The sequence below is a fragment of the Psychroserpens sp. genome, assembly GCF_036960315.1.
In the GTDB taxonomy this organism is placed as follows: domain Bacteria; phylum Bacteroidota; class Bacteroidia; order Flavobacteriales; family Flavobacteriaceae; genus Psychroserpens.
Genome location: NZ_JBALVR010000010.1, coordinates 1 through 57,671, shown reverse-complemented (window position 1 = coordinate 57,671; position 57,671 = coordinate 1). Strand labels below are relative to the sequence as shown.

Annotated in this window: 50 protein-coding genes (1 of these 50 running past the window's edge); 20 read left to right on the top strand and 30 right to left on the bottom strand. The window is 32.8% G+C overall.

Annotation, left to right across the window (positions count from 1 at the left end; all coding sequences use genetic code 11):
* From V7719_RS15220 to V7719_RS15210, 3 genes are all read left to right on the top strand, one after another.
* Nucleotides 1-216: the 3' portion of an amino acid permease gene (locus V7719_RS15220; RefSeq protein WP_335730795.1), read on the top strand. 1,971 nt of this gene lie to the left of the window's left edge; the window shows 216 of its 2,187 coding nt (coding positions 1,972-2,187); its start codon lies off the left edge, out of view; it ends in the stop codon at nucleotides 214-216.
* A gap of 432 nt (nucleotides 217-648) precedes the next feature.
* The gene (locus V7719_RS15215) at nucleotides 649-990 is read left to right on the top strand and encodes a hypothetical protein (protein WP_335730794.1); all 342 of its coding nucleotides are present in this window, start codon (nucleotides 649-651) and stop codon (nucleotides 988-990) included.
* A 305-nt stretch (nucleotides 991-1,295) separates the two neighbouring features.
* Complete coding sequence (locus V7719_RS15210; RefSeq protein WP_335730793.1) at nucleotides 1,296-3,323, top strand: NADPH-dependent 2,4-dienoyl-CoA reductase; 2,028 nt, start codon at nucleotides 1,296-1,298, stop codon at nucleotides 3,321-3,323.
* Nucleotides 3,324-3,453: 130 nt separating this feature from the next.
* On the opposite strand, the gene V7719_RS15205 is transcribed toward V7719_RS15210, so the two are convergent.
* Nucleotides 3,454-5,013: an FAD-binding protein gene (locus V7719_RS15205; protein ID WP_335730792.1), complete on the bottom strand. Its 1,560-nt coding sequence runs from the start codon at nucleotides 5,011-5,013 to the stop codon at nucleotides 3,454-3,456.
* Nucleotides 5,014-5,024: 11 nt separating this feature from the next.
* Nucleotides 5,025-5,366, bottom strand: coding sequence for a hypothetical protein (locus V7719_RS15200; protein ID WP_335730791.1), 342 nt, complete (start codon nucleotides 5,364-5,366; stop codon nucleotides 5,025-5,027).
* Nucleotides 5,367-5,835: 469 nt separating this feature from the next.
* On the opposite strand from V7719_RS15200, the gene thiE reads away from it, so the two are divergent.
* On the top strand, nucleotides 5,836-6,480 hold the full coding sequence (gene thiE, locus V7719_RS15195; protein WP_335730790.1) for a thiamine phosphate synthase: 645 nt from the start codon (nucleotides 5,836-5,838) through the stop codon (nucleotides 6,478-6,480).
* A gap of 428 nt (nucleotides 6,481-6,908) precedes the next feature.
* Here the strand turns inward: thiE and V7719_RS15190 are convergent, their stop codons facing one another.
* The 7 genes from V7719_RS15190 to V7719_RS15160 form a co-directional block, all read right to left on the bottom strand.
* Nucleotides 6,909-8,081, bottom strand: coding sequence for an alpha/beta hydrolase-fold protein (locus tag V7719_RS15190; protein WP_335730789.1), 1,173 nt, complete (start codon nucleotides 8,079-8,081; stop codon nucleotides 6,909-6,911).
* A 488-nt stretch (nucleotides 8,082-8,569) separates the two neighbouring features.
* Nucleotides 8,570-9,247, bottom strand: coding sequence for a LytR/AlgR family response regulator transcription factor (locus V7719_RS15185; RefSeq protein ID WP_335730788.1), 678 nt, complete (start codon nucleotides 9,245-9,247; stop codon nucleotides 8,570-8,572).
* A 4-nt stretch (nucleotides 9,248-9,251) separates the two neighbouring features.
* On the bottom strand, nucleotides 9,252-10,298 hold the full coding sequence (locus tag V7719_RS15180; protein ID WP_335730787.1) for a sensor histidine kinase: 1,047 nt from the start codon (nucleotides 10,296-10,298) through the stop codon (nucleotides 9,252-9,254).
* Between the two features lie 26 nt (nucleotides 10,299-10,324).
* Nucleotides 10,325-10,684: a cupin domain-containing protein gene (locus tag V7719_RS15175; RefSeq protein WP_335730786.1), complete on the bottom strand. Its 360-nt coding sequence runs from the start codon at nucleotides 10,682-10,684 to the stop codon at nucleotides 10,325-10,327.
* A gap of 4 nt (nucleotides 10,685-10,688) precedes the next feature.
* Nucleotides 10,689-11,516: a CPBP family intramembrane glutamic endopeptidase gene (locus V7719_RS15170; protein ID WP_335730785.1), complete on the bottom strand. Its 828-nt coding sequence runs from the start codon at nucleotides 11,514-11,516 to the stop codon at nucleotides 10,689-10,691.
* A gap of 45 nt (nucleotides 11,517-11,561) precedes the next feature.
* Nucleotides 11,562-12,083, bottom strand: a complete 522-nt coding sequence (locus tag V7719_RS15165) for a hypothetical protein (protein ID WP_335730784.1) — start codon at nucleotides 12,081-12,083, stop codon at nucleotides 11,562-11,564.
* Nucleotides 12,084-12,377: 294 nt separating this feature from the next.
* Nucleotides 12,378-14,495 (bottom strand): sigma 54-interacting transcriptional regulator, encoded by a 2,118-nt coding sequence (locus tag V7719_RS15160; protein ID WP_335730783.1) that lies wholly within the window; start codon nucleotides 14,493-14,495, stop codon nucleotides 12,378-12,380.
* Between the two features lie 242 nt (nucleotides 14,496-14,737).
* Between V7719_RS15160 and V7719_RS15155 the strand changes: the two genes are divergently transcribed.
* The 9 genes from V7719_RS15155 to V7719_RS15115 all read left to right on the top strand — a co-directional run bounded on the left by V7719_RS15155 (nucleotide 14,738) and on the right by V7719_RS15115 (nucleotide 22,357).
* The gene (locus V7719_RS15155; RefSeq protein WP_335730782.1) at nucleotides 14,738-15,130 is read left to right on the top strand and encodes a DoxX protein; all 393 of its coding nucleotides are present in this window, start codon (nucleotides 14,738-14,740) and stop codon (nucleotides 15,128-15,130) included.
* A gap of 261 nt (nucleotides 15,131-15,391) precedes the next feature.
* Entirely contained in the window at nucleotides 15,392-16,114 is a 723-nt protein-coding gene (locus V7719_RS15150) for a pirin family protein (RefSeq protein ID WP_335730878.1), read from the top strand.
* Nucleotides 16,115-16,166: 52 nt separating this feature from the next.
* Nucleotides 16,167-16,904 carry a hydrolase gene (locus V7719_RS15145; protein ID WP_335730781.1) on the top strand — a complete coding sequence of 246 codons (738 nt, stop codon included), beginning with the start codon at nucleotides 16,167-16,169 and terminating at the stop codon, nucleotides 16,902-16,904.
* 61 nt (nucleotides 16,905-16,965) lie between these two features.
* Nucleotides 16,966-18,765, top strand: a complete 1,800-nt coding sequence (locus V7719_RS15140) for an amidohydrolase (RefSeq protein WP_335730780.1) — start codon at nucleotides 16,966-16,968, stop codon at nucleotides 18,763-18,765.
* A gap of 17 nt (nucleotides 18,766-18,782) precedes the next feature.
* Nucleotides 18,783-19,370: an FMN-dependent NADH-azoreductase gene (locus tag V7719_RS15135; protein WP_335730779.1), complete on the top strand. Its 588-nt coding sequence runs from the start codon at nucleotides 18,783-18,785 to the stop codon at nucleotides 19,368-19,370.
* A gap of 63 nt (nucleotides 19,371-19,433) precedes the next feature.
* A complete protein-coding gene (locus V7719_RS15130; RefSeq protein WP_335730778.1) occupies nucleotides 19,434-19,958 on the top strand; it encodes a YceI family protein in 525 nt (174 codons plus the stop codon).
* A 92-nt stretch (nucleotides 19,959-20,050) separates the two neighbouring features.
* Nucleotides 20,051-20,638 carry an NAD(P)H-dependent oxidoreductase gene (locus V7719_RS15125; RefSeq protein WP_335730777.1) on the top strand — a complete coding sequence of 196 codons (588 nt, stop codon included), beginning with the start codon at nucleotides 20,051-20,053 and terminating at the stop codon, nucleotides 20,636-20,638.
* The gene (locus tag V7719_RS15120) at nucleotides 20,601-20,924 is read left to right on the top strand and encodes a YceI family protein (protein ID WP_335730776.1); all 324 of its coding nucleotides are present in this window, start codon (nucleotides 20,601-20,603) and stop codon (nucleotides 20,922-20,924) included. The genes V7719_RS15125 and V7719_RS15120 overlap by 38 nt, the downstream gene beginning before the upstream one ends.
* 80 nt (nucleotides 20,925-21,004) lie before the next feature.
* A complete protein-coding gene (locus V7719_RS15115; RefSeq protein ID WP_335730775.1) occupies nucleotides 21,005-22,357 on the top strand; it encodes an alginate export family protein in 1,353 nt (450 codons plus the stop codon).
* A 182-nt stretch (nucleotides 22,358-22,539) separates the two neighbouring features.
* On the opposite strand, the gene mddA is transcribed toward V7719_RS15115, so the two are convergent.
* Nucleotides 22,540-23,292, bottom strand: a complete 753-nt coding sequence (mddA, locus tag V7719_RS15110) for a methanethiol S-methyltransferase (RefSeq protein WP_335730774.1) — start codon at nucleotides 23,290-23,292, stop codon at nucleotides 22,540-22,542.
* A 393-nt stretch (nucleotides 23,293-23,685) separates the two neighbouring features.
* Here mddA and V7719_RS15105 point away from each other — a divergent pair, with 393 nt between their 5' ends.
* Nucleotides 23,686-24,198 (top strand): aspartyl protease family protein, encoded by a 513-nt coding sequence (locus tag V7719_RS15105; RefSeq protein WP_335730773.1) that lies wholly within the window; start codon nucleotides 23,686-23,688, stop codon nucleotides 24,196-24,198.
* A 200-nt stretch (nucleotides 24,199-24,398) separates the two neighbouring features.
* Here the strand turns inward: V7719_RS15105 and V7719_RS15100 are convergent, their stop codons facing one another.
* The 4 genes from V7719_RS15100 to V7719_RS15085 all read right to left on the bottom strand — a co-directional run bounded on the left by V7719_RS15100 (nucleotide 24,399) and on the right by V7719_RS15085 (nucleotide 28,620).
* Nucleotides 24,399-24,821 (bottom strand): cysteine peptidase family C39 domain-containing protein, encoded by a 423-nt coding sequence (locus tag V7719_RS15100; RefSeq protein ID WP_335730772.1) that lies wholly within the window; start codon nucleotides 24,819-24,821, stop codon nucleotides 24,399-24,401.
* Between the two features lie 47 nt (nucleotides 24,822-24,868).
* On the bottom strand, nucleotides 24,869-25,045 hold the full coding sequence (locus tag V7719_RS15095) for a hypothetical protein (RefSeq protein WP_335730771.1): 177 nt from the start codon (nucleotides 25,043-25,045) through the stop codon (nucleotides 24,869-24,871).
* 279 nt (nucleotides 25,046-25,324) lie between these two features.
* Entirely contained in the window at nucleotides 25,325-25,900 is a 576-nt protein-coding gene (locus tag V7719_RS15090) for a hypothetical protein (RefSeq protein WP_335730770.1), read from the bottom strand.
* 56 nt (nucleotides 25,901-25,956) lie between these two features.
* Nucleotides 25,957-28,620 carry a phospholipase C gene (locus V7719_RS15085; protein WP_335730769.1) on the bottom strand — a complete coding sequence of 888 codons (2,664 nt, stop codon included), beginning with the start codon at nucleotides 28,618-28,620 and terminating at the stop codon, nucleotides 25,957-25,959.
* 380 nt (nucleotides 28,621-29,000) lie between these two features.
* Between V7719_RS15085 and V7719_RS15080 the strand changes: the two genes are divergently transcribed.
* Nucleotides 29,001-29,969 carry a DPP IV N-terminal domain-containing protein gene (locus V7719_RS15080; protein WP_335730768.1) on the top strand — a complete coding sequence of 323 codons (969 nt, stop codon included), beginning with the start codon at nucleotides 29,001-29,003 and terminating at the stop codon, nucleotides 29,967-29,969.
* Nucleotides 29,970-30,293: 324 nt separating this feature from the next.
* On the opposite strand, the gene V7719_RS15075 is transcribed toward V7719_RS15080, so the two are convergent.
* The 4 genes from V7719_RS15075 to V7719_RS15060 form a co-directional block, all read right to left on the bottom strand.
* Nucleotides 30,294-31,865, bottom strand: a complete 1,572-nt coding sequence (locus V7719_RS15075) for an alkaline phosphatase PhoX (protein ID WP_335730767.1) — start codon at nucleotides 31,863-31,865, stop codon at nucleotides 30,294-30,296.
* A 391-nt stretch (nucleotides 31,866-32,256) separates the two neighbouring features.
* Nucleotides 32,257-33,309: a helix-turn-helix domain-containing protein gene (locus V7719_RS15070; protein WP_335730766.1), complete on the bottom strand. Its 1,053-nt coding sequence runs from the start codon at nucleotides 33,307-33,309 to the stop codon at nucleotides 32,257-32,259.
* A 23-nt stretch (nucleotides 33,310-33,332) separates the two neighbouring features.
* On the bottom strand, nucleotides 33,333-34,454 hold the full coding sequence (locus V7719_RS15065; protein WP_335730765.1) for a type 1 glutamine amidotransferase domain-containing protein: 1,122 nt from the start codon (nucleotides 34,452-34,454) through the stop codon (nucleotides 33,333-33,335).
* A gap of 173 nt (nucleotides 34,455-34,627) precedes the next feature.
* Nucleotides 34,628-35,386, bottom strand: coding sequence for an SDR family NAD(P)-dependent oxidoreductase (locus V7719_RS15060; protein WP_335730764.1), 759 nt, complete (start codon nucleotides 35,384-35,386; stop codon nucleotides 34,628-34,630).
* Nucleotides 35,387-35,478: 92 nt separating this feature from the next.
* On the opposite strand from V7719_RS15060, the gene V7719_RS15055 reads away from it, so the two are divergent.
* Nucleotides 35,479-35,844 carry a winged helix-turn-helix transcriptional regulator gene (locus tag V7719_RS15055; RefSeq protein ID WP_335730763.1) on the top strand — a complete coding sequence of 122 codons (366 nt, stop codon included), beginning with the start codon at nucleotides 35,479-35,481 and terminating at the stop codon, nucleotides 35,842-35,844.
* A gap of 139 nt (nucleotides 35,845-35,983) precedes the next feature.
* On the opposite strand, the gene V7719_RS15050 is transcribed toward V7719_RS15055, so the two are convergent.
* Nucleotides 35,984-36,739, bottom strand: a complete 756-nt coding sequence (locus V7719_RS15050; RefSeq protein WP_335730762.1) for a helix-turn-helix domain-containing protein — start codon at nucleotides 36,737-36,739, stop codon at nucleotides 35,984-35,986.
* Nucleotides 36,740-36,905: 166 nt separating this feature from the next.
* On the opposite strand from V7719_RS15050, the gene V7719_RS15045 reads away from it, so the two are divergent.
* On the top strand, nucleotides 36,906-37,373 hold the full coding sequence (locus tag V7719_RS15045; RefSeq protein WP_335730761.1) for a hypothetical protein: 468 nt from the start codon (nucleotides 36,906-36,908) through the stop codon (nucleotides 37,371-37,373).
* A gap of 25 nt (nucleotides 37,374-37,398) precedes the next feature.
* Here V7719_RS15045 and V7719_RS15040 read toward each other — a convergent pair whose 3' ends face one another.
* On the bottom strand, nucleotides 37,399-38,625 hold the full coding sequence (locus V7719_RS15040) for an alpha/beta hydrolase-fold protein (protein WP_335730760.1): 1,227 nt from the start codon (nucleotides 38,623-38,625) through the stop codon (nucleotides 37,399-37,401).
* Nucleotides 38,626-38,730: 105 nt separating this feature from the next.
* The gene (locus V7719_RS15035) at nucleotides 38,731-38,907 is read right to left on the bottom strand and encodes a hypothetical protein (protein WP_335730759.1); all 177 of its coding nucleotides are present in this window, start codon (nucleotides 38,905-38,907) and stop codon (nucleotides 38,731-38,733) included.
* A gap of 196 nt (nucleotides 38,908-39,103) precedes the next feature.
* Between V7719_RS15035 and V7719_RS15030 the strand changes: the two genes are divergently transcribed.
* A complete protein-coding gene (locus V7719_RS15030; RefSeq protein WP_335730758.1) occupies nucleotides 39,104-39,619 on the top strand; it encodes an Hcp family type VI secretion system effector in 516 nt (171 codons plus the stop codon).
* A gap of 74 nt (nucleotides 39,620-39,693) precedes the next feature.
* On the opposite strand, the gene V7719_RS15025 is transcribed toward V7719_RS15030, so the two are convergent.
* From V7719_RS15025 to V7719_RS14995, 7 genes are all read right to left on the bottom strand, one after another.
* Nucleotides 39,694-40,494 carry a hypothetical protein gene (locus V7719_RS15025; RefSeq protein WP_335730757.1) on the bottom strand — a complete coding sequence of 267 codons (801 nt, stop codon included), beginning with the start codon at nucleotides 40,492-40,494 and terminating at the stop codon, nucleotides 39,694-39,696.
* A gap of 187 nt (nucleotides 40,495-40,681) precedes the next feature.
* Nucleotides 40,682-40,981, bottom strand: coding sequence for a serine hydrolase (locus tag V7719_RS15020; RefSeq protein ID WP_335730756.1), 300 nt, complete (start codon nucleotides 40,979-40,981; stop codon nucleotides 40,682-40,684).
* 164 nt (nucleotides 40,982-41,145) lie between these two features.
* Nucleotides 41,146-44,703 (bottom strand): ABC transporter permease/M1 family aminopeptidase, encoded by a 3,558-nt coding sequence (locus V7719_RS15015; protein ID WP_335730755.1) that lies wholly within the window; start codon nucleotides 44,701-44,703, stop codon nucleotides 41,146-41,148.
* A 3-nt stretch (nucleotides 44,704-44,706) separates the two neighbouring features.
* Nucleotides 44,707-45,594 carry an ABC transporter ATP-binding protein gene (locus V7719_RS15010; protein WP_335730754.1) on the bottom strand — a complete coding sequence of 296 codons (888 nt, stop codon included), beginning with the start codon at nucleotides 45,592-45,594 and terminating at the stop codon, nucleotides 44,707-44,709.
* A 470-nt stretch (nucleotides 45,595-46,064) separates the two neighbouring features.
* Complete coding sequence (locus tag V7719_RS15005) at nucleotides 46,065-47,738, bottom strand: serine hydrolase domain-containing protein (protein ID WP_335730753.1); 1,674 nt, start codon at nucleotides 47,736-47,738, stop codon at nucleotides 46,065-46,067.
* 676 nt (nucleotides 47,739-48,414) lie between these two features.
* Nucleotides 48,415-49,884 (bottom strand): serine hydrolase domain-containing protein, encoded by a 1,470-nt coding sequence (locus V7719_RS15000; protein WP_335730752.1) that lies wholly within the window; start codon nucleotides 49,882-49,884, stop codon nucleotides 48,415-48,417.
* A 141-nt stretch (nucleotides 49,885-50,025) separates the two neighbouring features.
* Complete coding sequence (locus V7719_RS14995; RefSeq protein WP_335730751.1) at nucleotides 50,026-51,660, bottom strand: serine hydrolase; 1,635 nt, start codon at nucleotides 51,658-51,660, stop codon at nucleotides 50,026-50,028.
* 337 nt (nucleotides 51,661-51,997) lie between these two features.
* Between V7719_RS14995 and V7719_RS14990 the strand changes: the two genes are divergently transcribed.
* Nucleotides 51,998-53,119, top strand: a complete 1,122-nt coding sequence (locus V7719_RS14990; protein WP_335730750.1) for a sensor histidine kinase — start codon at nucleotides 51,998-52,000, stop codon at nucleotides 53,117-53,119.
* On the top strand, nucleotides 53,112-53,816 hold the full coding sequence (locus V7719_RS14985) for a LytR/AlgR family response regulator transcription factor (protein WP_335730749.1): 705 nt from the start codon (nucleotides 53,112-53,114) through the stop codon (nucleotides 53,814-53,816). The genes V7719_RS14990 and V7719_RS14985 overlap by 8 nt, the downstream gene beginning before the upstream one ends.
* A 67-nt stretch (nucleotides 53,817-53,883) precedes the next feature.
* Here V7719_RS14985 and V7719_RS14980 read toward each other — a convergent pair whose 3' ends face one another.
* Both V7719_RS14980 and V7719_RS14975 read right to left on the bottom strand, forming a co-directional pair.
* The gene (locus V7719_RS14980) at nucleotides 53,884-55,128 is read right to left on the bottom strand and encodes a DUF3999 family protein (RefSeq protein WP_335730748.1); all 1,245 of its coding nucleotides are present in this window, start codon (nucleotides 55,126-55,128) and stop codon (nucleotides 53,884-53,886) included.
* A complete protein-coding gene (locus V7719_RS14975; protein WP_442969095.1) occupies nucleotides 55,112-57,421 on the bottom strand; it encodes a DUF2339 domain-containing protein in 2,310 nt (769 codons plus the stop codon). The genes V7719_RS14980 and V7719_RS14975 overlap by 17 nt, the downstream gene beginning before the upstream one ends.
* Nucleotides 57,422-57,671: the final 250 nt, after the last annotated feature.

Sequence of the window (57,671 nt, the reverse complement as noted above, 5' to 3'; positions counted from 1 at the left end):
AATGCTGTGGAACAAAAAACGTTCTATAATATCATTGAAGAAGAATCAAAAGCAACAAACCTTACCATTGTTGGTATTCCAGACTACAACACTGAAAAACAAGCCGAATTTGTTCTAAAAACAAATAACTTATTCGAATCTATTGGGTCTACCCTTTTAGTTAAGGCAGCACATAATTTTAATGAGCTTGATTTAGATTTGCTAAATAAGCACTAAAATTTAATCGTGTTTAATCCAAATGAAAATGAGTATGAAATTCATTCCACACTCATTTCTCCTCTACTTCTATTGTTTTATGACATCGTGAACTTCATATGAGCTTGGCTGTCGCCTAACCTCAAATTTTCGGTTTACACTACGCTCCTATCGTCGTTTATTCATTGTCCTCTATTTTGTATAGAATAGTTAAAATGTGTTAATTTCTTACATTGTTATGCATAGTACTGTAACAATTGTAATGTATCGGCGTCTATCTATTAGAATCAATAAAAAACAACATAAATATTTAATTATCAAAAACAAAAATTATGAGAACTTTAAATAATTCAAAAAGCCTTAATTGGAACAGTAAAAGACGTTACAGATAGATAACGTTTATTAAATCAAATCATCAATCAATTAAATCATTCATCAATTAAATCAAAAACAATGAACACAATCAAAACATTAGTATTAGTAGCTTTAATTACATTTAGCAGTCAAGTCACAGCATTTACAGGAACTCCTGGAGATGAGTTAAGACCAATATCTCAACAGATCCAAACGTTTCTTAATTATTCGGAAATGGTAATTCATGATGATATCATTGTGACGGTAAAATTCAAATTAAATGAAAATAATGAAATTATTGTAATTTCGAATGATTCAGAAAATATTCAACTTACAAAATTCATTAAAAAAAGATTGAATCAAAAAGAACTTTCTATAGATAAAAAAAGCAACAAGAGTTCTTACTCTGTTCCAATACGGTTTTTATCAACAGTAAATTAGCAGAAACTTTATTCACAGCTAATAGGAATCAATAAAAATTAAAGGCGTTACTTCTCAGTAACGCCTTTGTTATATAATAAATATTAAATCTATAACTATGTTATCCATTCCACACACATTTCACTTCCCTTCTATGTCGTCACATAAAAAGTGCTTGGCCGTCGCCTAACCTCATAAATAAAACTCAAGCTATCCTAAATTAAATTCGGGACTGGCGATAACTATTGCCTTTTCTCATTCTAAAAAAAACGTACCTTTCCAGTAGCTAGTTGTGCATCGTAAACGACACTAAAACGTAAAGAAAAATGACCAAGTATAAACATATTTTTGAACCCTTAGATTTAGGATTTACAACCCTTAAAAACCGAATTTTAATGGGTTCAATGCATACAGGCTTAGAAGAGGAAAAAAATGGCTTAGAAAAAATAGCAACCTATTATGCAGAACGTGCAAAAGGTGGTGTTGGCTTAATTGTTTCTGGAGGAATTGCACCTAACATACAAGGTTGGACAGGACCCTTTTCGGCACGAATGAGCACAAAAAAACATGCTAAGCACCATAAAGTAATTACAGATGCAGTGCATAAAGAAGGTGGTAAAATATGTATGCAAATTTTACACGCAGGACGTTACGGATATCATCCGTTTGCGGTTGCACCTTCGGCAATAAAATCACCAATTACGCCCTTCAAACCTTTTAAACTAAAACAATCTGGCATCAAGCGTACGATTCGGGATTTTGTGAATTCTGCTAAACTAGCAAAATTAGCAGGCTATGATGGCGTAGAAATCATGGGCTCTGAAGGCTATTTAATCAATCAATTTATTTCAGAAAGAACAAATAAGCGCACTGATAATTATGGCGGAAGCTATGAAAATCGAATGCGTTTACCCATTGAATTAGTAAAGCAAACGCGTGAAGCCGTTGGAAAGGCGTTTATCATAATCTATCGTTTATCCATGTTAGATTTAGTCGAAAAAGGAAGCACTTGGCAAGAAGTCGTAGCCTTAGGTAAAGCAATTGAAAAAGCGGGTGCCACTATTATAAATACAGGAATTGGATGGCACGAAGCACGAATACCAACCATTGCAACTTCAGTACCAAGAGCTGCTTTTACTTGGGTTACTAAAAAAATGAAAGAAGAACTTTCGATTCCGTTAGTGACTTCAAATAGAATAAATATGCCAGAAACTGCTGAAAAGATATTGGCAGAAGGTCATGCAGATATGATTTCGATGGCACGACCATTTTTGGCGGATTCAGAATGGGTAAATAAAGCAGAAGCGAATAAATCGGACGAAATAAATACTTGTATTGGTTGTAATCAAGCCTGTTTAGACCACGTTTTTGCACAAAAAGTAGCCAGTTGTTTGGTCAACCCAAGAGCGTGTCATGAAACGGAGCTCAATTATCTCCCGACGCAAAAAAAGAAAAAAATTGCTGTTGTAGGGGCAGGTCCTGCAGGTTTAGCTGCGTCATCTATTGCGGCGCAACGCGGACATGACGTCACACTTTTTGAAGCCGATAAAGAAATAGGTGGGCAATTCAACTTGGCGAAGCAAATTCCGGGTAAAGAAGAATTTCACGAAACCATTCGTTATTTTAATAGACAAATAGAATTACATCATGTGACTGTAAAATTAAATACGCGAGTCACAATTGAAGATTTAGAAAACGGAAATTTTGACGAGGTCATAATAGCGACAGGAATAAAACCAAGAGCTCTAAAAATTGAAGGTATTGATCATCCTATGGTCTTAAGCTATATTGATGTTTTAAAGTTAAAAAAGCCAGTTGGTAAGCGTGTTGCTGTTATCGGAGCAGGTGGAATTGGTTTCGATGTGTCTGAATATTTGGCACACGAAGGTGAAAGCACTTCATTAGATATTGACGCTTGGTTAAAAGAATGGGGAATTGATAAAACAATGGAGGCTCGAAGTGGAATTGAAGGTGTAACCGCAGAAATTCATCCATCACCAAGAGAAATTTTCATGTTCAAGCGTAGCAAGGGTAAATTTGGTGGTAAATTAGGTAAAACGACCGGTTGGATTCATCGTTCTACATTGAAAAAGAAAAAAGTACAGTTTATTAACGAGGTGCAATACACAAAAATCGATGATGAAGGCTTGCATTATGTTCAAAATGAAGAACAAAAAGTGTTGGCCGTAGATACTATTGTAATTTGTGCAGGTCAAGTACCATTCGCAGCATTATTAGCGCCATTAGAAGCAAAAGGTATAAAAGTGCATGTCATTGGAGGTGCCGCTGTTGCTGCCGAATTGGATGCAAAACGCGCCATAAATCAAGCCTGTAGATTAGCGGCTAAAATTTAACGATGCTAATAAAAGGAACTATAAATCCTATTAATTCGCATGCCACTGTGCTCCTATCGTTGCTTATTCATTATCTCTTATTGTATTGCATAGGAATTGATTAATCTCGTGACTAGATTTTAACTTTTTACTACGCTAAACCAACAGTTTTTAGAAACGTATTAGAAAATAGATCTTGCATTTCTGGTGATAATAACTTTTTTCGTTGTGCTATCCATTTTGTTGCATTAGCATCATACATATCATTGAGTAGTCCTGGGAATGCCCAATCGCTATTTTTTCCCCAATGAATAGTAAAAGGAATGTTGTTTGCTTTTAGCACTTCTATCATCCGTTTTGCATACTCTTCCAAACTCATTATCTTTCTTGTTTTCTTCCAAAGAACGCCATCAATTTCAATCATACAAGTAATCGGAAATTTAGTAAAACCTAGAGTCGCTTTCGTTTTTTTTACAAAACGTAAGGCAAATATGCCCGGAATTGGTCCTTCATCGCGTGTTAATTTACCGAGAAGAGTCATTACTTTTTCAGAATGTTTATGATGAATCCCAAATGAACAAGCAAAGGCTGGACCTTGATATGGTGCATCCCAGAAAATCTCTTTGAGCATTCCTGTAGTTTCTTCATTTACCATAGGCAAAATGGTTTTTCGCAATCGCTTAACCAACCAGGGAATACTCTTTGGGAAATTTTCGGCGAGCTTTACAAAGAGATGGATTAAATCTCGATATAGTGATTCTTTAATTACAGGAAATGGATCTGGATAGTTTTCTTTATAAGGTTTCTTATACATCACTTCTACAACACAATTAGGTTCATCACTATATTGATTGATAAATACTTTGTAATGATATGGTCGTTTACCGTTACCCTGTGTAGTTGTTTCTCCTGGGATTGTAAATGCCGAATTTTTGAAATCCATGGTATTGGCGAGCTCAAAAGCCAAATGCTTACTTACTTTTTTCACATAACGTTTTAATAGAAATACGGGCTCTGCCTCTATCACCACGCCATGTATAAATCCGAAACCACCCAATCCAACTAAAGCGGCATAAAATAAATCATCATCTCTAATAACTCTAGCGTTAAAAGAATGTACAAAGGCATCCTTTAAAGCGGGTTTAGATTTAGGTTCGAGATATACAATATCCTCTTGGTTAGGGCCAATAATAAGGTTGAGACCAACAACATAGTCTTGTACAGCTCCAGAATCAAGTCCAGAACCATGTACACCAGTCGAGATGCAACCTGCGATTGTTTGTCCGTTACTCGCACCACTTGTTTTAAGTGATTTACCGTTTTCTGCTAAGGTTTCAGATACTTCTTTGATCGTATTTCCGCATTCAAATAAAAATAAGTTTGTAGGGTCGTAAACATTATTTGGATGACAATCGCTAGCATGAATTGGCATCGAAATATTCATAAATCCATTATAATGCATTCTATCTTTATGGCTTGCAATATTACTCATTGACCAAGCAGATCCATAGGCACGGAAACCTTCACCAGCTTGATGTGCTTCATTTATTAATTTCTGAATTTCAAGAGCTACATCGTTATAACGGTCAATTTTTTTAGGCATTAATCTTTCACCTTCTAATTTTGTTTGATATAACAATTTTAATGGAAAAGGACCATTATTATGTAAGGTATCCCATTCGTTTAATAGTTTAGATTTTGTGGTTGCCATAATAATTTAGTTTAAAGTTTTTCACACACATATTTGATTTTCACTTTTCTCCTCTTCCCAAAAGTTATAGCACTAAGTAATACACCTCCAAATGTATTGCGATACTCTACGATATTTAATTTACCTGATTCACAAGCTTCTTTTTCTTTAATTAGATAAGTAAAGTCTTTTGATGATAGTTTAGTTTTGATAATCGTATCAAGTTCAACAACAGCCATTCCACGATAATAGTCATTTCTATCGGAAAAAGGATCTGGTTGTGGAGCTCCATTTACGTTTCTCAATCTCACAGAATAACAAGATGTCAGAATACAAATACTAATTATAAGTAAGAAAAATTTAAGCTGTTTCATAATATATTTTTTAGGATTAGATAATCAATTTGATATACTAAACTATGGTAAGAGATTAGTCAATACTAAAACATACCAATTAGAGGGTACTATTAATTCCTTAAAAGTTCTATTATAATTCTTAATTAGGGAGAGTTTAATCACTAATAATAAAGTGATTAGCTTAAAGATACAAAAAAATATTTTAACCCAATTCCACATACATTACTCTTCAGTCATATATTTTATTAAATAGAAACTCGTGTAGCTCTATTGATATTAAGTGGTTTCGCCATGCTCAACTTAATCTCGCAAACTCGATGGCATTAGCATTCGTAAACTATAATTAATTACACATCTATTATTTTAAATGAATGAGTTCGTGAATGCCTTGTGTTTTTCCACCTAAAGTATTTATCTTGCCATAACTATATGTATTCTTGTTTTCAAGTGATAAAACGCCCTTATACGATAGAAAAATAGCAAAGACATGATTATACCTAAACTACACTACATATCACAAGGAAGCTCTCCAAAAGAGCATCTAGAAAACATCCAAAAAGCGTGTTCATCTGGTACAGAATTAGTGCAATTGCGGTTGAAAATCAGTTCAGAAAAAAAAATATTGAAGTTTGCCAAAGAAGCTAGAGAAATCACATCTCATTTTCAAACCCGGTTAATTATTAACGATCATTATAAAATAGCAAAAGAAGTTAAAGCAGATGGTGTGCATTTAGGACCAACAGATACCTGTCCTACTATAGCTAGAACCCATTTATATAGTTGGCAAATGATTGGCGGAACAGCAAATACCTTACAGGATTGTGAAAAATTATTAGATAAAGAAATCGATTATATTAGTTTAGGTCCTTTTAGAGAAACAACTACGAAAGATAATTTACCTCCGGTTTTAGGTTTGAAAGGTTATAGGGCGATTACAGATGTCTTAAAAACCCCAATCCCAATTATTGGTGTTGGAGGTATTACCACTGAAGATGTTGCAGCCATATTAGAGACGGGTATTTCTGGAATTGCTGTATCTGGAGAAATTACCCGCGATTTTAATATCGTAAGAACTTTTAATCAATTACTAAACGCATCTTCAACAGCAGAGCAACGACATACATTTAAATAGATTATTTGGCGTTAAGAAAATGTTCAGTGTCCATTTTTTGACTAAATACTATTTGATGGAATTAATTATGATAAAAGAAAACATCATAATTATAGTATATAGTCGCATTCCACACACATTACTCAACCATAATTTTTGTTTAAATCTGAAATTGTGAACCTGACATTTTCAGTTCGCACTACGCTCCTATCACCGTTTATTCATTATCCCTTATTTATTAAATGGGTTTATCCTGTTAGTGACCCTATTTATAACACAGATGGTACGTTAGAGAACTGTAGATTAATAATTCGCCATTTTAAAATACCAAGAATAGTTTTCGGAATGAAAAAGAAAGATAATAATATATAAATAGTAAAGGAGCTAATTCGTTTCATATACAAACGGCTTAGCTCCTAATTATGCTTTAGAAATAAATATAATCTAGATTAGTTTGTTTCGAGCTTTTCTTGAATACGTTTTAACTGTCTTGAAAAATAATCCGTATCAGGAGAGGCTTGTTTTTTAGATAAACTTACTGCTGTTTGATGCGCTTCCAGAGCACTTTTATTATCATTATTAGCTTCATAAGCATCGCCTAAAGCCTTGTGAGCAATAGCAGACTGAGGATTATTTTTTACGTTTTCTTGGAATAAATTGATTGCCATATCAGTTTTACCATTATCGAGTAATACGTAAGCAACACGCCTTAATGTTCTATTAGGAATTTCTTTAGAAATTTGATACTTGTCAGCTCTGTTAGAATAATAGGTTTTAAGAGCATTCATTCCGCCACGATTTTTGTAATCCTCATAGCTACTGAATCTTAGAGAACGATAATCGGCAAACACTTTAGATAAACCTTCATACATCGTAAGATATGGTGTGGTCATATGTATTTGGTCTTCTATAAAATTATATTTCCAATCTAATGTTTTTGGCGCTTCATTTTTTAAAATCTCTACAAACGTATTAAGTGCATCTGTTGCGCGCTCACCTTCAGCTACCTTATCTGTTAATGTAAAATAAAGTGATTTATTTAGTGCCTTTTCTGCCTTAAACAATTCATTAAACTTACCAAGTAATTCAGAATCAAAAATTTGAATTACAGGACTTGCTGCAATATAATTATCAAATAATGAAGATTCTGTTGCCAAATAATTTAAGACAAATGCACCAGCCATAGAATGGCCAAAAATGGTTTTATGATTTGTAGTGCGATAGTTGTTTTCAACAAACGGTATCACTTCATCTTTAATATACTGTTTAAATTTATCTCTAGCTCTGCCTAAATCTCTTCCTCTTGTCCCTTGATTATTAGGAATAGCAACAATAATTAATTCTGGAATTATTTCATTTTCAGACAAAAGTGTAACCGCATTCGTTGCATGTTGAAAGTGATTGTCACCGTCTAATACATAAATTACAGAATATTTCTTTTCTGAGCTTTCATAATTGCTTGGGAGATGAATTAATAAACTACGTTCTTCATTTAAAATTGAAGATTGCATTTTATAACGATTTCCTATTTCTAAAGAGATAGGTTCTGCAACTGTTTTTTGCTGCCCCTGTATCGAAACACAAAGCAACATTAGTGCTAAAATTGTAATTTTTGTTTTCATTTTTGTTGATTAGTTTTCATCAAATATATTCAACTAAATAAGCATTTATTACAGGTAAACTACAATTATCATTTCTTTAACATCAAATAATAAATCTATGTTAAATCTGTTTTTATTTTGAGATAGATTGATAACCTAAATTCTAAAACATCTAGACCTCTGAGCTTTATGTTCAGACTATTTGTTATTTACTAAAAACTCATTTCGCAAACAATACGCATTCTAGCCTATTGTTTAAATCTGAAATCGTGAACCTCAGGCGTTCAGTTCGCACTGCGCTCCTATCGCCGTTTATTCAATATCCCTTATTTTATTAAATAGTAATTCATGAATCTTGTATGATCTAACAATACATAAAGATGTGAGTAAAAATAAAGCACTACACATGTGGTATATGTAGTATTCAAATTGAAGTTTTCTTTTTTGATTTTTATCAATTGTATCTCAAAAATTGATACTCAATCAATTCTTTAAACTAGCAAATTATTTTATGTGAATTGCCCTAAAACATCTTTTCGCATGCGTACACTTATTGGGATTTTATGATTTCCGATTACGATTAGATTTCCCACAATTTTATCCACTTGACTTTTAGAGATAATAAACGATTTATGGGTTTGAATAAAGTTTGATGAAGGCAGATTATCTTTTAATTCTTTAAGCGTTGTATGTGCCACTATTGTATCATTTGTGGTAATGATTTTCATATAATTTTGCATGGCTTCAATATATAAAATATCATTAATTAGTACTTTTTTCAATACATTATTACTTTTCACAAAAAACAAATCGTAATTATCAATATTGTTAGAGAATCTAAGGACTTTATTAACGGCTTGCAAAAAACGTTCGAAGGATATGGGTTTTACCAAATAGTCCAAAACTTCAAAAGAAAAACTTTCTAAGGCATACTCTGTATACGCTGTGGTCATAACTACAAGCGGCGATTTGTCAAGTGTTTTTAACCAATCTATACCAGATATTATGGGCATGTTTATATCCAAAAAAATGAGATCTATGTCATTATTATGTAAATGCTCATTAGCTTGTAATGCATTTTTGCATAAAGCAACAATGTTTAGAAATGAAAGGTTATCACAGTAGGTTTTTAAACCTTCTCTGGCTAGTGGTTCGTCATCTATGATTAAACAATTTAGCTGTTTCATTCTATTATAAATGTAGTTCTAAATGTACTGAAAATAGTCCATTTTGAGTTGTAATATCTAACTGATGATGGCTGGGATATAGCAAAGCCAATCTTCGTTTTACATTTTTTAGACCTAAGCCACCAGCAACTTCATTAGTTGGTTTAATATCGTAAGAGTTATTAACTTTTAAGATTAACATGTTTTCATCTTCCTCTATGCTGATATCAATGACGTTGTCAGAACTTTTTGAATGATTACTACAATGTTTAAAGGCGTTTTCAATGAACGGAATTAATAATAATGGTACAATTTGTTTTTGAGAATTATCGTAATTGATTGCATAGGATAGGCTGATGTCCTCCCCTTTTCTTACCCCTTCTATTTTTATGTACTGCTTAAGATTTTCTAGTTCTTTTATAACAGAAATATATTTTGTATTACTCTCGTATAATTGATATCGCAACAAATCTGAAAATTGTAATAAGGTCTTTTTAGCCTTTGGGTCGTCTTTACCGATCAAATGATAGACGCTATTAATGGCATTAAACAAAAAATGTGGATTCAATTGCGCACGTAAATATTTTAATTCAGCTTCACGAGTTTCTAATAATAAGTTGCTTTTTGATTTTTCAGATTTAAAATATTCAAATTGAAACCGATATAAAAAACCAACCAAGCTATAAAATAGGTGAGCAAGTGTATTAAGAAAGAGGAATATGAAGAATAAGTCTTCTGGATGTTCTTTTTTTATTGAATCGAGTTCTAAAGTGTCTGCCAATTGCAGATCAAATAGTGTTTCAATAATAGTTACAACAGCTAAAAGCAGTATCGTGTTTACCCAGAACCGTTTATTTTTGTGCTGTATAAAATACTTTGGAACCAACCAAAACACTTGGATGTAAAATATACATGCATTAAAAAACAAACCATAGCCATAGGCTATTGGTAATCCACCATTAACGTTATCAAAGCCGCTCCAAGAGATTTCACTTTGTGTAATGAATATATAGCTGAGTATCCAAAACAACAGATGAGCAGAAATGAGAAAAGGAATCTTTAATTTAGACATGTATCAAAAAAATTAAATATGGTAATTTAGTATAACTGCTGCTGAATACTTTTTGTTATTTCGGTGTCAACAGTTCCGGTATGTGCAGTTGTTTTTTGCTCAATCAACATAATTTTACATTCCTTTTGTGAGGAAACCCTATGACTAATTCCTTTTTTTACTATGAATAAATCGCCGGGATTCATTGTAAAGCTCTCCTCATTTTCAATTTCAAATAAGAGACTTCCTTCAACAATATAAAATAATTCGTCCTCCTTTTCATGAGTATGCCAAGGTACTTTATCTCCTTTTATCGAGACTGCTTTCACATACACATCGTTTACTTCTCCAATAACCTTTGGTGAAAAATAGGTATTAATATCCTTAAATTTTTCTTTTAAATTCATAACATTATGACAGTTTAATAGTACTAGATAAATCTATTTTTTCTTGAACACTTTTAAGGCTGATTTTACGTATAATAAATAAGCCAACAACAAATAAAGGTAAAACTATCAACATAGTGCCAATTGCCTGCCCAATGTCTTGTTGTTCAATTTGTCCCGACATTGCGTTATCGTCCAATAAGGTATTAATACTAAAGACTATATTGATAAGACCATGTAATATAGCTAAAGGGATTAACTTATTGGTTTTTAATAAAATAGCTCCAAAAGAAACCCCTATAAAAAAGGCGTATACTGCTTGTGAAATTGAAGCAGCTATATTGGACATATCTAAATTTACTAAATGTAATCCTCCAAAAAGTGCTGCAGGAAGAAAGATACCTATTAAAATGCCATATTTTCTATGGCCATATTTCTTTAAAAAGACCGATTGAAGAATACCTCTAAAAATAAACTCTTCAACAAATCCAACCGAAAGCATTGAAACTGATAACAAAATCACATCAATAGCCGAAATGCTTGATAAATCCGTGTCCAAAAGAGAGAATACACCTATGACTACTAAGTACATAGGAATTAAAATTAAATACTTCTTTTGAAATTTTATATTCTTGCTCAATCCAGAGAGTGCAACAAGCTTTAGTTTTTTAATGGCGAATAGAACCAGAATAAGAATAATCGAATTTTTTATTATTCTTATAATATTATCGGCTTGTTGGCTAGATAAATCAAAGTTATCAAGCACTGAAATCAAAGGGAATTTTAGGATTCCTAAAAATAGAATTAAAGTGATAGCTGCTATGACAAATGGATTGTTTTTTGATATTTTCATTTCGATATTAGATTAAAAATTTAAACTCCTTTTTCTATTCCTGAATTATTGATTTAAAACAAAAAGATCGGCTGCTACAAATGGACATTTTTCAAGCTGCTCCATGTTCATAGACCATGTGACACTTGTTAGTTTCCATGAATCGTTAACTAAAATCAAAGACCAATATTCAACTCCCCAATTTTGTATCACGGATTTAGAATTGAAAGAATAATCAAAAGAGATGGTTGCAAAGTCTCCCCTTACATCAATGTTGACATTATAAAATTTTTCTTCATCGCCATCGTTTAAATTTTTATAAAAACTCTTGGGGTCACTAGATTGAAATGTAAAATCAGGTCTTTGTTTTAGAACATGAGTCTTTGTCTTCCCCGTAACAATTGCTCCCCAAGTAATAGAATCGTTCAAAAATAAATTGTCAAACTTTTCTTCGTCATTATGGTTGATTATTGTAGTTCTGAAATCTTCTACAATTTGTTTTAATACCTGATTATGTTGTTTTGAAACCTGTGATTGCGCCATGGATGACAGCAATACGGCTATAAATACTATTTTTACTTTCTTCATTTTAATATTAAGTTTGATGTGTATTACATTTGTTGATAATACAAAGAAAGAGTATAACTTAACCGAAGACTATTTTTTTTGACCACCGTAACTATTTTGTTGATAAGTGTAAAGGAACGTTATACAATCTAAAAAAATACATGAGAATAATTGCATAACAAATAGGTCAACCCATTCATTACATAGTACTCCTCACGCTTTTAATTTATTAAATAGGAAGTCGTGAACGCGATGTCATTAACAGTGCTGGCGACACTATCAAGATAAAATTCTATAGGCCGTTTATAAATTTATTTATCGCTTTAGACCTACTTGTTTTTCAATACCTAGACGTTTCATTTTGGCAAAAAGAGTTTTGTCTTTCATATTAAGTATGGTAGCAGCTCCTTTATTTCCACTAACGCGCCAATTAGTGTAGTTAAGTGTTTTTATAATATAATCGCGTTGCATAGCTTCAAAAGACTTAAAATCATCTGCAGAAACTAACACATCTGTATTTGGTATCCATTGCCCTGGGTTTAAAGTTGTGCCACTTTCAACAATGACAGCACGTTCAATTAAATTTTCTAATTCTCTAATATTTCCTGGAAAACTGTAGGCCATTAAGGCAGTAATCGTTTTTTTTGATAGCCGCTTAAATGCCTTTCCAGCCTTAGCGGAATATTTCTCTAAAAAATATTGAGCTAACAAAGGAATGTCTTCTTTTCGAGCGCGTAAGGGTATATTGTATATAGGGAAAACATTCAAGCGATAATACAAATCTTCTCTAAAAGCCCCTTCTTTTATCATTTCCTCAAGATTTCTATTAGTAGCAGCTATGACCCTAACATCTACCTTTATCGTTTTAGTGCCACCCAATTCATCAAACTCTCCTTCTTGTAATACACGCAAAAGTTTTGATTGTAAATCTATTGGCATCTCACCTATTTCATCTAAGAATATGGTTCCGCCATCTGCTAAAGAAAATTTCCCAACCTTATCTGCTATCGCACCAGTAAATGCTCCTTTTTTATGTCCGAATAACTCGCTTTCTATAAGTTCTTTTGGTAAGGTAGCACAATTGATTTTTATTAGAGGTCTGTCTTTTCTTAAACTATTCGTATGCAATGCACTTGCTAATAATTCTTTACCGGTTCCAGATTCACCTGTTATTAAAACGGTGGTTTCGGTTGGGGCTACTTGATTAACTTGTTCTAAAACCTTTTCATAAGCATCACTACGGCATATTATATTATCAGCATTAATCTTACTACTTATTTCCTCTTGTAAATATTCGTTTTCGTTTTCAAGACGTTCTTTCAACGATTTAATTTCCTCTAAGGCTTCATAGAGCTTTAAATCACGTATTTTTCTTTCGGTGACATCTCTAACAACTGCACAATTATAATCTTCATTGTTATAGCGCAAATGGTTTGCAGTAATATCTACAGGGAACTTTGTGCCATCTTTACGTATAACTAACCATTCAAACCGCAAAGATCCTTTGGTTACAATTTCATCAAAATGGGAAGCCCACCACTCTGGCGTTACACCTGGATCTAAATCGTATATGTTATAGGTGTCTAAATGTTTATTACTAAACCCTAACTGTTTTATCAAGGAATTGCTATAGTGTATGATATCACCATTTCTGTTGTATACATAAATCATGTCCTCAGCATTGTCAATTATTTCCTTGTACAGTTGCAAAGCGTTTTCTTTAGTCTTTTGCTGAGTAACATCCTGATATACCCCAACTATTTTATAAACCTTATCTCCTTTTAGTACTGGCTTAGCTGAAGCTCTAATATAGCGAGGTGGATTTTCTTTAGTCTCTAAAATTTCATCGTATGAAGATGCTTTTCTCATAACACCTCTAAACAGGTTCTTTACTTTTTCGGAATCTTTAAAATAATGTAAGATTTTAGCAGGTGTTAAATCATCTGTGTCTTCAGTATTAAATATTTTTAAAGCCTCAGTTGTGGCTAGTAGTGAACCATCTTGTAGGTTCAATTTCCAACCACCTACATGAGCAATGGTTTGCGTATGATCCATTAAGTTTTTATAAAAACTGGACTGACTAATGTCATTTACTATTGCACAGACTAGTTTTTTTCCATTATTTGAGAAAAATTGGGCAATAACTTCAACTTCATAAAATTTTCCAGTCTTGTTTTTATGCGTTCCTTTAAAACTATGAACCTTATTTTTCTTTACGATTTCCCAATGACTTTTCCAACTTTCTGATGTCACAGTAGAATTAATATCGAATACTGAAAGCTTTACAACCTCTGACTTCTTGTAGCCTAAACGGTCACAAAACTTGGTGTTAGCATATACAATGTTTCCGTCTTCATTCATCCACATGACTTCATATGGTAAGGCTTCAACCAGCCATTCTTTTACTAACGATTCTTGCTTGTCTTGATTCATGTTTCTTAAAGTTAAAGTGTAAAAATAACTAAAAAATTCTCATATAATAGAAAATTCTAATTTATGAGAAGGATATTTTTTGGCACAACCTATTTAAGTTGTTATGATTCAGCGAGTTAGATGATTGGCACGAGATTAGCCTATAGTATGCCAAACGAGATTATAATTAATAAACAATCAATTATAAATCAAAACAAGTATAACCGTCAATAATGACACAAATTAAATTAAAGCTAAAAACAATGAAAACCACACAAAACATTTTAAGATTCTTTTTTGGGATATTTCTACTAACCTTCGGCCTAAATGGATTTTTACACTTCATGCCTATACCTGAAATGACCCCAGAAGGCGGTGAATTCATAGGAGCACTTATTAAAGCGGGTTACATTATGCCTATCGTTGCCATATTGCAAATTGTTATTGGCCTATTGCTAATAGTCAATAAATATGTACCACTCGCATTGGTTGTTATTTTTCCAATACTATTGAATGCATTTCTACTCCATTTAGTTTTAGACATTGGTGGTATTAGTGGCGCTTTAATCGCAATCACTTTAAATGTATTCCTATGCATATCATATAAAGAAAACTATATGACACTACTTAAAAGCAAATCCAGAGTAGAAATATAAAAATACAGAAAAACATTTTTTTTGACACCTACTATTTAAGCACTTGTTTTTCATCCAGTGCTATGTTGGACAAAAGGTTCAGCCCATAATAGACCAAACGAAACTACAATGAAACGTAAAGAATTTTTAAAAAAAACAATCGCAGGTAGTTCGCTATCAATTTTAGGCGTAGCAGGTTTAGCCAACATTAGTAAGGCTGAAGCAAAAACTAAAAATGAACAACTCGGTTATAATCATTTACCTAATAAAGAATATAAAACTATGAATACAGTACTTCACAAAGCAGACACAAGAGGTGATGCTAACCACGGATGGTTGCAATCTAAACACAGCTTCAGTTTTGCTAATTACCACAATCCAGAAAGAATGAACTTTGGTGTTTTGCGTGTATTAAACGATGATATTGTTGCACCAGGTATGGGCTTCGGTACGCATGCACACCAAAATATGGAAATTATCTCAATCCCTATGGAAGGTGATTTAGAACATAAAGATAGTATGGACAATGTTGCCGTTATAAAATCGGGTGACATTCAAGTATTAAGTTCAGGAACTGGAATCACACATTCCGAATACAATATAGATAAAGAAAAGCAGGTGAAATTTCTTCAAATATGGGTGTTCCCTAATACGCAGAATGTAACACCTCGTTACGATCAAATTTCTTTGAATGTGGCTGATCGCAATAATAAGTTTCAGCAGGTCGTATCACCTAACCCTGAAGATTCGGGTGTTTGGATTCATCAAAATGCTTGGTTTAATATGACCAACCTTTCTGAAGGAAAAAAACTGACTTATCAATTAAACAATCCAGAAAAAAACGGCGTGTATGTCTTTGTACTTAATGGCAATGCAACAATCAATAATCAACCCTTAAATAAAAGAGATGGTTTTGGTGTATGGGATATCGAAGAATTAGACATCAAAGCTGATAGTGATACAGAACTCCTTTTAATGGAAATTCCAATGAATAACAATAATTAATAAAAAATAGTAACCGTCAATATTGACACAAATTAAATTAAACATTAAAATTATGAACACAGTAAAATTAACATTCGCATTTATTCTAGCATTAACAATGAACGTTTTTGCTCAAAACCCAAACAATGATCCAAGTTTAGCAGCCAAATCCCTTTTGGATGCAGATGATCACGTACTTATAATGATTGATCACGAAGGTCAAATGGCTTTATCTGTACAATCAATAGACATTCAAACCTTACGTAACAATGTAGGTTTGGTAGCAGGTACCTCTAAACTATTCGAAGTCTCAACAATTATAACTACAGTAGCAGAACGGTCTTTTAGTGGGCCTGTATTCCCTGAAATTAGAGAGTACTATAGTGATGAAACTAAGTATATAGATAGAACAACTATGAATTCTTGGGAAGACAAAAGAATTGTAGAAGCCGTTAAGAAAACAGGCAAAAAACGTATCGTACTTGCAGGTCTTTGGACAGAGATTTGTGTGACACTTCCAGCATTATCAGCTTTAGAAGATGGCTATGAAGTCTATGTTATTACAGATGCTAGTGGCGGCGTGTCTAAAGAAGCTCACGATATGGCTGTAGCTCGTATGATTCAAGTTGGTATTGTACCAATTACGTCTATGCAGTACTTATTAGAGTTACATAGAGACTGGGCTAGAGCAGGTAAATATGTAGAGGTTACCAATTTAGCTAAAAGATATGGTGGTGCTTATGGATTAGGTATCGATTACATCTCAACCATGAGAGAATGGGATAAAGAAGGTGGAGATAAAAAACACTAATTAATTAATAGGAAAGCGCTCTACTTCTAATGAAGTGGAGCGTTTTTAAAAAACAGATACCATGAAACAATTTATACTACTTTTTATTTTTGCCTTAGCATTAGTGTCTTGTAAGCAAGAAACTAAAAGCAATTTAGAGACAGCAGACCTAATTGTTGCCAATGCAAAGGTGGCAGTTATGGATACTGACAAAACAATTACAGAAGCTATCGCTGTAAAGAATGGCAAAGTAATAGCTACTGGATCAACCCAAGAGATTCTAAAGCTAAAAAATGAAAACACAAAAATCATTGATGCAAAAGGAAGAACACTAATACCTGGTTTAAATGATTCTCATTTACATTTAACCAGAGGCGGTCGCTTCTTTAATGCTGAATTACGCTGGGATGGTGTAAAATCATTGAGAACAGCATTACAAATGCTAAAAGAGCAAGCTGCAAGAACACCTAAAGGACAATGGGTAAGGGTCATTGGAGGATGGAGTCCATTTCAATTTGAAGAAAAACGCTTTCCTACACCACAAGAAATTAACGAAGCTACTGGAGATGTTCCAACCTATATCTTGTATTTATATAGTAGAGCTTGGTTAAATCAGGCAGGATTAGATGTTTTAGGTATCGATGAAAATACGAAAGCACCTAAAGGAAGCACCTTCGAAAAGGGAGCGAACGGAAAATTAACAGGTGTCTTATTGGCCGAACCTAATCCAAGTATTTTATATGCTCGCATTGGTGCGTTACCAGCTTTGTCTGAAGATGAGATGGTAAACTCTACAAAACAGTTTTATAGAGAGTTAAATAGTCTAGGAATCACCAGCGGAATTGACGCAGGTGGTGGTGGACATAAATTTCCTAAAAATTACACAGGCACTAAATTATTAGCAGATGCAGGCGAAATGCCAATACGTCTCTCCTATTATTTATTTCCACAAAACAAAGGGGCAGAATATGCGGAGTTCCAAGACTGGATGGCTAATAATAAAGTAGGTCACAATGGAGAAATTCATTTAGATCACGGTTATGAGTTAGAAGGTGGTGGTGAATTTTTAGCCTGGAGCGCAGGAGATTTTGAAAACTTTCTCGCACCACAACCACTATTGGAAGACAGGCCTACTTGGAGAGATGATTTTAAGAAAATCATTCGCCTTCACGTAGATAACGGTTGGCCATTTAGAATACACGCTACTTATGGCGAAACCATTGCCAATATGTTGGATGTTATTGAAGAAATAAACAAAGAGACGAATGGCAAGTTAGCTTCAGAACGTTGGATGTTTGACCATGCTGAAACAGTTACAGAAAACGAATTAAAACGTATTAAAGCACTTAATGGTGGTATTGCAATTCAAGCTCGTATGGCATATGCAGGTGAATTTTTTGTAGAACGATATGGTGCAGATAAGGCCAAACAAGCACCACCAGTTAAAAAAATAATGGAAATGGGGATTCCTCTTGGAGCTGGTACAGATGGTACACGTGTAGCAAGTTATAATCCTTGGCCAGCATTGTATTGGTTAATCTCTGGTAAAACAGTAGGCGGTTTACAATTGAGCGAAGCATCAAACCTTTTATCTCGTGAAGAAGCACTTTATCTATACACAAAAGGAAGTGCCTGGGTATCAAAAGAAGAAGATGTAAAAGGAACTCTAGAAAAAGGGATGTATGCGGATTTCACCATTCTTTCTGAAGATTATTTCACCATACCTGAAAAACAAATTAACAATTTAAAAGCAGTGCTTACAGTCGTTGGCGGTACGGTTGTGTATGGAGACGAAGAATATCAATTTATGAATCCGCAACTACCAGAAGTTATCCCTAACTGGTCACCAGTTAAATATTATGGCGGTTATCAACATAAATAAATCTAAAATAAAACAAAATGAATATATTAAAAATTAACTCGAGCAGCAATCGCAAGACTTCAACTAGTCGAAAATACGTAGATGAAATTATCGCGAAAATTCAATCCCAAGGCTCTGATTTAGAAGTAACAGAAAGAGACGTTGCCTATTCAGAATTACCTTTTATTGATGAAAGTTTTCTAAATGCGCTTTTCGTAAAAGGAGAGAGAACTCCAGAACAACAAGACGCTTTGTGTCTTTCTGATACCTTGGTTGATGAGTTAGTCAAAGCTGATTACATTGTAATAGGTTCACCCATTTATAACTTTTCAATACCGGCTTCTCTAAAAGCATATTTTGATTTGGTTGCTAGGGCTGGGCGTACATTTCAGTATACAGAAAATGGTCCAGTAGGATTGTTAAAAGACAAGAAAGTGTTTGTCGTAATCTCTAGTGGTGGAACTGCTATTGGAAGTGCTATAGATTTCTCTTCAAAATACATTATTCACTTTCTATCCTTCTTAGGAATTACGGATGTAGAAATCATATCCTTAGATCAATTGATGATTAAACAAGAGGAAACAATTAAACAGGTAGAACACAAAATAGAACAAATAGAAATATAGCCCTTAATAATTTTGGCTATAGAAATAAGTAAATCAAATAATAATTTTTAAATAATAAACAAAATGGAAACAATAGTAAAAACAAAATGGAACATTGACCCAACGCACTCAGAAATCGGTTTTAAAGTAAAACATATGATGATTTCTACGGTAACAGGTCACTTTGAAAATTTCAATGCAACAGTTGAAACTGAAAATGAAAACTTCAATGCTGCTGAAATCAGCTTTACAGCACAAACAAATTCTATCAATACAAAAAATAGTGATAGAGATGCCCACTTAAAATCAGACGATTTCTTCAATGCAGAATCATATCCAGAATTGAACTTTAAGTCTAAGTCATTCGATGGCAGTACGCTAATTGGAGATTTAACTATTAGAGACATTACTAAAGAGGTTTCTTTAGATGTTGATTTTAATGGTATCGCAGTAGATCCTTATGGTCAGACCAAAGCAGGTTTTGAAGTCACAGGCAGTATTAATAGAAAAGACTTCAATCTTACTTGGAATGCAATAACAGAAGCTGGTAGTATCGTAGTAAGTGATACTATCAAATTAATTGTTGACCTACAATTTATTAAAGAATAGTTTGGTTGATTAGTAGTGTTAATTAGGGCTGATGAGGTTTTTCATTAGCCCTATTTTCTAAACATAAAATCTTGTAAAATGAACTAATAATTATGAAAAATATTTTAATAATAAACGGATGGCATAATTTCGCAAATTCAAAAGGGGAATTCAATAAATCTTTATTTGATATGAGCGTAGATTTTTTTAATGAATCAAATAATTATGCTCTTAAAGTGACGGAAATAAATAAAGATTACCAAGTTGAGGAAGAAGTTCTAAAATTTACTTGGGCAGATGTTATTATTTATCACACACCAATTTGGTGGTTTTCTATACCTTTTAAATTCAAAAAATATTTTGATGAAGTTTTAACTTCAGGATATAGAAATGGACTTTGGAATAGTGATGGAAGGAGTTCTGAAAACCCTGAAGTCAATTATGGAACTGACGGACAATTGAGAGGTAAGAAATATGTGTTAACAACAAGTTGGAATGCGCCTAAAGGTGCATTTACAGGCTCAAATGAATTTTTTAATGGGCTTAATCCTGATGAAGGAGTTTTGTCTGGGTTTCATGGAATGAATAGATATTTAGGTCTGAATTTAATTCAATCATTGCAATTCTTTGATATTGAAAAAAATGCTGATGTTAATCAAGAGTTTGAAAAGTATAAATTATTTCTTGACCGTGGTTTTTAATGCAGACTTATATCCAGAAATGATTTTTAATTCAACATCTTTTGATGGTAGCTCATTAGTTGGAGATTTAAGAATTAGAGATATCACAAAAGAAATTTCTTTAGATGTAGACTTTAATGGTGTTGCGGTAGACCCTTATGGTCAAACCAAAGCAGGATTTGAAATAACTGGAGGCATTAATAGAAAAGACTTCAATCTTACTTGGAATGCAGTAACAGAGGCTGGTAGCATAGTCGTAAGTGATACCATCAAATTAATTGTTGACTTGCAATTTATAAAAGCATAGTTTTTGGTTGGTTGATAGTGTTAATTGGAGCTGATGATACTTTTCATTGGCCCAATTTTAAAAATATAAAATTCACAAAAATGAAAACTAAAATAATTTTAGCATTACTAGGTTTAGTGAGTAGTATTGGGGTATCCCAAAACACACCTATCACATTTAGCCTTTTAAGACAATATGATAAGGTAGATACTTTAAAGAATAATAAATCAAAAAATACATACCAAAATTTTAAAAATATCCCTATATCAGAACACACAAACTTATCATTTGGTGGTAGTTGGCGTTTTCAATATGAATCTTTTAGTAATGAACAATTTCAAAATATTCCAGATCAGAACAATCTTTGGTATCTAAATAGAGTAATGCTACACGCACATCTAAAAGTTAAGGATAAATTTCAATTATTTACAGAGGTTAGCAGCAGTTCTATTGGGGGTAAAGACAATCAAAGCCCTGTAGATAAAGACGAATTAGCAATTAATCAATTGTTTATTAAATATAAGTTTAATGACCATTGGAGCATTGGTGTTGGAAGAGAAAATTTAATATTAGGGAGTAACCGTTTAGTCGATTTGAGAGAAGGTCCTAATGTTAGGCGCGCATTTGATTTGACACAAGTCAATTACCATAGCAACAACTTTTCAGCAAAAGCCTTTTTTGCGATACCGGTAAAACCAAATCCCTATGTTTTCGATAACGACTTTTTAGAATTTGATGAAACACTTTCCGCATTATATACAACCATATCTTTTAACAAATCTAATTATTTAGATGCCTATGTATTTTATCAAAAAGATGATAATGTAAACTATAATAATGCTCAAGGTAATGAAAGACGAACCTCTTTAGGCTTTCGTTATTTTGGCAACTATAAATCCTTAAGATTCAATAATGAGGCAGTATATCAGTTTGGCGATATTGAAAATCAAAGTATCCAGGCTTGGACATTATCTGTGCAATTAGAAAATAGTACAAAACTGGGAAATCATCTTTATAATATAGGTGTGAAATCTGAAATGATTAGCGGAGACAAAAACCAAAATGACAATAGGCTTAACACTTTTGATGCTTTATATCCAAGTGGTGCTTATTTTGGCAGGGTAGCACGTTTTGGACCATCTAATCTAATAGATCTACATCCCTACATTAACACCAAATTCAAAAAACTTTTTATTGAATTTGACTATGATGTATTTTGGAGATATTCGCTAAACGATGGTGTTTATAACGCTGCTTTACTGTTAGAATATCCAAATACAAACAATCAAAGGTTTATTGGGCAGCAAATCGGTACTATTGTAGGCTATAAACTAAACAAACATATAAACCTCGAATTTGAAAGTAACATTATTTTTCCAGGGGCGTTTTTAAAACAATCCAATCAAGGCGATACCTTATATCACTTTGTATTTACAACAGAAATAAAATTTTAAAACACACATAAATATGCTTTTGACCTTTAGAGAGTTAAACATAAATTCTATGCCAATTAAAGGTGTCATCAGAAGAATATGATAAGCTTTTAAATCCAAAGGAAAAAGAGCACACGGCCACAGTTATAAAGAGTTTTGGGTATCGCGCTAGTGGTTCAAAAGATTGTCTATAACCCGACCTCTCATTTGTTCTCTCCTTTTCTTCCGAATTTCAAAAATGGAAACAACATTGGTACACGTTTTTGGTAACTCACATAAGCATCACCCAATTCATTTCTAAGATCACGCTCTTCATAGTATTTAACCGCTACAATAATGTATAAAGTAGTCATTGCTGCAAAAAGTAAATGGCCTTGAGTCATTTCAGGAGTTGCCCAAAAAGCTATGATAAATCCAGTCATAATAGGATGTCTGACGAACTTGTAAAAAAAGTGTTCTTTAAACTTTAAGCCTGTTGGAGGCTTGCTTTTCAATTTATTATACACCTGATCTAATCCGAATAAATGAAAATGATTGATCATAAATGTTGATAGTAAAACAATACCCCATCCTATCCAAAATATGATATTGATAATAAGGGCGTAAGTTTCGCCTTCAATATTCCAGACTTGAGTAGTCATTGGTTGCCATTTCCAAAAAATAAGGAATAACAACAGGCTTGTCAGTAATACAAACGTACTTCGTTCCATAGCCTCAGGAATAACCTTAATCCATTTTTTCTTAAAGCCTGGCCGTGCCATAATACTATGCTGAATAGCAAATAAGCTTAATAATACCAGATTTATGGCAATGGAAATAGTCATTCCAGACGCTTCGCCTGAATCAATTGATTTTGGTACAATAAAATTACCTACAAATCCAATGGCATACAAAAATGAGGCTAGGAATACAACATACGCAAGTATTCCATAAAGAAAAATTAGTGCTTTATTCATTTGTTTATTAGTTAGTTAGTTCTTATCAAGATACATAATAAAAATAATATTAAATTATCAAGGCCATATTTGTAGTTAGTTATTGTCCAAACATTATCTACAATATTTTTCTAGGGTATTCTCCGTTTTTGATGATTTCTATTATGTCTATGACACCAAATTCTTGTGAAACTTGATAGTTCTTTTGCAGAACGCATCCCTATTTCAAGATCTAAACATACCAAAACACCAAGGCTTTTAGTAGAATAGCAACATTAAAAAACTCTATTCACCACAAAAGGCCCATACACCACATTTAATAATTTATTTCCATCAAATCATCCCATTGTCTACATAATTATATGCGGTCTCCATGGCTAATATATATTTGACGAAATAGAAAAAGGAAAGATCATGACAACATATAAATTATTTAAAGCGAATAAATTATTTTTTATTTTTCTATTGGTCATACCAAACACAATAATAAATGCACAAGACGAAATATCATTTAGAACAAATAAGGGCATACCAATTCTAAAATTAGAATTAAATGGTAAACATGCCTATTTCGTTTTAGATACTGGAGCTAGTTCATCATTAATCGATAATTCAGTGAAGAAACATTATGGGTTTACTACTAGAAATGTTAATAATGCTTTTTCCAATGACACTGTGTTAGGTATTGGAGGAATCAAAGAGCTGGAGCAAGCATATAATGTTTTACTAACCATAAAAGGAAAAAAAATAAAACCCATAGATTTTAAATCTACTAACTTGTCCATATTAAGAGGGTCTTTAAATGTTGTGGGAATTATTGGGAGTGACTTTTTAATTGAACATGGCTATTCAATTGACTTTGAAAGAAATGTACTTGTAAGAATTATTCCGCAATTAGATGAGGATAAGCTAAAAACATGCATGTAGTTTTTTATTACCAAAAAATTGATTTTATAAAAAGGAGGTGAGTGATGCTAAGTTATCCCGAACCCAATTCGGGACAGACTATTACGCAAGTACATTATAATACGGATCCAAATTATTTTGATAATAGCGTTTATTAGAGGTCTCTAACTTCATATGGAGGTAGGTTGGCTTGGTTTTAATAGAAAAAAAGACTCATAATACTACTGATTTCTTTTTGGTTTTACAACCAACAAGTAACCTGTCCAATACGAGCAAAATTCAACCCGAGATTGTCTACGAACTCCTTTATTACGATCTGAAACTACAACAGCATTATTGTCCCATTTGTGCAGTACAACAAAATGATTTAGAGGTTCCCCAACAGTTGCCATATGTGCAATGGCGGGTAAAGGAATGCTACCAATAGCATCATAAGACCCTTTCATGCCTTTTGCGGAGAAACCGATACTTTCGGCTGCGTTCAAAAGGGATAGGAGATTTATTCCAAGTTTATCGATAAATACGAGACCTTTTATCTCTTTGTATGTAGTTGAGAAACCGTAGTATTTAGCCATCGACTCCAGCGCTAATATCCCACAGTTGTTTCGATCTTCTCGCCTTAAGAAGTTAGGTAAGCGGAACATATCGTTTATTTAATTTATATAAGAAAAACTTGTCATAATAATTATTTTCAACCACTTCCAACATCGTGTTTACCTTTAACAGAAACTGATTTTTTGGTGACTCTTACATGTTTTACAACCCATTTTGCAGCTTTCTTAAACCAACTCTTAAGTCCGCCACCAAATACTGTCCGTAGTTCATTTTGGTCAACAATTTCCATATGATCTAATTCTTGTTTCATCATAATTAAGTTTTATATACTATTAAATAATAATGCGATGGCTACATAAAAGCCATAAAAGAGCTATTAGATAAAGGGAAGTACAACAATATACAAAAAGAATAAATAAAATAAGTGCTTTTGAGTTGATATTTTTACGATTTTATACTGGTTAACATCACGAAGTGAGGGTGTTAGCCAATTAAAAATAATAGTCATGAGGCATTGTGACAAAGCCAGCCAAATCATAGTTTTAGTCCTCTGTACAATCTTCTATTATGATTTTCCTATCAATCAATTGATTCAATAAGGTGTATAATTAATCTGGCATTTTAATTCTTTAGAATATCGCAAAATATTATAAGCCTTATTGACATCTAAACCGTTAGATAATTTAAATTCAGGGACGCTAAACGATAGATTTCCTGAGATATTCATGCCTGGTTCTATCCATTGACTTGGTAGCCTTTTTGTTTGAAATTCGAGTCCTTTACTAGTTGGACGAAAATTTTCTTCTCCTGATGTATTCTGATTTGAAGAAAGATACAAATGAAATTTTCGAGCATCAATGTAAATAGGTTCCATGCAATCATTTTGAATATGTATTACGACATGATGCCAAAGAAAACGATCTTTGACTGATGGTTTAGAAGCCCACACACCTCCAGGATTTGGACCGAGGATTAAAGAGCGACTTATTAAGTGTGATTCTATTTTAATTATAGGCTCACTCGTTATAAGTTCTTCCTTATGAACAGGTTGGTCTTTTTTATTAAAGAGTATTCCCTGTAGACCACCTAGTAATAAACCGCCTAATACTAAGGTCGTAATTCCAATTCCTAATGCGCGTATCGTACTATTTTTGCTTTTTTCTTTCATCAATAATGTAAATTTCAATAATTACTAAACATAAAATTTGTTTTTCAAATAAAACACTATTTTGGAATTGCAAAATTTTGTAAGACACTATGAAATTCAGTGCCACCAGAATCTACAACGTGCTCATCAATACTTTCAATAAATGTTGTGGTATTAGATGGATTTATAGGATCTATTATTTTAGGTGCATTTACTGGAACATCCTTAGATAACAATGGACCTAAATGATTAGCTTGCTTTACTCGTTCTCCATATTCATCTGGAATAATTCCATTATTAAATTTGGCTAAAATTGTTTTAATTATTGAAGTATGGTCAAAAATAATGTTAGATGGAGTTGCTTCTCCCCAAGGTGAAATTACAAAGGCAGGAACTCGTGGACCATAAAATCCTGGACCATCTTTATGAATTTTTGGAATACTATTCTCTACTTCTGCAGAAGCTTTTGTTCCTGGAGGAGCAACATGATCGTAAAATCCTCCATGTTCATCGTAAGTAATAATAAACATAGTTTTTTCCCATTGTGGAGAGCTTGCCAATGCATTATACACATCTCTTATAAAGTCTTGACCTTTTTCAACATTTGCTGGTGGATGGTCATCATTTGCTGATTTTTGTGGAGGTAAATCAACAAAATTTGGATCTAAGAAAGTTACTTGTGGCAAATTTCCATTTTCGGCAAGTGAGAAAAACACCTCATTGGATGCATATTCATTTCTAGCATCATTTTCCTTATAAAGAGGAAGAATATTTTTATCATCAAGACGATACTTGTCAAACATTCGCAGTGCAGTGATATCTTGTTCAAAGAAAGCCCAAGAAATATTATTGGCTGTTAAGGTATCAAAGATTGTGGTATCCTTTAGGTAACCTAATCGAGGATCACTCCCATCAAAATTGTCTAATTCTGGAATTTTCCCAGTATATGTACAAATACGATTAGGAAAAGTAGGACCTGGATGCGAACAAAACCATTTATTACATACAGTATATTCTTTTGCTAGAAAATCGTAAACCTTTAATTTTTCTTCATTATAATAACCCATTCCAAATAATGGGTTTATTTCAGGGAATCTCCCCATAAAATCAGTTAAGAACCCTTGCATTGTGCCATCTGCCATCTGATCCAACACATGTTGATGCTCATGATGTGGACTAAAACGAAAGGTTTTATCTTTTAAAGGTTGTTGTTTAACTGGATTTTGAGTAATTGGATTTATATTACTTTCATTCCCTGTTATTCCATCAATAGCAGCATTACCATTTACTGTAAGAAATCCTAACATATGATCAAATGATCTATTTTCCATCATTAGAACCACAATATGATCAATCTTATCTAAATTATTTAAACTTGAAGTGCCGTCAATAGGGTCTGTAGCACCAGTTGGATTTACTGGATTTGTTCCGACAGCAGTAGCTACTGTGGCTCCAGTAAATGTGATTTTTGGTTTAATAAATCCACCAGAAATTCCATTTCCATTTCCTCCAGGTTGTCCACCAGTTCCGCCAACTGTATCAACAAAAACGCCAGCATTTTCATCTAAAAAAATATCTACTCCAGGAATGTTGAATTTGGGTTTTTTAAAATGTTTAACTATATAATCTTTGTCATCTGCTGTAATACCCCAGAAGATATCACCTCTCTGCGCTAACTCCATAAACCCTTTAGTGAGGTATTTGGAAATCTCTCTTTTAACACTTAAAGGGTGTAATGACAAAAATATTTCACTTCGTATTTTGGTTTCAATATCCTTGAGCTCAAAAAACGGGATGGACTCTTCTCCTTTTACTTTCACATCAATAGAAATCAATGGACTTACCACATTCCCATCTCCTTCATTAGAAGAGCTTTGCATAACATTTAAAATAAAACCTAATTTTATATTAATATTGCTGATGTTAGCATTAAATAATGGAATTCCAATCTCAATATCACTGTCAAAATTAAATTCAATTTCTATTTTTGGCCGAACTGGTAATTCAGGATGATTAGGAGGAATTTGATTTGCTAAAATTATAAATTCATTTAATTTGAATTTTTCTACACTAAATATAGCCGAGTCAGGAAATTTAATTTCTTTTGAAATCGAGCCATTTACAAGGTGTTCAAAATCTTTATCTACAAAAAGATTTCCAGTTCCCTTTCTAGCAAATACTTGTAGTCCCAGAGAAAGAAGTAACGTATTAAATGTTCTATTTAATAATCGACGAGGTATACGTGTTTCCTTAATTTCAACTTTATTAAATGGAAAACGAAGTTGCGCTTTACATTTAGAATTTTCTTGAGTAACATTAGTAAAAGTACATTTCCATTTTCGTTTCTCAAGTGATTTTGAAATTGGAAACTCAAGGAAATTTTTTGGAATTTCATTAAAAATTGGGTTTGAACTCACAAAAAAATCTTCAGTTGTCTTAGTGAATGTAGTATTAGAAATTGGTTCAATTATATCTATTCTAATTCCTCCCAAAACCTTTGTTGTTGGACCATCTGTTGGTCCATTATTACCTAAAGGATCAAAAACCAAGAATTCTTCAAATGTTGGTTTTTGGGTATTAAATGGCGTGTTGTTTTTAAAAATAATTTCAATGTTAATTGTCCTATCCGCACGAACTCTACAAACTCCTTCTAATGGTTTAAATTCAATAAAAAAACTTTCATTAGGAGCTAGAAATGGAGACTTACTTTCAATTTGGTGTAGTGTTTTAACTTCTGCCATGACCTATATTATTTTATGGATTGCTTAATAGGATTAGAAATAACATTTTTCTAATCATTCTTATTTGCTATTAATACAAGGCAGGGATTGTGTTGATTTACAACATGTTATAAAGATAGTGAAATTTATATTAATCTTTTGAACTAAATAAAGAAATAAGTTAGCTTATCCCATTCTATACACATTCTTACTTCGATTACACACGATATAGGCTAACATAAAAGTGTCTTACTCCTCTTTTACCATTGAGAGTTTATGAAGCCTTGTAAATTATGTCTCAACTTATACATTGATACTTTCTACGAGCGATACTTGCTTTAATAGTAGGCTCGTACATATATATTTGAATTTAACTTTTAATTACTAAAACAAGGATTCAAATGAAAACAAACAAATTAACACTACTTCTCATTGCAGTAATAATGCTTAACAATATTATTAGTGCACAACCAAGTTCAATGAAAACAAATGATGCAACCGATAAAATATATTTCACACTCCGTGAAAAAGATGATCAGAATGCACGCATCGTATATTATGATGGAAAGAACCTCAAGGATTTTAAGGTAAAAGAAGGCAAAAGTTCACGTGGTGAAAATCAACCTGCATTATCAAAAGACGGTAAAAATATTGCATTCAATACCTATCATTTTAGCGGATGGAAAACAGCATTTTCAAAGACCGATGGAACTAATATTAAGCAAATAGATAATTCTAAAAATTATGCCTTCACGCCTAGTTTTTCTAACGATGGTAAATGGATTGTTTATACAGCACATTCTGATGGTAGATTTGGCAAAAGAGAAATTTATAAAATAGCAACTAAAGGCGGAGAAACAAAACGGTTAACAAGTAAAGCTAGAAACAATTACTCGCCTTCTTTTTCTCCTGATGGTAAAAAAATCGCTTTTATTTCTACACGCAATGCCGGGATTTATGAAATTTTTTTAATGAATAGTGATGGCTCTAATCAAGTCAACTTCACTAATTATCCTAATAATCATGATTCCTGTCCGTCATGGTCACCAGATGGTAAAAAAATAGCTTTTTTATCACTCAGAGGAAATTTTTTAAATTTATATGTCATGAATGCTGATGGAAGCGGATTAAAAAATCTCACCGATAATCAACTCAAAAGCACCAAAGCAGAGTTCGTTCAGACTTTAGGTACTGTGGATCAATTTTCATACATGTATGGTACGAGTTGGTCACCTGACGGGAAATCAATAGTTTTCGTTCAGAAGGACAATGACATACAGAAACTTTACACTATTAATAGTGATGGCTCAGGTCTTAAAAAACTGGTAGAAACAAAAGGGAATCAATACAATCCACATTGGGCGAAGTAGCTCTTTATTCTGAACTATCATATGATAAAGAAAAGAGGCAAATGGACCTATTGCTTTTTCTAATCGACAAGGGAGATTCGCGAACACCTATATAAAAAATATAAGCCAGGTGATTAAAGCAAAGTTATCCCGAACCCAATTCGGGACAGACTATTACGCAAGTACATTATAATACAAATGTTATCATTTGGTTTATTTGAGAGGAAGCCATTTAATAGTTCTAATTCTATATACAAGTAAAATAGATTTATGTGTTGGATTCTATGTATAGTACTATTCTATTTACTTGTATATGTATTTATAGAGTTGAGATCAATTCTAAGATTATTTAATAATTATCTTAGTGATTGTTTTATTGTTTATTTTAAAAAGATATAATCCAGAATTAATATTTTTAAGATCTAATTCTACTTCATTTAAATTATTATAGTCAACATCCAATAATTTTTCACCTAGAATAGAGTAGAGCTTTATATTATTAATTTGACGCCCTTTAATCATCAAATTTCTAGAAGGATTTAACGGATTTGGAAAAATCCTAAATTTGTTTAAAGTCTCCGTATCTACAGATAAAGAAGTTCCTAAGTTTTCAGATAAAGCAATGACTAATGTTGTTCCTAAATTAAAGTCAATTTCATTACCTGCGGCATCCATCTGATTAGCATTGTTGGTTGGATTTGGATGTTGAATAGACATAAATAAATATTTGTAATCTGGAGTAAACGTAATACCAGTGGGTTCAGAATCTAAGGGGACAATTCCAAAAATTTCAACATCTGGACTGGCTTGCGTATGTCCGTTTTTTACAACCCAGATAAAACTATTTCCGCTGTCTTGAAATACCCACAAGTTCCCATCGCCATCAAAAGCCAAATTATCATTGCCATTGGACCATGCAACAGCTGTTGTACTTGTTCCATCGTTTATATTATAACTATCACCTCCCCCTACAAAAGTCTCCATAGTTACAGTCGAAGGTGTGGTTTCTAATACATCAGAATCAGAAAATCGATATACAGTACCTTCTCCTTTTACAGCAAAATAAACATATCCATCGGGTCCAATTTCAACGTCTTCAATACCATCAAATACAGTAGCATTAACTCCCGCTGCTCCACTTTGAATTAAAGTACTATTCTGTTCAGCTTGATTTGAGTTATTTAAAGAAATCCAGGCTCCAGTTCCATTTTTAAGACCATTAAAAACATAAAGGCTCCCACTACTTAAATCTTCAGGGCTACCTGCTACAAATTTATATAAATAGCCTGGATTTGAGTCGGCACCTTGATAGACTGTACGATTATTGGAGTGTATAGTTACATTCTCATGAGCAAAGTTGCCCATTTCATAATGTTTACCCAGTACTGTTTTCGTAGCAGGGTCAATTTCTATATTCCACCCAAGATCATTATAGCCGTTAAATGGAGGAAATGTATCAGGAATACTAACTTCTTCACATGTTATAACGGTTCCCCATGATGTTACAGTACCAGAACAATTAGCTGCTGTACCTCCAACAGCAGAAAAATCAAGATCTTCAGAACTCGTTGTTTCCCATAGTCCAGATGTACTATTATAATTAATATCAAAAACCATAACGCCTCCGCCTCCATCTGTAAGAGAGCTTCCTTCGGAATTAATACTTAAATAACCATTGATGCTACTGTTAGCAATGGGCACATAACCTGTGAAATCTGGCTTAGGTTTAAATATTCCTCCTTGTGTTAATGGATCGCCAACTTTAGCTATCGTCTGAAAAGTATGACTAGACGCCATTATAAATTGATCGCTCTGTGTGTTTGGGGTTACCGAAGTGAAGTTACCAATATTTTGAGATTGGACAGAAACGAAAAAGGTTAAGATACAGGGCAGTATAGTAATTTTTAATAGTTTCATAATTTCTATTTTTAAAATTAATATTAAAAAGTGTATCCATTAAAAATGGTATTATTATAAAAATACTAAATTTATTTCAAAAAAAAGCATTTAACTTTTTGATTTTTAGACATTTGAAAACAATAAGTCATCTATTTATATAATTCCAAATACTTTTCCTACATCGTCTTAAGTTTCAGTTGCAATGCCTTCAATTAGAGCATTATTTAGATTATCACTGCACCAATCAATTTTAATTCGTACTTCAATTTATTGTTGAAATAGGATTTTGCTGTTATTTCACACACATAAGTCATAACTCATACACTTAACCTCATTCTTCAGTTTGCACTGGGTTACTATCTAGGACAAATGGCAATAAGAAGTAATTACCATGATTGATTTATGCGTATCATGAAAGGCTCTTTCTATAGGCTGATGGCGTGGTGCCTTCAAATTTCTTGAAAGCACTATTAAAAGAGGATAAACTACTAAAACCTGTATCAAAAGCAATTGAAGAAATCGTAAAGTGTTTAGAATTTGTATCTAACAACAGTTTTTTTGCCTCTTGAATGCGATAATAATTTATAAAATCATTAAAGTTTCGTTTGGCATATTGGTTGATGACCTCGGATGTCGTTTGCGTGGTTTTCCCTATTAATTTACTCACGCTAGAGAGCGATACATCAGCTTCAAGATATAATTTTTCGTTGATAACTAATTTAGATATTTGATTAAAAAGCGCTGTTTTATCGTTCAATTTAAAGACATCTCCATCAATATCTGTGACTTTAAGCTGAAACGCTTTATAGCTTAAAAAATAAATAGCAATAGAATATACAATTGGTCCAATAATATAAGGCACAGTCTCTTCAATAATATTAAAAAAATAGGTGATCCAAATAATAATAAAGCCAATAATAACAGCATGCAACCAATCAAATATGGCTTTTTGAGATTTCGTTTGTACGACGTCTTTGAACATTTTCTTTACCTTAAGTAATGTTCTGCCTGAACTAAAAATATAAAATGCAAGGTGTAAATAAATAAAGATAAGAACACTTCCGAAGAGAATGATGGCTTGTTTATTATTTGTGTCAAACCAATTTTTACTAATAAAAAAGCTCATTATAAAGACTACCAAAAAAGGGACTAACTCTAAGTAGTAACTGTTTTTCAACTTGAAATTAGGACGCGTCATTGCTAGAACATACCATCGTAATAACGGTCCTATGACTAATAAAAATGCCAAACCGGCAAAAATAAATATAGGCTCTAAATCATCACCAAAATTTAGCATCACCGATTTACCAATCCTAAAGGCCATAAAAACAAGAATTAACCCAAGTACATAATTGGCTAATGCTTTTTTCTTTTTGAAAAAACATAAATAGAGTGCAAATACAATCCCATGGAAAAGTCCGGCACTACTTACAATAATGAGAAGTATATCTAAAAAACTCAATTGACAATTTTCCTCAAATTTAGTTATAATTTTTTAGTATTGGATTCACAGGTCTTTGCAAATGACACCAAACCAATCATATCGAAAAAGCGTCCTATATCTCCTTGCATAGCAGCTATTATACTATGCGACGCGATGAATTCTCTAGCCATTGGCTTATTCTCTTGAGATACCATCGTTTCAATTAATGTCTTAGCTTTCTCTGATCCGTGATTTGCATAAACTTCCAATATTTTTACAGCATTTTCTTCTGCAGTAATTTGTCTATGCTTTGGCGTATATCCTAATTGGGTAATCATGGTTTCTGCTAATAGCCATGTAGACCAAGGATTTTGTCCGGTTACCAAGTTTTTATCATGGCTAACTTTCTCCAGATACATTGTGCCTTCATTAAATTGTGCGCCTTGAGCCGCCAATTTATCCTGTAAAAGAAAAGGAAATATTGATTCTGCATCAGAGATTAAAAGCAATTCTTCTTTATTTGTAAACCCACTTACTTTTTTGTTTTCAATAAGCGGACGTCCATTATCTAAAGTTACATTTACCAATGCCGCTGGTCCATGGCAAACTGCTCCGATAACTTTACCAGATTGGTAATAGTTACGAACTATTGATTGGATTGCTTTATTGTCTGGAAAATCGAACATGGCACCTTTTCCTCCAACAAAAAATACAGCTTGATAATCTTCTGCAACCACATCATTCATAGCAATTGTATGGCTTGTTTTATATTGTGCAATGGAATCGTTTAAAAACGCGTAATCGAATTTCCCCATGTCGTCGTCATCAATAACAACTGGCGGTTTACCTCCTAATGGGCTTGCAATATCTACATCAAAACCATTTGCCTTAAAAACATAATAGGCCCTTGATAATTCTGTTAATTCATATCCAGTACTTTTGCCACTGCTTCCCATAGTATTGCTACTGGTAACAACGGCTAATATTTTACCGCGGTTTGGGATAACATCCTCAAATAAATACGGAATATTCTCAATTGAACTTGTTTCTATTGATTTTAACCTTTCTTTCATTTCGTCTATGGGAAGTAAACTCACAAACCATAGTCCAAAAGAAATGAGCACCACAATTAAACTTACTAATGAAATTAATGTCCATTTAATAATAGGATATTTTTTAAGCATAACATTTGATATTTTGATTATTGGGCTAAATACGATCAAAATGCTGATATAAGCTGTCGGAATGATAATTTCGTCAGAGTAAAAATTATTTTGGTAGATTAACTTAAAAAGGGACAATGGTTTTTAAACTTTGTCCCTTAGAAAAAATAGTTCAGTGATATTACATCTTCCTTTTAAAGATTCACCACTCCTCCATCAGCAACAATTTCCTCACCTAGTAAAAAAGATGAATCATCTGATGCTAGAAATACGGCCACTCTTCCCATATCTTTAGGCTGTCCCAAACGCTTAACAGGAATTAAATCTGCGAATTGCTCTTTTGCTTGATCTGCTACTTCATCTGGCAATCCAAGTTTACCAAATAATGGCGTCTCAATCGTACCTGGACTTAATACATTTACACGAATATTTCTGTCTAATAAATCACGTGAGAATGTACGAGCAAACGACCTAACTCCTGCTTTGGCGGCACTATAAACAGTTAATCCATCAAAAGCCTTTTGTGTCGCTATTGATGCAATTAAAACAATAGAAGACCCATCCTTTAAATAAGGAAGTGCTTTTTGAACCGTAAAAAACACACTCTTTAAATTTAAATCTACCATTCTGGTATAATCCTCTTCAGAAGTATTAACAACAGAACCTAAAGTACCATTTCCAATTGCTCCACCTGCGTTTACAACAAGTATATCTAACTTTCCAAACTCGTTTTCTGTTCTTTTAAATATGTTTTCTAACGCTTCCGTTTTGGTTACGTCTGTTTGAATTCCAATAAAATTTGGACTTAATAACTCCGAAGAACTGTCCAAAGTTTTTTGGTTTCTACCTACAATAGTACCAACTGCGCCTTCTTTTTTAAATTCTTGGGCGATTCCCAATCCTATTCCGCTATTACCACCTGTAATAACAGCTACTTTGTTTTTTAATCTCATTTTTTATGAATTTTATAAATTATTGAATTGCAAATTTAATTTCATTATCTTCACCCTACAAAAAGTTATGTACATACAATAAAGTTCGTGTTATGATAAAAGCAAATTCTACAAATTTTGAAAATCAACAAATTTTGGAAATGTCGTGTGGTTTAAGTTATGCTGTGGAATTGCTTAAAGGACGATGGAAAGTTAATATTATTTGGAATTTATTACATGAGGTAAACAGATACGGCTTAATAAAAAGAAGCATTCCTGGTATTTCAGAGAAAATGCTAACACAACGATTAAAAGATTTAGAACAAGATGGATTAATAATAAGAAAGGACTTTAAAACGATTCCTCCACACGTTGAATACTATTTGAGCGAATCCGGTAAGGCGCTCGTTCCTGTTTTACATAAACTTTGTGAATGGGGAACAGCTGTAAGACCAAAAACCAGTTTGGTTGTTCGGTAAACATATTCCACACACATTACTCATGCACTTCTATTGTTTTGCGACATCGTGAATCTCACAAGTTCGGTTTACGCTTCCCTCCTTTTTACTGAGTGCTTGTTAATCTTTTATAAATTACTTTGATGGCGCTAAGTATGTTCTAAGTATGTTGCTGGAGATATTTGGAGGGACGAACCCCGTATGTTTTCAAAAAGCATCTAGAAAAGTAAGTTGGGCTGCTAAAGCCTGTTTTATCCGCTATTTGTGAAATACTACCACTTTGATTATGCAATAAAACCAAGGCTTTATGGAGTCTGAATTCTTTAATGAAGTTGTTGGGTGATTTTCCGGTCAAATTCATTAGTCTCCCATACAGTTGTGAATAACTATATCCCAATGCTTTACTGAAAGAAGTAACATTGAAGTCAGGCTTGACCCAACTTGATTCTACACAATCCATGACATCAGACAGGAATTTTTCTTCTTCAAGAGTTAAGGCCCGAATCAGTTGGTCGTCGATCTCAGCCTTCTCGTTCGCCTTTTCATACAAGCTTTTAACTTCGTCCGAAATAACCAACTGGTCTTTGACGATTTCACACATTCTGGTAGCTAATGTAATACCGACTTTGTTCAAATCTTTTGAAGCACTCAGGCCAATTTTCAAACGACGGCTAAAGGATTTATGTTTAGGAGTTACATATTTGAACTTATATTGAATCTTCAAAGCGCATTGGATGGCATCGCTAACCGATAGGTAGGACACCAGATAGTTATTATTGTCTTTCTTTTTAATATGCCCATTGAACTTCTTCAGCGTCTTTGAAACACTTGAATGAAACTTTTGAGTGAAGATGCTATATTGAGAAGCTTCCACCCTTGAAAGGAAATCACTAATCTCGATAACCATAATAACCATACCGCGCTATTTAATAACAAGTTAGTGATTTATTAGCAGTTTCTCGATCTGCCTTCCTGAAAATCAAGGCAGACAGACATTTACTTCTTACTCCTTAGTAGTATTAAACAGAAAGTAGTGAAGCTTCGCTTTTAACTCCCAATTTGTATATTTAACTTCATTTCAATTGAAATGTACTTATTTAGAGAAGAACCCGAAAGCGGCTAACTATATGTATTCAGAAATACAACAACTTAAAGATTTCTATACGACACATGGTGTTAACATCGTTCTTCTGAAGGAGCCTCACATTGGTTTTGGTTTGAAACCAGTACAGTTCACATTTAGAGGGAACCCTATCGTTATTCATATTAAAGATGATTACGAAGATTTAAAAGATCAAAATCCCTTATTAAATCTATTCCTTGTGCTTAATGAACTCTCATTTATTGATGAATCAACCGACTTTCTAAATTGGTGTTCTGAAAATGAAGTCAATGCCAGTTTAGAACCACTGAGACAATATTACAATGACCTATTAGTTTTCATCACAACCTTTAAAACCTATTTTGCAGATGACAGAATAGATTGTTTTATATCAGATTTAGATTTTCAACTTAATGCGGGAGCAGCTCAATATTTAAGATCTATTTAAGGCACTTTCAGCGAGCCTTTATCGACTAATGGCGCAATGCTTCAATTTTGCTTTTTAATTCGGGTTGATTTGAATCAATATCCATAGACTTCTCGTAAGCGATCAAAGCCTTTTTCGGTTGGTTTATTTCAACATAAACATCTCCTAAACCTTCATACAAAAGTTTGGAATTAGAGAATTTACTTATTCCATAATCGTAGAGAGATTTAGACTTCTCTGTATTTTTATGTTTTAAATAATATTTGGCATATCTATTTAACCAGAAATCTCTAGAAATAGTGCTTATATAGTCGTCAAACTCTTCCATGTAGAAATTAAAGCGCTCATAATTATCTTCAGTCATAGCATTAACAATTAAAAAATGCCTAGTCTCTTTATGAATCGCTATTGGAAGATTATATCGTTCGCCCCTTTTTTTATAATAGGCTCGCAATGCTTCTAATCCTCCATAATCGTCATAAGCTTTAAGACTTCTCAATCGGATTGGTTTATAATCGTCAAAATAATCGCTTAAGCCTTCATGAATGGTTTTTAGAGGTGTTGTATAATGATCTTCTCTATCAAAAACTTTAAACCGCCATGGCTTCTTCCCTTTTGCTTTGTTCTCAATTATAGATAAAAATAGAGTGTCTTTAGTAATCCAACCTTCTTCAGGTGCTGCTGAAACTAAAAGGAATTTATTAGACTTTATAGCATCACTTTTCAATTTTTTTAATGCATCCATCCTTTTATCTGTGGCATGTGATGGGCTTGCTAAAATGAAACCGCTAAAAAGATTATTTCTTTCAGTTAGGATTTCAAATCCTAATCCTCCGCCCATTTCCCAGCCAAAATACAAGCGTTCTTTTTCTTTTTTCGTCCTATAAACAGTATCAATATATGGTATTAACTCCGTTTCTAGAAAACTGATAAACTTATCAGATTCATCGAGAAATAATACTCTTCTCGTTCTTCTGTCTGTCTTAATACCTACAATAATAAATTCGGGTGACTTATCTCGGAAACGCAACATATTTTGATAGGCTATGCCATGCAGAAAATATTCTTGACCGTCTAAAACATAAAGTACCGGATATTCTTTTTCTGATGCTGCATAACTATCTGGAACATAAATTTGAATCCCTCTATCTTGATTTAAAATTGAAGATTTAATGGTATGATTAACACCTACTTTAATATCTGAATTCTCTACTTGTGCGACACATGTTATACTTATAAAACAATACAAGATAAAATTGATTAATTGCTTCATCTGTTTAGTTGATTAAATTGAATGCTAAAGTTCAAATGTAAAACCTTGAAACGCCAACGTATTACATTTGAACTTTTTTACCATTTTTTTAACTATAACTGAACATTATAGACTTAGTAAGTTATCTGTAAAATTCTCATCAGATCGTGTACCAAATGGATCTATAGCAATGTATTGAGGCAACTCATTTACAATAAATTTAAGTTCTGCTTCGTCTTTATTGAATTGATTATCTGTATAATACAATATTGAACTTTCATCTTTTACTTCCCTCCTACGCATCGACACGCTCAGTGTCCACATCAAGACAGAAGAAAAGCTTACTATAACATTAGCCCATAATCATTAAATCTATTTTATATTTTAGTAAAACATTATTAAAGTGATATTGATACTCATTTTAATGGTGCTTTTTCGAATACACTATTTTTTTGTATCTTATTGGTACTATTTATTAGAGTTCAAAACCAATAACACTATGAAAAACATTTCGATTTTAATATCCGTTATTATGATTTTGTTTTGTGTTGGTATGTCCTTCGCTCAAAGTGGTTTTCTGAAAATTGGTGATATCAAAGGCGAATCTACTGAAAGAGCTCATAAAGATTGGATTACAATAGAGCGTTTTAGTCAAGGAATCGCCCCACAACGGGCAACGACTGGTACATCAAGACGGCGAGGTATCGCTGTTTTTGAAGATTTGATTATTACTAAAAAATTAGATAAATCTACACCGAAATTAATGATAATGTGCGCTAAAGGAGAAGTTGTTCCTAAACTGGAATTGGATATGCTTGCTAGTGATGGTAGCTTGTATTACAAAGTGATTCTGAACAATGTCAAAATTAGTAGTATTAGTACAAGTTCAATATGTGACCCTGAATGTAAATTAGTCGATGAAATTTCTATTAGTTATTCTAAGATTACATGGGAATATTGGGATAGTGATGGTAATAAAACGGTTGCAACATACAACGTACAAGCAGGAAATTAGTAACAACAGTAGGCATTCGCATAAAAAAAGCCCAATTTAGCATTGGGCATTAATCATTTAATCTATTTTAGGTTTTAGTCTAGCTTAAAATCACCTTTCTTAAAACCATTATTAAAGGTAATGTCACTAAACGTATAAACACCAATAGGAACATATTCTCCTTTTTCATTAGGCATAAAACCTTGTCGAACCGTAGAAACTACAATGCCTTCTACTTCTACATAAGTTAAAATCATTTTTAGTATCGGTTTGTCAATTCCCCAATCTGGTAATGAAAAGTAGAATTGATCTACTAAATGTGTTTTAGGGTTGAAATACAAAATGTATTCATCATTTTTTTCCTTTTTAGTAATATTGGCATCATAAATTAAACTGACCTTATCATACGTAATATCACCTACTTTTTCCGAACCTAGATATTTGTAATTTGTACCTGGATCTTTTAATTTGTACATCATAGTAAACCAATAGAAATTTACTTTGCGTAAAAATATAGTTCCACCAAGAGCTTTTTCATCTGTTATTGCTTTTCCGTCTAAAGTTAACGCAGGTTTGCTATCTACATAGGATTGTAAAGCAATGCCTTTTACCCCAGGCATGACGTTTAAATCATGTTGTTCATAAGAGGCCCAAGAATGCTCACCATTAAAAATATGACGTTCTGTTGAAACATCTTTTCCTTTGTCAAAATTATCATATACATAATGAAATTGAACATCTTTTTTAGCTGCCAATGTTTTGTAACCACCAGTTACTGATTCCAAAGCCTCTAATAATTCTGCCGATTTAGCATCTGTGTTTTGAGCATCAGTTGAATGCACAAAGAACAGTGCAACTAACATACTGGCAAGAGTACTTTTAATTTGTGTTTTCACGTTTATTGGTTTTTAGGTTAATACTTATAATACTGATTAGTGAACAAGTCGCTATAAATTTACGAACTTACAGTAGACTATCATAAAATACTACACGCGTATATACTCATTTCAACGTTTGTTGTTAACAACAATGCAGCAGAACTTAGGAAAGTGAGGAATCGAACCTATTATCACTAATATATTGTTACTCCTCGTTATTATTAGTTGTATTGTTACTCCGTTCAATTTTTTTATCTAATTTTTTGAGTAACACATTCTGAAGTTCCTCTACAACTTTATGGGTATTAACATTTGATTGGTTAGCCAATACTGTTATTACATATTGATGTTTTGGAGAATACATGGTAATAGATTTAAAACCAGGAATAAATCCTGAATGACCCCAAAGTTCTTGATTACCGATATCCCATCTACTAACTCCTAGACCATATCCCGTATTTTTAGGAATATTAGGATCATTAACAGTGTTGAAATCAGTCATCATATTCCTAATATGAAGATTAAGAGTAAGACTGCATATAGAGCATATTTAAATGCACTTTTTACTAATTTCAGTACCTTTTTAAATATGTTCATTCCTTTTAATTTCGATTTATTAAATGTGGAGTACCTATCATAATATGATCATATCTTTACCATTGAAACATTCTATAATTGTATCAAATTATCAACAAAATTCTCATCAGATCGCGTTCCGAAAGGGTCAATAGAAATATAATTTGGTCGTTCCTTGACAATCAACGTAATCTCTGTCATTTCTTTATTGATTCGAGTCGATTCATAATACAGCATTGAACTATCATCTTTTACTGCTGATGGATGCGTTGTAAAGACTCCTATTTTAATAGGTTCATCAATTGAAATTTGTTTGATGTCTCCGCTGATTAAAGTTTCAAATCGTTTTGCTTTTACTTTTACTGTAACTTCAAATGTACCATTTGCCAATTCTTTGTAAGCACTCTCTTCTATTCCTAAATCATACGTGATTACTTTTTTAAACCAATCATCAATTAATGTATGATGCTCAATTGGAGTCGCATTATAAATTTCTTCCAATAATTCTATAGAATTTGCTTCTAACTTATTAATATTACGATGTCTGTCTGTAATCGTTTTTAATACTTGATTTACTTGTTTTTCACCAATTAAATCTCTTAAAGCCAACATAACGGTTAATGCTTTACCATAAGAAATATAGCCTTGTCCAAACACTTTATAAACAGGAGGTTCAATTTCTGCCGCAAAAGATCTGCCTGAATAATATCTCCTTCTAGCATTATCACTCAATTCATAAATAGCTCTTTTCCCATACATATTCTCCATGATTACAGCTTCCGTATATTTTGCAAAACCCTCTACAAACATAGAGCCACCTGCAACTGGTTTGGCAGACAATGTGTGTCCCCAATATTGATGAGCAACTTCATGTATGGTTCTTTTGGCTACTAAATTGAAGGTTGTTTCTTTACTAACATCTGCTAAATACAATCGGTCTTCGACCATACTAATTGTTCCAGGATGTGCAAATCCACCAAACGGCCAATGTGATGGAAGTTCTGCAATTCTAACATGGTCAAAAGCATAGGCTCCAAAGTTTTCTTGGCAGTAATCTAGCGTTTGTTTAGTACTGTTTTCAACCTCTGCTATATTAAAAGAGTGATTTGCATCATAATATTGCTCTATTGAAATCCCTTTATAGTCTACCTTTTTTGACTTGTATTCAGCTGAAAAATAAGCAATCATTGGTATTATTCTACCCTTAGTTTTATAATGATAAAAATTTCTATTATTCTCTGACCATTTTTTCACCAAGTTCCCTGAACTTAATGCTGTTTGATCCTTATCTGTAGAAACAATCGTTTCAAATCTTATTTTTTCGTTTTTAAAATCGTCCAATTCGATATGTGAGTCTGAACTAATCTCTTCTTCTCTTTTAGGTAAATTTCTTTTTTCACGCTCTGTTCTGCTAGTAATTTCTACTCCAGAATTATATCCCAAAATTGGCTCAAAATTTCTATGTGTAATATAAGTTCCGTTGTTTACAATAGCATTGTCTTCTTTATAGCCTTTCAATTCTTTTATCAATTCATAATTATAACTAACAGAATCATTTGGCTGTAAAGGTTTTTTAAATTGAAACAAATACGTTCCATAAAATACATCATACTTAATTAAACTCGCATGCTCTATTGTAATAGATTTTAATGGAATTCTTTCTGTGATAAACAGTTCTGACAAGGCTTGATCACTACTGTTTTTCAATACATAATTTGCCTTTATTGTATAACGTCTTTCCTGAGGAAAAATAGCGACTTCAGTTTTTCTTGATGCAGTTGATGGTCGTTCTAAACTTTCATGTGTTTTGAATTTTTTCTCATAATGTTCTCTAAAATCCATTTGATCATTCACGGTTTCATAATCAGAAACGATATTCACATTGTAAAATATCAAACTTCCAAAACCTATGAATAATACGGTTAAAAGTGTTGTCGTTAATTTCTGAATATTTGTCCAATTATAGATGAGTTGTTTTAGTTTCACTGAAAAACTCGCAACGGCTCCTCTATTCCATATTTTAAATGATAATACCGTTAATAACAGCCCAAAAGCCAACCAATACATTGCCAAATGATCATATAGTTTTGAACCACCGTAAAAACCATTCATATTTGTGTAGGACACTCTTGGCATAAAACCTAGGCTAGTTAAAGGATGTACTAATCCTAACACATCAGATTTCACGCATAACAGAGCAATCAATCCGAAAATTCCCATTCCCATATATTTATTTTTCGCCAAACTGTTTACAAATAGGGCTATCATAGAATATATAGCTAATTGTAATCCGTAATAATAGAACAAAGAGGCATACAGACTAAATTCGAAATTGGTGTAATTTAGACTTACCTGAAATAGCATACATAATAGAATTCCGGAAGTAATCAAAATCATTGGTAATGATAACAATGCCGCAAATTTGGAAACGAAGAATACCCAGTTTTTTACTGGAGTTGCATCTACAATTGTATTAAAATTCAAACTGCGTTCTCTCCAAACAATCTCTGAACTATAGAAAACGATTAATATCAAACTGAAGATGCTTAACGGATCAACTATTAAATCAATCAATTGATTCGTAAAAGGATATACGCTTACACCATATTCTCCACCACTTACAACCGTTGAATATAATTCTGAGAATACAATAAACAACCACATTAACAACACAGCAATAAAGGGTAAGCTTTTAAAAACACTTTTCAATTCTAGTTTTAAAAGAGAAAAGAATGCCATTTGTTGGGCTTTAAAATTGTGTAACGCCTTAATGGGTTGATATGCCAATGTTTGGATATCTTTCGTGATCTTTTTTGGTTCTTTCTTAACTCTTTTAGTGATTTTTCTAAAAGAGAACAATCTGTACGTCCCAAATAACATGCCGACAGAAACTAACACCCAAATAAGTCTGTTCAATAAAAACAACCCAGAAAAAGATAGTAATTGTGAATTCTTTTGAAAAGGCGTCCAATATTGTGTTTGCTCAAAAAACGCTGCAATTCCAAAAGGGTCTGCAAGGGCTGCAATGGCCATACTTTCTGGTGAAGCTGGAACCGCTTGTGCCAATAATGGTGAATTTAAAAATATGGAACTCACAAAATATAACATGTAAATAAATACGGCACTAACATACGTTGAAGTACTGTTTTTAGTAAGTGTACTTACAGAAAACACAATGGTTGCACAGACAAAAATATTTGGTAATACAATATATAGCCAGGGCTGTAAATAGGTTAGCAATTGGAAACCACTTATACGTTCTGGATCCAAATTTGAAAAATGGATTCCAAAAATATATCCAATTACAAAAGGTGAGAATGCCAAAACACTAAATATGAATGTGCCTAAAAAACGACTCCAGAAATAATGTGCTTTTTTTATGGAAGAGCTAAAAATCATGCCTTCCATATTATGTTGTTTATCCCTTAGCATTGCACTAATGGCAAAAAACATAATAATAAATACACTTCCTAAAGTAAAAAGACTTGTATAGAAGTAAACTTGATACACAGAGTTAAAATTAACGCCCTGAGGTGCAAACCCTTGTCTTCCAACAAATACGCCTAATGCTAAAAACAATATGGCAAATATTGGAAATGCACGTTGTTTTAGTTGATAAAAAATTTCAAAATTTAATAATTGCTTAAACATAGCTTAAGAGTTTTTAGATTGATTATTAAAAAGTGTAGCGAAATAAAAATCTTCTAAATTGGGTATGATTAATTCGAAAGCTTCTTCTGGTTTTTTTTCTGATAATACTCTAATTTGAGTTTTTCCAGACACCAATTTTATAGAGATAACATCAAAAGCTTTTTTATAAATTTCAATGTCTTTTTTAGGAATGATTTTAGTCCAAATCTTACCATCGATTGTTGCCACTAATTCTGTTGGATTTCCTTCCGAAATTATTTGTCCGTTAGAAAGTATAGCCATTTTAGGACATAAGTTTCTTACGTCTTCAACAATGTGTGTCGATAAGATGACAATGACATTCTCTCCTATTTCACTTAATAAGTTTAAAAAGCGATTGCTTTCTTCTGGATCCAAACCTGCTGTTGGCTCATCGACAATAATTATTTGTGGATTAGCCAATAGCGCTTGGGCTATTCCAAACCGTTGACGCATTCCGCCAGAAAACGTAAAGACAGATTTTTTTCTATGTTGATATAAATTGACTTGCTGTAACAATGCTGTTACTTGTTCCTTTCTATCTTTTTTATTTAATATTCCTTTTAAAACCGCCAAATGATTCAGTAATTTTTCCGCGGAAATCTTTGGGTATACACCAAACTCTTGAGGCAGGTATCCTAATTGTTTTCTAATATCATGTGGTTGATTGACCACATCTGTACCATTAAATGAAATGCTACCTGTTGAAGGCGCTTGTAAAGAAGCAATGGTTCTCATTAACGACGATTTCCCAGCACCATTTGCGCCTAATAAACCAAACATACCATTAGTGATTTCTAAATTGATGTCGTCTAATGCTTTTACGCCATTAGGATAAGTTTTACTTAGATTATTGATTTGTAATGTATTCATACCTGTTTGTTTTTTGATTGATGTATTTGTAGCGGCAATTTTTATCTAAAACGTCTTTTAGCGTTCCATTTAAAACTATTGGTATTGTTTAATTGACTTGTGATTTGATTGTTGCCTAATGTTCTCATGATTGTGATTTTAATATTAATTTGAGACAAACATAAAGTGAATGAACAGTGCTTTCTAATTAATATGATATATGGTGTTTTTCTACAGTCATACTTAGTAAAAAACAGTATCAATCGCGTTGGTCCAGAAAATGGTAGTGTTGGTACTAATTATGATGGAGTCTATCAAATTTCTTGTCTAGACAAGTAAAACCAGTGAATTTTGAAGTATAATCCAATGTTTTAAATTGTGGGTTTAGAACAATTATAAAAAACAAAAGCCCATTAGAAAAGGGCTTTTGGATGATTATATATCTTTTTTTAAAGGCTTGAGCAACGACTACCTTAGTTGATAGTAGTACTTCATCGTTTTACAAATTTTAAGTTTTTAACTCTAACCATTGACAATCTAAACATATCTCTAGTTTCATTAAACTCAAAGGTCATCCTTGAATTCCGGCTTAACAGATCCTTCATAACTTGTTTAACTGAACCAACAAAATTTCCATTAATATAAAGCATAATGCCTTTTTCTTCAGCTTTAAGGGTATAAACAACATCTAATTCAGCGCAATAGTAATCCCCTGAATAGGTGTCTAAATCTGATGCGCTATACGAGGTTAAAGGTGTATATGCAACGAACGTAGAAAGAGGCTCGTTTGGTAATTTCAAAGAAAACTCTTTAGGGTTTACTGTAGAATTAACCACTAATACAATTGGAACTTTAGGACCAATCATTTGAAATTTGTCATTAGATATCGGGAACATTTGTGTAGCTCTACCATTATCTCTTACATAATTGAGCGTGTCATTGAGCACTTCGAGTTTACGGCTTATTTTCTTATTCGAACTCCAATACTCCCCCTCAAAACCTTGAAGTTCTTCTTTGGTTAATGAAATTGGTTTTAAACTTACCTCTTCAGAATCGGAATTTATTGTTTCGGTGCTTTTCTCTTTTTTATATTCGTTTTCAAGAAAAAGATTTGCAACCTGATACGCCATCCGTGTAGGGTTTGCGCCTGCTCTATTCGCTAAAATGATGACTGAAAATTGAACTTCAGGGAACCGAATCATCTCTGCTGTAAATCCAACCATAGAACCGCTATGTTTAATGATTTTAAGCCCCTTATAAGTGGTTACATCCAAGCCAGAAGCGTAAGTTATTTTCTTTCCATTATTCAAAGTTCCGACTCGCGTCATTTTTCCCCAAAAGTTATTATTTAAAATTTCAGAACCATAAAACGAAGCATCCCATTTTGCAAGATCTTCTACGGTAGTAAATATACCACCATCACCAATCATATCTAATGTGGTCATACTTATAGAATATCCACCTTGTCTGTTTGGTCTGTATCCAGATGCCCGATTTTTCACAATTTGTTTATGATCGTTGTGGAAATGCGTATCATTCATTTCTAGTGGAATGAAAATATTTTCCTCAGCATATTCTGCCATTGTAACACCACTTACACTTTTAACAATTTCACTAAGAAGCCAATATCCCGAATTGCTATACAAATATTCATCTCCAGGATTAAAATTTAATTCTTCTTGGTTCGTTAACCATTTTTTCACTATTTGGTCAGTATAAAAATCTTCACTTCCTAAACCAGAAAGTCGTGCTAGTATAGGATAATCTCTAATTCCACTAGTATGGTTTAATAAGTGTTGGATGGTAATATCATTCGCATAAGCTGGGAAGTCGGGAAAGAACTTTATCAGTTTATCTTCTAGCGATAACTTTCCTTGTTGAGATAAAAGGATAACACAAGCAGCAGTAAATTGTTTAGATGTCGATCCAATTCTATAAACGGTTTGAGATTCATTAGGGATGTTATAATCCAAGTTTGCCGATCCATACCCTTTAGCAAAAATCAATTTTCCTTCTTTTATTATTCCCACGGTTCCTCCTGGAGAATCTGGAGAATCCCATCTAGAAAATATAGCATCAATACTTGCTTGTTGTGGAATTGACTTCTGAGCTTTAACAGAGAAAATGTTAATTGCAATCATTAGAATTACTAATATCTGTTTCATCTTGTTTATTATTAAATAGTTTATTAATGTTACTTATTATTTCGAATAGCATTATTGCCAACGTTTTTATATAACGAAAGTGGCGGCTATGGCTAGCGTTGAATAGATTAAATTTACCCAGCAAATGCTGGCAGCGTAGCTTACGAATCAGCAGTCTCGACAATGCCGTTTTTTGATTGATGAATTTCTTAGCAGTAGTTTTTTATCTAAAACGTCTTTTTGAGTTCCATTTAAAACTATTGGTATTGTTTAATTTACTTGTGATTTGATTGTTGCTTAATGTTCTCATGATTGTGATTTTAATATTAATTTGAGACAAACATAAAGTGGATGAACAGTGATTTCTAATTAATATGATATATGGTGTTTTTCTAAAGTCATACTTAGTAAAAAACAGTATCAATCACGTTGGTCCAGATAATGGTAGTGTTGGGACTAATTATGATAGAGTCTATCAACTTTCTAGTCTAGACAAGTAAAATCAGTGAATTTTGAAGTATAATCCAATGTTTGAAAACAAAAAAAAGGACGTAACCATTTCATTTTTGGAAATGTTACGTCCTTAAGTTCTTATTTTGGGAGGAGGCAAACGTGCGGGAGATTCGCAAGGATTACCAGAGAATTTATTAAGCGACTGCGCAATGAACTATGTGCATTATTGGCATTAGTTGTTTTTCTAGTTCTTAATTAATTCTGTTAGTTTTTTCTGTGAATCTTTATAGCCTAATTCAATTGCTTTTTGATAACTCTTTATGGCGTCCTCTTTTAGATTATTTACCTTATATCCATCACCTAAAGAGTCCCAAAGATTACCATCTTTAGGGTACATTTCAACATTAAGTTTAAATAATTCTAAAGCCCAATCCAAATTTTCATTTAACCTTCCTATTAAGAGATTCCCCATTGAATTTAAAAGCCTAGAGTCTGTTATGTCATCAGCATAATTTTCTTGAAGCAATGTAAGGAGTGCATTCGATTTATCTGTTGAATGTTGTTTTATGTAATCCATTGCAAAGGAGTATACATTGTTTATAATTGGTTCTGGAACATAGCTTTCGTCCAAAATTATTTTTGCAACAACATAAGCAATACCTTCTACCTTGGCGCTATTTGCATTTGTAGCATATGTAATATAGATATCTTCTTTTGGGTACCAAATTAAAGTATGCATATATGTCCCATTAGAACCATTATGTGAAATCCTTTTAACATTGTTTTCAATTATTTTAACTCCCCAGCCATAGCCATAACTAGACGTGCTTTTAGGAGACGAAGTATAGGGATAGGGCGTGCTTAATTTTTTAAATGATTCTGGTGTCAATATTATATTTGTTTTTAAAGCTTTGTACCAAAGCAACATATCATTTTGAGTCGAGTTAATTCCACCATTACCTTTTAAGTGCCAATTGATATCACCATCTTCTTGATAACGTGTAATTGTTGACTCGGTTTCTATTATATTTCTGTTGTAACCATGAGACATCTGTTTTGCATTCCATTTTGGCAAAAGATATCCTGTTTGAAACATCCCTGCTGGAGTAAAAAGATGTTCGTTAACGAAAGCTTCATACGATTGACCAGAGGTTAATTCTATGATTCGTCCTAATGTGCTATATCCCGTATTAGAATACGAATATTTTTCTCCGGGCATAGATAGTAATGTACTCGCGAAAAGTTGTTCAAAAAAATCCTTTTGTGAGATTTCTGTAAAGTCACGTCCTATAGAATCTAAAAAACCAGCAGTATGTGTTAATAATTGATGTATAGTGATGCTTTGTTTGTCTAGTGGTAGGTTTTTGAAAAAGGTACTTAATGGATCATTTAGTTTTAGTTTTCCTAATTCAACTAGTTTTAAAATAGCTGTTGCTGTAAACTGTTTGGTGTTAGAACCAATATCAAAAATAGTGTTTGGGTTATTAAGAGTTCTAGTATCCTTATTGGCCTCTCCATAACCTTTATTAATAATGATTTCTCCATTTTTCACAACAGAGATGGCTCCAGAAAAGCCATTTTTAGAACCAGCGGTTAAGTAAGTGTCTATTTTAGAAAAAAGAGCTGTTGACTGTTTTTTTTCTTGAGCACTTAAATTGAATGTTCCTAATTGTATTATTGTAATTACTGAAAATAAAAAGATTGTTTTCTTCATGATTGATTTATGATTTTGTGTTTAGACGAATAGAAATCAATATGGGTTACACTGTTTTCAAAATTATAGTAATTATTGACATTCGTTATTCACTTTAAAATTGATGCGTTTAATTTCCCAAAAATTTTAAGCCTTTATTGGCTATAGCTTTGCTTGATCTATTGGGCTTGTTTTTAAAGGTACTCTAGTAAAAAGAATAGGATCCAATCTTCGTTCTATGGCTACTTCTAAGCCAGTAATCGTGCCTTCGAAATCCGTAATAAATTTGATGCTATTGTCTTTATCTTTTGTTTCGACTTTATTCTCAACAACATAATAAGATTCAAATACGCTAGGATGAACAGGATTTAGCCACAGCGTTTTTAAAGGGAATTCAGCAAACAAAGAATCGTTTTTCACAATCACTTTAAATGTTCCATAACCTTTATGTGTGTAGTTTCCTGTATATTGGTCTATAGCATGAACGGGCTTAATAGATTCGATAGTTTTGGCTTCTTGTACTTTTGTTTGCTGCTCAACAAGCTTTTCTAATCGTGCCATCCAGTCTTCTGTTTCAGGAGCATCTAATAATATATCTGAAACCATATTTCTGACAGTTTGAGGGAGTCCCGATTGGTTTTGATTTGTTAATATCACAATTCCCAAATCGTCAGTAGGAAACAATGCAATCTCAGCCGTAAAGCCATCAATACCACCACCATGAGCTGCACGATAATGTCCTTTATAAGACTTTACAAACCATCCGTAGCCATAATTATTCATAAACGTACTTGGATCGGTATCTCTAGGAAATTTCCCCGTAATAATCATTTGTGAACTCATAGCCGCTTTAACATATGCGTTTGGTAATACTTGATTTCCATTGTATTGTCCGTTATTCAACCAAGCCATCATCCATTTAGATATATCAGTAATTGAACTGTTTATACTTCCTGCCGCCTCCATAGCAGCGATGTCATAGTAATCGACCTTTGCATTTATACCATCATCAAAATAATAGCCAATCGCCGATTGTGGATTCTTCTTTAATGCATCGAGATTTGTATTTGAATTTGTCATTTCTAGTGGCTTAAAGAACTTCTGTTCAATATTTTGCCTCCAACATTGTTCGGTTAAACGTTCAACAATAACGCCTTGAACAAAATACATAAAGTTATTGTAGACCCATTTGTTTCTTACAGGTGCTATAGGTTCTTGAAATGCTATTCGAGTCAATAATTCTTCCTTTGAATCGTGTCCAAAGCTTCTCCATGAACCATCATGACGTGGCAATCCTGTACGGTGTGTCATTAAATCTTTAATAGTTATTTGTTCATCCATTTCCGAATTAAAAAATTGTAATTCAGGAATGTATAATCTTGGAGATTCGTCTAAATCTATTTTTCCTTCGTCTTCCAAAATTCCAATTAGCGAAGCTGTAAACGCTTTGGTAGTAGAACCAATAGCAAATAACGTATTTGGAGTAACTGGCAACTTATTTTCAAGGTCCCTATAACCGAATCCCTTAGCATATATAATGTCGTTACCTTTTACAATGGCAATAGCAAATCCAGCTGCTTTACTTTTTTCTATAACAGTATTAAGCTCTTTATCTATCGCTTCTATTTTTTCTAGAATTGAAGTATTCTTGTTTTGTGCTGTTACGTTAACTAAGCATAACATTAGTAGCGTGATCATACTAATTTTTCTCATGACCATATTTATATTAATTCCCCCTAATACCTTTACGCCGTTAGGATGAGCTTTACTTAGATTGTTGATTTTCAAAGTATTCATACTTGTTTGTTTTTGATTGATGTCTTTCTAGGGGCGATTTTTTATCTAAAACGTCTTTTAGCATTCCATTTAAAACTATTGGTATTGTTTAATTTACTCGTGATTTGATTATTGCTTAAAGTTCTCATGATTTTGATTTTAGTATTAATTTGAGACAAACATAAAGTGATTGAATAGTGCTTTCAAATTAATATGATATAAGGTATTTTTATAAAGTCATACTTAGTAAAAAACAGTATCAATCGCGTTGGTCCAGAAAATGGTTGTGTTGGTACTAATTATGTTAGCGTGTATCAATTTTCTTGTTAAGACAGTTTAACATACTTACTTTTGAGCTATGATTAAGTTATTAAAGAAATACAAAGCCTTTATAATTGGGTTCATTATTATTATACCAATATTCTATTTGCTAGATTATTTTGGTTTTATTATTCTGCCAAAAGAAAGGTCATTAGAGATCATTATTTACGCCATCTTTTGGGGAATTGTAATTGCATTGCCAGTTCATCATTTTAAAAAGAACAAGAAAACAGTAATTAAAGTACTTAGTTTATTTGTTCTCTTTTTTATTGCTTTTATTATCGATGGTTACATGAAAATGCCCGACAACCCTATTACATTCATTCTTTTAATGGGGTTTTGGGTTGGTTTTGCTTATGTATTAGTTCCCACATTTATCAAAAAATACTGGAAATTAATTACATTCATTTATGTGCCATTATTTCTTTACTTCATCTATTTAAGACTCTTTTCAGGTGATTTGGAAGCCTATCTAAAGATTAAAGAAGATTTACCTTTTTTCATATTCTTAATACCCATTCCAATCTTGTTTCTTGTTTGGATTTTTGAGCAATGGAAATGGGTTCAAAATTTAAAAGCTGAAAAAGCTAAAACTGAATTATCTTTACTGAGAGCACAAATAAATCCTCATTTTTTCTTTAATACGTTAAATAACTTATATGCCTTAACAATTAAAAACTCTGAACAAGCGCCAGATGTGATTTTAAAATTATCAGACATGATGCGTTATACCATTTACGAAGGAGAAAAAGAAACGGTTAAGCTTATCGATGAAATTGACTATTTAAACAACTATATAGAATTACACAAAATTCGGTACAAAAAATCTGTAGAGATTACTTTCAATCATACGATTGATGCTAATACAACTATAGCGCCTTTATTATTTATCATTCTATTAGAGAATGCTTTTAAACATGGTATAGAAACGCTTACCGAAAACGCTTTTATTCATATCAATTTATATGAGGATGCAGATTATATCCATTTTGATATTGAGAATAACTTTGATCCTAATGAGGTAAATGAATCAAAAGGAATTGGATTGCAAAATCTTAAAAGAAGACTATCTTTATTGTACAATCAAAAACATGAGTTAATTGTTGACAAAATGAGTAACATCTATAAAACAACTTTAAAAATTTCAAAACATGCTTAAGTACATAATTATTGATGACGAACCATTAGCACATGACATTATAGAAGAATTTTGTAGTATGTTACCACATGTACAATTGGAAAAAAATTGTTACAATGCCATGGAAGCCATGCAGTATTTAAATGAAAATACTATAGATTTTATGTTCCTAGACATAAACATGCCCAAATTAAGAGGATTAGACTTTTTAAAAACCTTAACTAAACCACCTAAAACTATTATTACAACAGCTTATAAAGAACATGCTCTAGAAGGGTTTGAATTGAATGTTATAGATTATATTTTAAAACCTTTTAGTTTTGACCGCTTGGTAAAAGCTGTAAATAAAGTATCCGATACACAAGCACCAAAAACCATTATTAAAGAAGTTTCTAATGCTAACGAGCCACCTACTCGATTCTTTGTTAAAGGTGATAAAAAACACCACCAAATTGATTTAAATGACTTGTTATATATTGAAGCTTACGGAAACTACACTAAACTTTTTTTGAATGACGAAATGCTTGTCAGTCATGAAAAAATATCTCATTATGAAGACATGTTAAGTCCTTCTAATTTTATAAGAATTCACAAATCATTCATTGTCGCTATAGACAAAATAAAATTCATAGAAGGCAATCGTGTTTTAATCAACGAGCATAAAATCCCTATTGGTCAAACCTACAAAAATAGCGTTAATAAGCTATATAACAGTTAATTGTTGTTTTACACACAACACTTCCTTCTTACACTACCTCTGGTTCAGTGACTCCATCGTCACATAATTAGTCCTCTTTATTACTATTAAGGTCCTTTATTAAGTTATAGGTAAAATACGAAATTATAAGCGCCGCAAAACCAATGCAGCACCACATAAACCAAGGTTGTTGCCAAAAAGACGTTGCGTTTTTTGCTGTTTTTACATCTTTCACATAAGTTACAGAACTTATTTTAGCAATAGGTAAGGCCGTTTTTAAAGGTTTTGTGACCTCGGAAATATCATAGTCAGGAAAGCTTAATTCTTCATTACCTGCTGTAACTTTATAGGATTCTTGTCCTTTTAAAGATGCTACCAAATAAACAGGCTCCTGCAAAAAATGAATCCCCTTAATTTGCAATTTGGGATTGTCCTTATTGTCAATTTCTAAATACACCTCTTTTTCTATACAGGTCGGTATATCAAAAACCAGATCTTTATCTGAACGTATAGAAAACGTCGTTAACACCTGTCGATAAGATTCCATCGTGCGTTTCACTTCTCGTTCTCGTATGGCATACAATGTGGCCTTCCGACTATAAAGATCAGGACCAGTAATATCTATTCGAATCTGATTGCTGACTTCCTGTCTTTCAAAACTAACATGGATTTGTGTGATCTGATCCTTTTCAAGAAATTCGATAGCGCTTACTGGAATTTTTTCCATAGGTATAGGTACTATGGTGACGGTTTCTGCAGTAGCTTCACCTACTTTTAAGAGGTTTAGAGGCAATGAATTGCGGTCATCAAAAACAACTTTAAGGTATTGGTAAGCACATAATGGAAAATTAATCACCTTATAAACACTGGTTTGTTTAGGATGACTTAATTGATGTAGTTGTCCCCTATTGACAATACCAAACCATTGCTTTTGATCATTACTCCCTTCCAATCGATAGCTTTTGCTCCCTTGATAATTAGCAATTAATAGCACTGCTTGTTCAATGGTCTCATTAGGGTTTTTAAATATATAGGTGGCACTTGTATCTGCTATTCTTGTATTTGAAATAACGGGGAATTCCGTAAAATCAGAAACTTTAGTTCTTTTATATACAGTGGCAGGCTGAAGGAAATAAGGTACTTGATTCCCTTTAGTATCCCAAATTCTTAAGTCACGTAAATCTGTTGTTGCGTAAGAACGTAGGCTATGCGAAATAGGAATACGATACAAACCATCTTCTTCCACAGAATGTATCTCGCCTTCGACGGCATGATCTTGGCCAAAAGCCATAGCTGCACAAAGCATTATGAATAACTTAATCGATTTTTTCATTCTTGGTCTTTTTGTCTTCGTCAATTACTAATACTTTTATTTTTTGGTATATAAACGAAATAATTAAAATGAGGATACCTAAAAGAATAAACGCAATAATTTTTCCTGTTTCGGAAACATTACTAATGTCGTACACAAATAGTTTAAGAATCGTAAGCCCCAACAAGGACAGTGCAATGATTCGCAATTGTTTTATTTGTTTTTTTATACCCCAAAGTAACAATACAAAGGCTAAGATTCCCCATAAAACTGGAAGTCCGGTTTTTATTATTTTATATCTCGCTGAGGAGATCATCTCATATTTGTTGCTTAACTGCAATTGATCTAACGAAAAATTCATCATATGAAGCCCTTGTAATATCACTTCGGTACTCGCTAAGACGACCAATACAAAAACAGCACTCCATAGCGCTAGTTTATCGTTAAAGACTGAAAACACCTTTTGTCTTTTATTGCTATTATACACCAAATACCAGAAATATAAAATAATGACTAAGGACAGCATATGCAGATAATAAGCGATTTGGTTATTCGTAGCATTTACTATATTTTCTTGAAATTCTGAAAAAGGAATTCTGGTAAAAATAAATGCAAATACCACAATGTTTATAATAGCCAGGACAGTCATTATTTTATCATTACCTGCAGTTTTGTTTCTATATAATATGAAACATAAGACCGCTGTAAAGAGTAAATGATATTGCACTGAGATGGCCAAGAACCCATTAAATTCAAAATAGTGGTGTGATTGATACAGCACTTCAAAAAGTCCCACAAAATAACCTGTAATTATGGCAAGGACACGTGTTAGGTTTCTATAGTGTATTGGATTGAACTGTAAACCGAATTTAGACAATTTTTCAGAATCGCGGCGCAATAGATAGTTAACGCCAACAAGTGAGGCGACTACTAAAATTCCTGCAATAAAAATAGGATTGATTACTATTGATAAGTCTGTGTTCGTAAAATAGACAAGCCAATCAAGCAGTAAACTTCCAAGCATCAAAAATTGCACAACAACGGCTGCAAAGCGATAACTTTTTATTTGTGATTTTTGTGCTAACCACATCAACATGACCGCTTCTATTGCCCAGAAAATAGTAATGTTATTTCCTGAAAACTGAACAGGAATAGCCAATGTAATAAAAGTTAAGCTTAAACCAATTAATACATAAATACCTCTTTTATCCAAACCAAATTTCTTGTATAATAGCAGAGAATACCCCATATTTAGTATTGCTAAAAAGGTTGTAAAAAGTCCGATGAATTCAGGTTTAAAATCAGATAAAACTAGCATGCCAATTCCATAAAACACAAAGTTGTTGATCGTAAGCATTGCGAGCTGTATTTTCGAGAAGTTGCCTTTGGAACGTAGATTGTTTATGATATTAGTAATTATAAAAATTAAGTAAAATACAAACGCAAAGATTAAGGCTCCCAAGTAATGAGGCGTACCACTATTCATATCACTAATCACCCAAGTCCCAAACAATAAGATGGTAAATACAAAAGCGAGAATATGTAGCAATTGCCATTTTTTAAAATAGGCCAGCACCAATATACCGATATCTAAAATCGCGATATAAGTAAACAGTACAACATAGTTTCCACTGCCAGTACTTACCATAAATGGCACTAAAAATCCACCAATGAGCGATAGTATGGCGAGTTCCATACGATTATAGGATATGGAAATCAAACAGCTGAAAGCAGTTATCACCACCATGATGGCAAATGCTACTTCCTGTCCAAATAGTTTGTACTCGTGAAAAGCGATGGCAATAGTGAAATAATAAATAGCAATAGCTCCAGCAACAAGAACGGAACTGAATGGTGCATATTTTTGGCGCAATTTATGAGCTATAAATAGTACTAAGCTACCTGCTAAAATACCAATACCTACACGAGCAGGTTCATTGATCCAGTTTTTATCTATTGCAAATTTTACAAAATAACTAATCCCCAAAACCAAAATGAGAATACCAATTTTGTTGATTAGGTTTTCCCCAATAAATTTTTCGAGATCAGGGTTTCGTTGTTTAAATCGTTCCCAAATTGAAGGCGTTGGTTGATGCACCACCTTTTTTGTGGGTGCTGCTGTCATAACAGTTTTTGTAGAAGCAGCAGCTTTAACCGTTTCAACTAGTTTTTCTTCTTTAGTATCTAGTACAATTGGTGGAGTTACAATTAATTGTTTTTTTTGTTGGTAATAATTGTAATCCTTTAATATGGTACTTATAAATTCTAAATTTGATTTTTCTTTGACTTCATTTACCTCTAATACCTCAATCATTTTATCACGAAGTTTTATCAAAGTGTTGTAATCGTTGGAGGTTTTAGCAGTTCTTAATATCTTTTTAATGATACTTACATCTTTATCAGACAATTTAATGGCGTTAGAATAGGTTGGTGTATAATCTTCTTCCAACTCTTCCCGAATAATAGATGGTGCCTGTATAGGGACTTCTGAAAGAGGCTCAACTGTTTTTATAATAACATCCTTAACACTTTCCTTTTCAACAGTTCTGGCAGCCGTTCTTTGT

Excerpts from the sequence above, each read along its gene's own strand:
- V7719_RS15215 (WP_335730794.1), top strand. The coding sequence starts at position 649 with ATGAACACAATCAAAACATTAGTATTAGTAGCTTTAATTACATTTAGC.
- V7719_RS15210 (WP_335730793.1), top strand. The coding sequence starts at position 1,296 with ATGACCAAGTATAAACATATTTTTGAACCCTTAGATTTAGGATTTACA.
- V7719_RS15205 (WP_335730792.1), bottom strand. The coding sequence starts at position 5,013 with ATGGCAACCACAAAATCTAAACTATTAAACGAATGGGATACCTTACAT.
- V7719_RS15200 (WP_335730791.1), bottom strand. The coding sequence starts at position 5,366 with ATGAAACAGCTTAAATTTTTCTTACTTATAATTAGTATTTGTATTCTG.
- thiE (WP_335730790.1), top strand. The coding sequence starts at position 5,836 with ATGATTATACCTAAACTACACTACATATCACAAGGAAGCTCTCCAAAA.
- V7719_RS15190 (WP_335730789.1), bottom strand. The coding sequence starts at position 8,081 with ATGAAAACAAAAATTACAATTTTAGCACTAATGTTGCTTTGTGTTTCG.
- V7719_RS15185 (WP_335730788.1), bottom strand. The coding sequence starts at position 9,247 with ATGAAACAGCTAAATTGTTTAATCATAGATGACGAACCACTAGCCAGA.
- V7719_RS15180 (WP_335730787.1), bottom strand. The coding sequence starts at position 10,298 with ATGTCTAAATTAAAGATTCCTTTTCTCATTTCTGCTCATCTGTTGTTT.
- V7719_RS15175 (WP_335730786.1), bottom strand. The coding sequence starts at position 10,684 with ATGAATTTAAAAGAAAAATTTAAGGATATTAATACCTATTTTTCACCA.
- V7719_RS15170 (WP_335730785.1), bottom strand. The coding sequence starts at position 11,516 with ATGAAAATATCAAAAAACAATCCATTTGTCATAGCAGCTATCACTTTA.
- V7719_RS15165 (WP_335730784.1), bottom strand. The coding sequence starts at position 12,083 with ATGAAGAAAGTAAAAATAGTATTTATAGCCGTATTGCTGTCATCCATG.
- V7719_RS15160 (WP_335730783.1), bottom strand. The coding sequence starts at position 14,495 with ATGAATCAAGACAAGCAAGAATCGTTAGTAAAAGAATGGCTGGTTGAA.
- V7719_RS15155 (WP_335730782.1), top strand. The coding sequence starts at position 14,738 with ATGAAAACCACACAAAACATTTTAAGATTCTTTTTTGGGATATTTCTA.
- V7719_RS15150 (WP_335730878.1), top strand. The coding sequence starts at position 15,392 with ATGAATACAGTACTTCACAAAGCAGACACAAGAGGTGATGCTAACCAC.
- V7719_RS15145 (WP_335730781.1), top strand. The coding sequence starts at position 16,167 with ATGAACACAGTAAAATTAACATTCGCATTTATTCTAGCATTAACAATG.
- V7719_RS15140 (WP_335730780.1), top strand. The coding sequence starts at position 16,966 with ATGAAACAATTTATACTACTTTTTATTTTTGCCTTAGCATTAGTGTCT.
- V7719_RS15135 (WP_335730779.1), top strand. The coding sequence starts at position 18,783 with ATGAATATATTAAAAATTAACTCGAGCAGCAATCGCAAGACTTCAACT.
- V7719_RS15130 (WP_335730778.1), top strand. The coding sequence starts at position 19,434 with ATGGAAACAATAGTAAAAACAAAATGGAACATTGACCCAACGCACTCA.
- V7719_RS15125 (WP_335730777.1), top strand. The coding sequence starts at position 20,051 with ATGAAAAATATTTTAATAATAAACGGATGGCATAATTTCGCAAATTCA.
- V7719_RS15115 (WP_335730775.1), top strand. The coding sequence starts at position 21,005 with ATGAAAACTAAAATAATTTTAGCATTACTAGGTTTAGTGAGTAGTATT.
- mddA (WP_335730774.1), bottom strand. The coding sequence starts at position 23,292 with ATGAATAAAGCACTAATTTTTCTTTATGGAATACTTGCGTATGTTGTA.
- V7719_RS15105 (WP_335730773.1), top strand. The coding sequence starts at position 23,686 with ATGACAACATATAAATTATTTAAAGCGAATAAATTATTTTTTATTTTT.
- V7719_RS15100 (WP_335730772.1), bottom strand. The coding sequence starts at position 24,821 with ATGTTCCGCTTACCTAACTTCTTAAGGCGAGAAGATCGAAACAACTGT.
- V7719_RS15095 (WP_335730771.1), bottom strand. The coding sequence starts at position 25,045 with ATGATGAAACAAGAATTAGATCATATGGAAATTGTTGACCAAAATGAA.
- V7719_RS15090 (WP_335730770.1), bottom strand. The coding sequence starts at position 25,900 with ATGAAAGAAAAAAGCAAAAATAGTACGATACGCGCATTAGGAATTGGA.
- V7719_RS15085 (WP_335730769.1), bottom strand. The coding sequence starts at position 28,620 with ATGGCAGAAGTTAAAACACTACACCAAATTGAAAGTAAGTCTCCATTT.
- V7719_RS15080 (WP_335730768.1), top strand. The coding sequence starts at position 29,001 with ATGAAAACAAACAAATTAACACTACTTCTCATTGCAGTAATAATGCTT.
- V7719_RS15075 (WP_335730767.1), bottom strand. The coding sequence starts at position 31,865 with ATGAAACTATTAAAAATTACTATACTGCCCTGTATCTTAACCTTTTTC.
- V7719_RS15065 (WP_335730765.1), bottom strand. The coding sequence starts at position 34,454 with ATGCTTAAAAAATATCCTATTATTAAATGGACATTAATTTCATTAGTA.
- V7719_RS15060 (WP_335730764.1), bottom strand. The coding sequence starts at position 35,386 with ATGAGATTAAAAAACAAAGTAGCTGTTATTACAGGTGGTAATAGCGGA.
- V7719_RS15055 (WP_335730763.1), top strand. The coding sequence starts at position 35,479 with ATGATAAAAGCAAATTCTACAAATTTTGAAAATCAACAAATTTTGGAA.
- V7719_RS15050 (WP_335730762.1), bottom strand. The coding sequence starts at position 36,739 with ATGGTTATTATGGTTATCGAGATTAGTGATTTCCTTTCAAGGGTGGAA.
- V7719_RS15040 (WP_335730760.1), bottom strand. The coding sequence starts at position 38,625 with ATGAAGCAATTAATCAATTTTATCTTGTATTGTTTTATAAGTATAACA.
- V7719_RS15035 (WP_335730759.1), bottom strand. The coding sequence starts at position 38,907 with ATGCGTAGGAGGGAAGTAAAAGATGAAAGTTCAATATTGTATTATACA.
- V7719_RS15030 (WP_335730758.1), top strand. The coding sequence starts at position 39,104 with ATGAAAAACATTTCGATTTTAATATCCGTTATTATGATTTTGTTTTGT.
- V7719_RS15020 (WP_335730756.1), bottom strand. The coding sequence starts at position 40,981 with ATGATGACTGATTTCAACACTGTTAATGATCCTAATATTCCTAAAAAT.
- V7719_RS15015 (WP_335730755.1), bottom strand. The coding sequence starts at position 44,703 with ATGTTTAAGCAATTATTAAATTTTGAAATTTTTTATCAACTAAAACAA.
- V7719_RS15010 (WP_335730754.1), bottom strand. The coding sequence starts at position 45,594 with ATGAATACATTACAAATCAATAATCTAAGTAAAACTTATCCTAATGGC.
- V7719_RS15005 (WP_335730753.1), bottom strand. The coding sequence starts at position 47,738 with ATGAAACAGATATTAGTAATTCTAATGATTGCAATTAACATTTTCTCT.
- V7719_RS15000 (WP_335730752.1), bottom strand. The coding sequence starts at position 49,884 with ATGAAGAAAACAATCTTTTTATTTTCAGTAATTACAATAATACAATTA.
- V7719_RS14995 (WP_335730751.1), bottom strand. The coding sequence starts at position 51,660 with ATGAATACTTTGAAAATCAACAATCTAAGTAAAGCTCATCCTAACGGC.
- V7719_RS14990 (WP_335730750.1), top strand. The coding sequence starts at position 51,998 with ATGATTAAGTTATTAAAGAAATACAAAGCCTTTATAATTGGGTTCATT.
- V7719_RS14985 (WP_335730749.1), top strand. The coding sequence starts at position 53,112 with ATGCTTAAGTACATAATTATTGATGACGAACCATTAGCACATGACATT.
- V7719_RS14980 (WP_335730748.1), bottom strand. The coding sequence starts at position 55,128 with ATGAAAAAATCGATTAAGTTATTCATAATGCTTTGTGCAGCTATGGCT.
- V7719_RS14975 (WP_442969095.1), bottom strand. The coding sequence starts at position 57,421 with ATGATTGAGGTATTAGAGGTAAATGAAGTCAAAGAAAAATCAAATTTA.